This is a genomic window from Pedobacter lusitanus (assembly GCF_040026395.1).
GTDB lineage: Bacteria > Bacteroidota > Bacteroidia > Sphingobacteriales > Sphingobacteriaceae > Pedobacter > Pedobacter lusitanus.
In genome coordinates this window covers 4,556,040-4,613,710 of the sequence record NZ_CP157278.1, presented here as the reverse complement: position 1 = coordinate 4,613,710, position 57,671 = coordinate 4,556,040, and the positions used below count along the sequence as shown (strand labels likewise).

At 39.4% G+C, this 57,671-nt stretch carries 37 protein-coding genes and 2 pseudogenes (1 of these 39 only partly in view); 22 read left to right on the top strand and 17 right to left on the bottom strand.

Features of this window, described 5'->3' with window-relative positions; genetic code table 11:
* A protein-coding gene (gene hemA / locus PL_RS19585; RefSeq protein WP_041886689.1) for a glutamyl-tRNA reductase crosses the window boundary here: on the bottom strand, positions 1 to 941 show its 5' portion. The gene continues 286 nt to the left of window position 1, outside the view; 941 of the gene's 1,227 nt are visible here — the first part of the coding sequence; the start codon lies at positions 939 to 941; the stop codon falls past the left edge of the window.
* A 172-nt stretch (positions 942 to 1,113) separates the two neighbouring features.
* Here hemA and PL_RS19580 point away from each other — a divergent pair, with 172 nt between their 5' ends.
* Complete coding sequence (locus PL_RS19580; protein WP_041886687.1) at positions 1,114 to 1,944, top strand: alpha/beta hydrolase family protein; 831 nt, start codon at positions 1,114 to 1,116, stop codon at positions 1,942 to 1,944.
* A gap of 26 nt (positions 1,945 to 1,970) precedes the next feature.
* On the opposite strand, the gene ispG is transcribed toward PL_RS19580, so the two are convergent.
* From ispG to PL_RS19560, 4 genes are all read right to left on the bottom strand, one after another.
* The gene (gene ispG, locus PL_RS19575) at positions 1,971 to 3,929 is read right to left on the bottom strand and encodes a (E)-4-hydroxy-3-methylbut-2-enyl-diphosphate synthase (protein ID WP_041886704.1); all 1,959 of its coding nucleotides are present in this window, start codon (positions 3,927 to 3,929) and stop codon (positions 1,971 to 1,973) included.
* Between the two features lie 92 nt (positions 3,930 to 4,021).
* Positions 4,022 to 4,642, bottom strand: coding sequence for an RDD family protein (locus tag PL_RS19570; RefSeq protein WP_235324699.1), 621 nt, complete (start codon positions 4,640 to 4,642; stop codon positions 4,022 to 4,024).
* Positions 4,643 to 4,648: 6 nt separating this feature from the next.
* On the bottom strand, positions 4,649 to 5,602 hold the full coding sequence (locus PL_RS19565) for a LiaF transmembrane domain-containing protein (RefSeq protein WP_041886685.1): 954 nt from the start codon (positions 5,600 to 5,602) through the stop codon (positions 4,649 to 4,651).
* Positions 5,603 to 5,621: 19 nt separating this feature from the next.
* Entirely contained in the window at positions 5,622 to 6,281 is a 660-nt protein-coding gene (locus PL_RS19560; protein WP_052496606.1) for a PspC domain-containing protein, read from the bottom strand.
* A gap of 369 nt (positions 6,282 to 6,650) precedes the next feature.
* Between PL_RS19560 and PL_RS19555 the strand changes: the two genes are divergently transcribed.
* The 3 genes from PL_RS19555 to PL_RS19545 are packed head-to-tail and all read left to right on the top strand — an operon-like array spanning position 6,651 to position 9,044.
* On the top strand, positions 6,651 to 7,385 hold the full coding sequence (locus tag PL_RS19555) for an MlaE family ABC transporter permease (protein WP_041886682.1): 735 nt from the start codon (positions 6,651 to 6,653) through the stop codon (positions 7,383 to 7,385).
* Positions 7,382 to 8,134, top strand: coding sequence for an ABC transporter ATP-binding protein (locus PL_RS19550; protein WP_041886680.1), 753 nt, complete (start codon positions 7,382 to 7,384; stop codon positions 8,132 to 8,134). The genes PL_RS19555 and PL_RS19550 overlap by 4 nt, the downstream gene beginning before the upstream one ends.
* Positions 8,135 to 8,156: 22 nt before the next feature.
* Positions 8,157 to 9,044, top strand: coding sequence for a class I SAM-dependent methyltransferase (locus PL_RS19545; protein WP_041886678.1), 888 nt, complete (start codon positions 8,157 to 8,159; stop codon positions 9,042 to 9,044).
* A gap of 12 nt (positions 9,045 to 9,056) precedes the next feature.
* Here the strand turns inward: PL_RS19545 and PL_RS19540 are convergent, their stop codons facing one another.
* On the bottom strand, positions 9,057 to 10,196 hold the full coding sequence (locus PL_RS19540; protein WP_041886675.1) for an HmuY family protein: 1,140 nt from the start codon (positions 10,194 to 10,196) through the stop codon (positions 9,057 to 9,059).
* Between the two features lie 216 nt (positions 10,197 to 10,412).
* Here PL_RS19540 and PL_RS19535 point away from each other — a divergent pair, with 216 nt between their 5' ends.
* Together PL_RS19535 and PL_RS19530 are read left to right on the top strand one after the other, a co-directional pair.
* A complete protein-coding gene (locus PL_RS19535) occupies positions 10,413 to 11,465 on the top strand; it encodes a hypothetical protein (RefSeq protein ID WP_041886674.1) in 1,053 nt (350 codons plus the stop codon).
* Between the two features lie 171 nt (positions 11,466 to 11,636).
* Positions 11,637 to 12,227: a HupE/UreJ family protein gene (locus tag PL_RS19530; protein WP_041886672.1), complete on the top strand. Its 591-nt coding sequence runs from the start codon at positions 11,637 to 11,639 to the stop codon at positions 12,225 to 12,227.
* An 848-nt stretch (positions 12,228 to 13,075) separates the two neighbouring features.
* On the opposite strand, the pseudogene PL_RS19525 reads toward PL_RS19530, so the two are convergent.
* A pseudogene (locus PL_RS19525) lies at positions 13,076 to 15,607 on the bottom strand (DNA gyrase/topoisomerase IV subunit A); the annotation flags it as partial.
* 113 nt (positions 15,608 to 15,720) lie between these two features.
* A complete protein-coding gene (locus PL_RS19520; protein ID WP_041886670.1) occupies positions 15,721 to 16,209 on the bottom strand; it encodes a cytidine deaminase in 489 nt (162 codons plus the stop codon).
* 210 nt (positions 16,210 to 16,419) lie between these two features.
* Here PL_RS19520 and PL_RS19515 point away from each other — a divergent pair, with 210 nt between their 5' ends.
* From PL_RS19515 to PL_RS19500, 4 genes are all read left to right on the top strand, one after another.
* Positions 16,420 to 17,298, top strand: a complete 879-nt coding sequence (locus PL_RS19515) for an Rpn family recombination-promoting nuclease/putative transposase (protein WP_041886669.1) — start codon at positions 16,420 to 16,422, stop codon at positions 17,296 to 17,298.
* Positions 17,299 to 17,468: 170 nt separating this feature from the next.
* Positions 17,469 to 22,481: a translocation/assembly module TamB domain-containing protein gene (locus PL_RS19510; protein WP_052496605.1), complete on the top strand. Its 5,013-nt coding sequence runs from the start codon at positions 17,469 to 17,471 to the stop codon at positions 22,479 to 22,481.
* Between the two features lie 42 nt (positions 22,482 to 22,523).
* Positions 22,524 to 24,815, top strand: a complete 2,292-nt coding sequence (locus PL_RS19505; protein ID WP_041886667.1) for a BamA/TamA family outer membrane protein — start codon at positions 22,524 to 22,526, stop codon at positions 24,813 to 24,815.
* Between the two features lie 141 nt (positions 24,816 to 24,956).
* Complete coding sequence (locus tag PL_RS19500; RefSeq protein WP_348620142.1) at positions 24,957 to 25,970, top strand: YihY/virulence factor BrkB family protein; 1,014 nt, start codon at positions 24,957 to 24,959, stop codon at positions 25,968 to 25,970.
* Here PL_RS19500 and PL_RS19495 read toward each other — a convergent pair.
* Positions 25,967 to 27,886, bottom strand: coding sequence for a DNA topoisomerase IV subunit B (locus PL_RS19495; protein WP_041886665.1), 1,920 nt, complete (start codon positions 27,884 to 27,886; stop codon positions 25,967 to 25,969). The two genes, PL_RS19500 and PL_RS19495, sit on opposite strands and share 4 nt — an antisense overlap.
* 108 nt (positions 27,887 to 27,994) lie before the next feature.
* On the opposite strand from PL_RS19495, the gene PL_RS19490 reads away from it, so the two are divergent.
* From PL_RS19490 to PL_RS19480, 3 genes are all read left to right on the top strand, one after another.
* Positions 27,995 to 29,374: an APC family permease gene (locus PL_RS19490; RefSeq protein ID WP_348620140.1), complete on the top strand. Its 1,380-nt coding sequence runs from the start codon at positions 27,995 to 27,997 to the stop codon at positions 29,372 to 29,374.
* Entirely contained in the window at positions 29,343 to 30,683 is a 1,341-nt protein-coding gene (locus PL_RS19485; protein ID WP_041885328.1) for an MFS transporter, read from the top strand. The genes PL_RS19490 and PL_RS19485 overlap by 32 nt, the downstream gene beginning before the upstream one ends.
* A gap of 128 nt (positions 30,684 to 30,811) precedes the next feature.
* Complete coding sequence (locus tag PL_RS19480; protein ID WP_041885331.1) at positions 30,812 to 32,134, top strand: DEAD/DEAH box helicase; 1,323 nt, start codon at positions 30,812 to 30,814, stop codon at positions 32,132 to 32,134.
* 64 nt (positions 32,135 to 32,198) lie between these two features.
* Here PL_RS19480 and PL_RS19475 read toward each other — a convergent pair whose 3' ends face one another.
* The 3 genes and pseudogenes from PL_RS19475 to PL_RS19465 form a co-directional block, all read right to left on the bottom strand.
* Positions 32,199 to 34,850 carry an outer membrane beta-barrel protein gene (locus PL_RS19475; RefSeq protein ID WP_160292148.1) on the bottom strand — a complete coding sequence of 884 codons (2,652 nt, stop codon included), beginning with the start codon at positions 34,848 to 34,850 and terminating at the stop codon, positions 32,199 to 32,201.
* A gap of 92 nt (positions 34,851 to 34,942) precedes the next feature.
* A pseudogene (locus PL_RS19470) lies at positions 34,943 to 35,672 on the bottom strand (acyl-CoA desaturase).
* Positions 35,673 to 35,860: 188 nt separating this feature from the next.
* Positions 35,861 to 36,358 (bottom strand): phosphoheptose isomerase, encoded by a 498-nt coding sequence (locus PL_RS19465; RefSeq protein WP_041885336.1) that lies wholly within the window; start codon positions 36,356 to 36,358, stop codon positions 35,861 to 35,863.
* Between the two features lie 361 nt (positions 36,359 to 36,719).
* On the opposite strand from PL_RS19465, the gene fabF reads away from it, so the two are divergent.
* Entirely contained in the window at positions 36,720 to 37,964 is a 1,245-nt protein-coding gene (gene fabF, locus PL_RS19460) for a beta-ketoacyl-ACP synthase II (protein ID WP_041885358.1), read from the top strand.
* Between the two features lie 58 nt (positions 37,965 to 38,022).
* Here the strand turns inward: fabF and PL_RS19455 are convergent, their stop codons facing one another.
* Positions 38,023 to 38,685, bottom strand: a complete 663-nt coding sequence (locus tag PL_RS19455; RefSeq protein ID WP_235324626.1) for a TetR/AcrR family transcriptional regulator — start codon at positions 38,683 to 38,685, stop codon at positions 38,023 to 38,025.
* A gap of 144 nt (positions 38,686 to 38,829) precedes the next feature.
* Between PL_RS19455 and PL_RS19450 the strand changes: the two genes are divergently transcribed.
* From PL_RS19450 to PL_RS19435, 4 genes are all read left to right on the top strand, one after another.
* On the top strand, positions 38,830 to 40,518 hold the full coding sequence (locus PL_RS19450; RefSeq protein ID WP_041885338.1) for a sodium/sugar symporter: 1,689 nt from the start codon (positions 38,830 to 38,832) through the stop codon (positions 40,516 to 40,518).
* Positions 40,519 to 40,843: 325 nt separating this feature from the next.
* Positions 40,844 to 41,956 carry a hypothetical protein gene (locus tag PL_RS19445; protein WP_348620138.1) on the top strand — a complete coding sequence of 371 codons (1,113 nt, stop codon included), beginning with the start codon at positions 40,844 to 40,846 and terminating at the stop codon, positions 41,954 to 41,956.
* A gap of 127 nt (positions 41,957 to 42,083) precedes the next feature.
* Positions 42,084 to 43,313 carry a PepSY-associated TM helix domain-containing protein gene (locus tag PL_RS19440; RefSeq protein ID WP_041885353.1) on the top strand — a complete coding sequence of 410 codons (1,230 nt, stop codon included), beginning with the start codon at positions 42,084 to 42,086 and terminating at the stop codon, positions 43,311 to 43,313.
* Positions 43,314 to 43,746: 433 nt separating this feature from the next.
* Positions 43,747 to 43,938 carry a pinensin family lanthipeptide gene (locus PL_RS19435; RefSeq protein WP_041882676.1) on the top strand — a complete coding sequence of 64 codons (192 nt, stop codon included), beginning with the start codon at positions 43,747 to 43,749 and terminating at the stop codon, positions 43,936 to 43,938.
* Between the two features lie 53 nt (positions 43,939 to 43,991).
* Here the strand turns inward: PL_RS19435 and PL_RS19430 are convergent, their stop codons facing one another.
* The 4 genes from PL_RS19430 to PL_RS19415 are packed head-to-tail and all read right to left on the bottom strand — an operon-like array spanning position 43,992 to position 51,804.
* A complete protein-coding gene (locus PL_RS19430) occupies positions 43,992 to 45,944 on the bottom strand; it encodes a lanthionine synthetase LanC family protein (protein ID WP_041882673.1) in 1,953 nt (650 codons plus the stop codon).
* A 6-nt stretch (positions 45,945 to 45,950) separates the two neighbouring features.
* Complete coding sequence (locus tag PL_RS19425) at positions 45,951 to 46,868, bottom strand: thiopeptide-type bacteriocin biosynthesis protein (RefSeq protein WP_041882672.1); 918 nt, start codon at positions 46,866 to 46,868, stop codon at positions 45,951 to 45,953.
* 3 nt (positions 46,869 to 46,871) lie between these two features.
* Positions 46,872 to 49,583: a lantibiotic dehydratase gene (locus PL_RS19420; protein WP_041882671.1), complete on the bottom strand. Its 2,712-nt coding sequence runs from the start codon at positions 49,581 to 49,583 to the stop codon at positions 46,872 to 46,874.
* A gap of 16 nt (positions 49,584 to 49,599) precedes the next feature.
* Entirely contained in the window at positions 49,600 to 51,804 is a 2,205-nt protein-coding gene (locus PL_RS19415; protein WP_041882670.1) for a peptidase domain-containing ABC transporter, read from the bottom strand.
* 79 nt (positions 51,805 to 51,883) lie between these two features.
* Here PL_RS19415 and PL_RS19410 point away from each other — a divergent pair, with 79 nt between their 5' ends.
* The 4 genes from PL_RS19410 to PL_RS19395 are packed head-to-tail and all read left to right on the top strand — an operon-like array spanning position 51,884 to position 57,665.
* Positions 51,884 to 53,311 carry a DUF3526 domain-containing protein gene (locus tag PL_RS19410; RefSeq protein WP_041882668.1) on the top strand — a complete coding sequence of 476 codons (1,428 nt, stop codon included), beginning with the start codon at positions 51,884 to 51,886 and terminating at the stop codon, positions 53,309 to 53,311.
* Between the two features lie 3 nt (positions 53,312 to 53,314).
* Complete coding sequence (locus PL_RS19405) at positions 53,315 to 54,748, top strand: DUF3526 domain-containing protein (protein ID WP_041882667.1); 1,434 nt, start codon at positions 53,315 to 53,317, stop codon at positions 54,746 to 54,748.
* Between the two features lie 23 nt (positions 54,749 to 54,771).
* Positions 54,772 to 56,958 carry a TonB-dependent siderophore receptor gene (locus tag PL_RS19400; RefSeq protein ID WP_041882666.1) on the top strand — a complete coding sequence of 729 codons (2,187 nt, stop codon included), beginning with the start codon at positions 54,772 to 54,774 and terminating at the stop codon, positions 56,956 to 56,958.
* 8 nt (positions 56,959 to 56,966) lie between these two features.
* Entirely contained in the window at positions 56,967 to 57,665 is a 699-nt protein-coding gene (locus tag PL_RS19395) for an ABC transporter ATP-binding protein (protein WP_200890745.1), read from the top strand.
* The last annotated feature ends 6 nt before the right edge of the window (positions 57,666 to 57,671 follow it).

Here is a 57,671-nt window from a genome sequence, read left to right as displayed (position 1 = left end):
TGGATGTTTTTACGGGCAATCTCTTTTAAAGATTCTACCTCAATAAAATGTACAGGGAAGTTTTTGATAACCTCAGGTGCAGTATCGTTAGGAATTGCAAGATCTACAATAACTTTTTTACCAGTTTCGCCGTTAAGGAGTTTACGGTAAATTTTTTCTGTAATGATAGGTTCAGTAGCACCGGTACAGGTAATGATCACATCAAAACCCTGATTGAAATCTTCCAGTGCTGTCAATGGATAAGCTGTACCATTTAAATCTTTTGCAAGAGATTCAGCATTTTCTACCGTTCTGTTAAAAATAGAAAAATTAGAATACTTGTGCTTTTTAAGGTATTGAGCTAAATTCTTATTAGTCTCGCCGGCGCCTATGATCAGGATTCTTGAGCTGGCTGTTATAGTGAGGTCCCTTAATTTACGGTAAGCCAATGACACTACCGAAACCGGGTTTTTAGAGATATTCGTATGGGTATAAACTTCCTTTGCCGTTTTAACTACCCGATTCATGATCATTCTCATATAATCAGCAGTAAAACCAGAAATACGGCATGCTTCATAAGCCCGGCGTACCTGTGCAAGGATTTCTTTTTCTCCGACCACCAGACTTTCCAGTGAACAGGAAGTACGTAATAAGTGATTGAAAGCTTCCACCTGTTCATAAACAGAAACATTTTCAAGGAACCTGTCCATGTAGGCTTCAGGCAGTCCCATGTCCAGTACGGTCAGGAAACGAAGGATAAATTCACGATCTAATTCGTGTGCAGTGGTAAAAACAAACTCAACGCGGTTACATGTACCGATATAAAAAATTTCTTTTACATCCAGTTCATTTTGAATATTCTTCAGTCTGTCATCCAGTGTCTGCTCACAGATAACTAATTTCCCTAAAGACTTTAAGTCAATTTGTTTATGAGTGAAAGCAAGTATCTTTAAATATTCCAATTTGGGTTTGTGTTGTTTTATTAGTGGAAACAAAAGTAACAACACGACCCTTAGTGTCTGTCATTATGCTGTAATTAAGAATAATTTAGAAAGATTTTAAATTAAATAAGAAGAAGAAAAACAAGGGTCCATTATGTTTGTTAATATGGTTAACCAGCTATAAAAGAATACTATGCTTAAAAAAGAACAATTTATTTTATCCGGTTCTAAAGATAAAACAATTTCCGGAGACCTCATTTATGATGACAATTATACAGATCAACCCTGCATTTTATTTGTACATGGCTTCAAAGGTTTTAAAGACTGGGGGGCTCATAATCTTGTAGCAGCCAGTTTTGCTGCCCAGGGATACCGCTATTTTAAGTTTAATTTAAGCCACAGCGGTGTAACTGCACAGCAACCCAACGACGTTACTGATTTAAATGCATTTGCAGAAAATACAGTAAGCATGGAGCTGCAGGATGTGGATACAGTCATCAACTATATTGCTCACACCTATCCTTTGAGCCCTATATACCTCATTGGTCATAGCCGTGGTGGTGCCCTCGTTATCCTGAAAGGTGCAGCAGATTCCCGTATTCATAAAATAATTACCTGGTCTGCCATTGCAGATTTCAGTTCTCTGTGGAAAAAAGATCAGGAAGAAGAATGGCTGTCGTCAGGAAAGATTTTTGTAGAAAATGCAAGAACAAAAGAAAAGATGCCCTTAAATAGTACACTCCTGGAAGATTTCAATGCTCATAAAGATGAATTTGATGTTATTCATGCCGCAGCAAAAGTCAAAATACCCTGGCTGATTCTGCATGGTGATGATGATATCAATGTAAATTTCAGTATTGCACAGCAGCTGGCTCAGGCACAACCAATGGCCAGATTACAAAAGATCAAAGGAGCTAATCATGTATTTGGTGCCAGTCATCCCTATACAGAAAAAGAATTACCTGCTCAACTCTCGGAGGTATGCAAAAAAACTCTTGATTTTTTAAAAAGCCCCGGACTGTAATTTAAAACAGATCAGGGCTTCCGATATTATTTTACTTCCGTCCAGTTGCCATCTTCTTTGATCAGATCAATAAGATCATCCAGTGCACGGGCGGAATTCACATTCTTTTTCACTACTTCTTTTCCACGATACAAGGTGATTTTATCAGGCCCTGTACCAACATAACCGTAATCAGCATCGGCCATTTCACCCGGGCCATTTACTATACAGCCCATTATCCCTATTTTAATCCCTTTCAGGTGATCCGTTCTTGAGCGTATCAGCTGCGTCGTTTCCTGCAGATCGAACAATGTTCTTCCACAGCTTGGACAGGAAATATACTCAGTTTTAGAAATTCTTGTTCTGGTTGCCTGTAGAATTCCAAAACTTGTAGAATTCATCACCGGAAGACCAACCGTCATTGGTGCATCAATCCATATCCCATCACCAAAGCCATCCGTAAATAAAGCACCTAAATCTGTAGCTGCATATAACTGCAGATCATCCGCGCTGATCGCAGCGTAAGATCTTTTGATAATTACAGGAATTTGATTTTCACTTTTAAGCAGGGCGACAAAAAAGTCTCTCTGTTCCATCATCCCTGATTCTGAAGATGTCTCCAGTACCAATACAACTGTTTCATCAAGCAAAGCCAGTAAAACTTTATTATAATTTCTTGCATTTACGCTAACCAGATTCAGAATAGGATCCTTTAATGCGGTTGTTGCATAATCTTCCAGTTTAATCAGCGGATGACAATTATTTTTATCCTTTAATCCCAGCCACGTCCGGTAATTATAAACCTGACGCAGATTACCCGGAAAAGAGAAAGATGGCAGTGAGTCTGCTAAATAAACCAGATCGCAAGCCTGATCGGCCATATTATATTTATCCAGACCCGCACTGTATTGATAGCCAACCTCAGCTAAAAAATAGGGGTCTTTAAGATTCTTCGAAGAGACATCCAGCATAACCACAGGATGATGATGACCTCCGATATGCTGTACAGGTTTGGTAATTCTGCGATTGTATTCATATGGGCTGTATGGCAAATCCCGAATTTCAATCCGTTCATTGGTTATCACACCAGCTGATCTGTTTGCATAGCGGTCAGCCAGAGCTTTTGCCACTGGTGCTTCAAATTCAGGGTCTTCTGTTAAAGAAACCCGGATGGTATCACCCAACCCATCTTCCAGTAAAGTACCAATACCTACTGCAGATTTAATTCTTCCATCTTCACCATCACCAGCTTCAGTAACACCAAGATGAAGCGGATAATTCATCCCCTCTTTGACCATGGTTTCTACCAGCAAGCGATAGGCCTGCACCATTACCTGCGTATTACTCGCTTTCATGGAAATGACCAGGTTATAATAATTCAGATCTTCACAAATCCGCATAAATTCCATAGCAGATTCTACCATACCACGGGGAGTATCACCATACTGACTCATAATTCTGTCTGATAAAGAACCATGATTCGTGCCTATACGCATAGCAGTTCCATATTCCTTACAGATCTTTACCAGAGGTGAAAACTTCTTATAAATACGATCCAGCTCAGCCTGATAAGCCTGCTGGGTATATTCTATATTCTCAAAACGTTTTTTATCAGCATAATTACCCGGATTAACCCTTACTTTCTCAACAATACGGGCTGCCGCTTCCGCAGCATTGGGTGTAAAATGTATATCCGCAACCAAAGGTACATTATACCCTCTGAAACGTAACTCCTTTTTGATATTTGCCAGATTTTCTGCTTCTTTCATACTCGGAGCAGTAATCCTTACATACTCACATCCAGACTCCATCATTCTTATGGTCTGCTCTACTGTCCCGATAGTATCCATCGTGTCAGTAGTAGTCATAGACTGTATCCTGATAGGATTCAACCCACCCATAGGAATATCTCCTATAGAAACCTCACGTGTTAAGAACCTGGAATACTGATTTAAATGATTGCAATACCCTCCGGCCAATTCTTTTTGTGCTGTTACGTTTTCCATACTTGTACAAAGATAAAGATTATGTTTTGTATGTGAATTCAGATAGATTCCAAATATCACTAATTGCTGCAGGCTTACAGACAAAAAATATTTTATAACAAACGATCTTTAATAACTAAAGTCCCGGCAGCTGCATCATGGAAACACTGTTGCTTTTTATTCAGAAAACTATACAGATACCCGAAGAATAAAGGAGCTACAGATAAAATCTTGGCCAGGTTCCTGAAAAAGGAAGTCAGCACACCTATTCTGCTTCCCTTCAAATCTGTCACTTTGATACTTAATAACCTCTTGCCAATTGTCCCCTGCTTTACAGAAGCCTCTGCAAAGACGCCATAAATAAACTTAAACACCGGAATTACCGGTAAAAACAGCAAGGCAAAAGTAATCCGTTCTCCCTGTTCTTTAACAAAAGCAAAACTGAGCAGAATTAACAAAATATAAACCAGGAATAAGATGAAATAATCAATAACAGAAGCCAGCAGACGCTGATCAAACGAAGCAAAATATTGCGGGGCTGTCTTCTCATAACTGAAACCAAAAAGCGCACGGAGTTCAGCAAACTCGTGCGCTTCTTTATAATCATCCATTCCGGGCTTTCTGATAAAAGTTCCCGCTACGATATTCATCTTCTTTAAATGTTCAAAATCGTATGGTCCTTCTGGCTTTCCATTGACTACTACGATATAATTAATCTCTTCTTCAGGTTTCAATAGCTGTTAATATCTGTTCACCTCAAAATTACTCAATCCTCCGTCCAGATTAATAAAAATCTTTTTTGTGGATGAACTATAATTTGAAGTTTCATAGTTGTTGTTATCAACCTTTGTAAAACCCGGGAAATCTTTTGCAGAAAGACCGGTTTTTGTTTTGATCCTGCAACCAGATGTTTCAGGAATATTGATTTCTACTGAAGCGACGCCTGTTTTCACAACCACATCTGTAATTGGCAGCTGCGCTCCTACCTTCAGATCTACAGATGCCGCACCACCATCAAATCTGAAACTTCTCAGTTTATATGCTGACAAATCCAGCTTCACTTCACCAGCACCCATATTCATATTTACAGTCCACTCAGGTTTTTTGTTGAGTTTCAGATCTACATCATTCCCCCCATTTCCAAGAGACCAGTTTCCTTTTTTATCTTTCATTTTAAAAGTCAGCGTATTTACAGAATCCGTGCTTTCTTTCTGAAGAATGAAATTACCGTTTCTGCGTTCCACTTCAGCAGTAATCAGCTGATCAGTTTCTCCTGATAAATTAAATGAAGTACCACCGCCCGAAATATTAAGAACAGTCTTTTTAGCACTGTCTGCAGCAATCATTGGTTCCGCAAAATTCAGTTTCTGGCTTTCTCCGTCCTCCACACTATCTAAATCAAGATCAAGATCCTTTGAAAAACGCTCACCTATCCAATTTCTGTTAGCAGGAGGTTGCTGTCCTCGGTAAAAGATAAAGCCAAGCATGATAACCAGTACCCCCAGAGATATCATATTTCCGGTTTCCGATTTATTTCTGTTAAACAGGATGTTTACACCCGCAATAATCAGAAATACAGGCCAGAAGCTCCATACATTTCTCCAGTAAAAATTTATAACATCAAAATTCTCTAACAAAAGAACTGCCCCTACAAATAGCAGGACTATGCCCCACATTACTCTATTCAGTTTCATAAAATATCTATTAAAGAGTTTACAATTGATGATCAGCCGCCTGATCAGATGGTTTTACAGGTTCTTCTGAAGCTGGTCTCTGCGCCGTAGTATCTGCTTCCCCGTGTTGCTGATTTTTCCAGTCTTCCCATGTATTTTTACGTTTGGCTTTCAGAATAAAACTTAATCCGATCGCAACAAATACAAGAGGCCATAACTTGCCCAGTCTAAACCAATACGGTATAATGTGAAACTCATTCATCAGAAAATATAAACCGATGACCAGAAGGAATAATCCCCCAACAGTACGGCCAGTATCATTATTTTTAGGCAAAGATTTAAAATCCAAAGGATTTTGCCAGTCAGTTGCCGGGTTACCTTTTACTTCCGGATTTTCCTGTCCGGTACCTCCCGCTGTATTTTGCTGTCCGAACGGTGGCGGGGTATTAAAACCCTGAAAATCATTTTGTTTTTTGAAGTAATCATTAAATTTTGAAAACCTCGCAGCCGGATCATTATTAACCGGTACAACAATCCACATTACCAGATAAACCAGGATCCCTGTTCCTACCAAAAATATAGTTGACAATACAAATAACAATCTGATGATAGTTACATCTACCTGCATATATTCTGCTAATCCTGATGAAACGCCCGCAATTATCTTGTCATGTTCGTTTCTTAATAATCTGTTTTCCATAAATCACTCTCCTATATTATTAACATTCCTTTACTAACGGTTTTACAACATTCCTCTTTTATTTTTACAAGTAACAAACGTTGAATAACCCTCAATACACAATTAAGACTGAGCAAGGTCAAATTAGTTACAAAAGACAGCAAAGCATTTTTCTTTATCAAAACAATTCCTGTTCAAACCGCCTGAACAACCTCTTCAGGCCATCATTTACATTCCTGATCAATTTATTATGCTCACTCTAATCAGCTGCAAAAAACCACATTATTCATCAAATACCAGAATATTTTTGAGAAATAAACAAAGCCACAACATTTTTTGTTGTTTCTTTGTATTATTATAGTATTAATACATTAGCTAATTTCTTACTGAATGAACTTCACCAATTTTGGTAGATACCTGTTGCTGTTGAGAGCAGTTTTCAGGAAACCCGAAAAATTTAAAATATATCTTAAAGCCATTTTTCAACAAATGGACTTTGTCGGTGTAGGCTCACTTGGTTTAATTGCCATCATTTCTACCTTTATAGGGGCAGTTATGACTTTACAGATTGCTTTTCAGCTGGTAAGTGATTTTATTCCTAAAACAATCATTGGTTCAGTAACAAGAGATTCAAGCATTCTGGAACTAAGCCCGACTATTACCGCAATAGTACTTGCCGGTAAAATTGGCTCAGCTATTTCTTCAGAAATCGGTACAATGAGAGTTAGTGAACAAATTGATGCTCTTGAAATTATGGGTATCAACTCGCCAGGCTACCTGATTCTGCCTAAATTAATTGCTGGAATTACAATGGTTCCCGTGCTGGTTATTTTTGCTATGGTTTTGAGTATTGCAGGTGGTTACCTGGGTGGTACTTTATCTGGCGCAGTAACTCCTGCTGAATATATTCAGGGTATCACAACAGATTTCAATCCTTATACTATTACTGTAGCTCTGGTTAAAGCATTTGTCTTTGGCTTCATTATTACTACAGTACCCGCATATGAAGGCTTTTATGTAAAAGGTGGTGCACTGGAAGTAGCACAGGCAAGTACAAGAGCTGTTGTAGTAAGCTGTATCAGTATCCTCGCTTGTGATTACATTGTAACCCAATTATTATTATGATCGAAATCAAAGACATTGAAAAATCTTTCGGGCCCAATACTGTCCTGAAAGGCGTATCAGGAATATTTAAAGAGGGTTTAACTAATTTAATCATTGGCGGTTCCGGTTCCGGAAAAACTACCCTGCTCAAATGTATGATAGGTTTGCACACACCCGAAAAAGGCAGTGTGCAGTACGATGGAAGAGAGTTTATTGACATGAGTTTTGAGCAGCGTATTGAAATCCGTAAAGAAATTGGTATGCTTTTCCAGGGATCTGCACTTTTTGACTCTATGACAGTCGAAGAGAATATTATGTTCCCTTTAAACATGTTCACCGATCATTCCTTCAAAGAAAAGCTGGAACGGGTTAATTTTTGTCTGGAACGGGTTAATCTGGCTGGTAAAAACAAGCTTTTTCCGGCAGAACTTTCAGGGGGGATGAAAAAACGTGTGGGGATTGCCCGTGCAATTGCCATGAACCCTAAATACCTTTTCGTAGATGAGCCCAATTCAGGACTTGATCCAAAAACATCCATCGTTATTGATGAGCTGATTAAGGAAATTACCGAAGAGTACAACACCACTACAATTGTAGTTACCCATGATATGAACTCAGTAATGGGCATTGGTGATTATATTCTTTTTCTGCATGAAGGAAAAAAATTCTGGGAAGGTTCTAATAAAGAAATTGCCCATACAGACATAGAAGAACTTAACGATTTTGTTTTTGCCAGCCGTTTTATGAAGGCTGCGAAGAAAAACTTTTAATAACATTTGTACAAAAAAATTTATGATAAGCCTACTAACCCCCACGCACTGGAAAGATTATGAGCTGATTGATTGTGGAGATTTTGAAAAACTGGAGCGCTTTGGCAATCTGATCCTTTGCAGACCTGAACCTCAGGCCGTATGGAAAAAAACACTGTCTGAGCAGGAATGGAAAAAACTGACAAATATCAGATTTAAAGGACGCTCTGCAACTTCCGGAGAATGGGTGAAAACCGCAGGAAATCTACCTGACCGCTGGAATGTTGAATACAAAAACGATGACGTGAAGATCAATCTTCGTTTGGGACTGACCTCATTTAAACATGTAGGTGTTTTCCCTGAGCAGGCTGTCAACTGGGATTATATCTCTTCTTCAATTAAGAAATTCAAAAACCCAAAACCAAAAGTCCTTAACCTTTTTGCTTATACTGGTGCAGCATCTTTGATTTCACAGGCATCTGGTGCAGATACAACCCATGTAGACTCTATCAAACAGGTTGTCAACTGGGCCAATGAAAATCAGGAACTATCTCAGTTAAAAGATGTGAGATGGGTTGTGGAAGACGCCTTGAAGTTTGTGCAACGTGAATTAAAGCGTGGTAAAAAATATAATGGTATTATTCTGGACCCTCCTGCATTCGGACATGGTCCAAATGGTGAAAAATGGAAACTGGAAGATCATATTCAGGAAATGATGCAGGATGTGGTAAAATTACTCGATGAAGAAGAACACTTCCTGATTCTGAATACCTATTCCCTGGGCTTTTCTTCTGTAATTGTTGAAAACCTGATCAAAACATCTTTTCCTCAGGTAAAAAATCTTGAAACAGGTGAACTTTATCTGCAGGCCACCTCAGGGATAAAATTACCCCTGGGCGTTTTTGGAAAATTTAATACTTTCTCTTCTTAAGAAGAGAAAGTATTAAATTCCCGGATTGGGGGCTGATTGTACCAGTCTATATTCAATTACAGGCTTCCCTGCAGCTCCACCGTCAATATTACTGGAGCTCTTAAATCTGAGCTTATAATAATTATTTTCAGCGTCTTTAATTACGTAAAAGAGATTGGGAATCACTGATGTCTGTCCGTCTGTCCCTACATCTCTTCTCCATTTTACTCCTATAGCATCCCGTGTAGCCAGATAATCTTCAGGTTTAAGGTTTGCCAGATTCGCTGCTGTAAAATTATCAAAATTTAATGTTGTATTCCCTGTGAGTTGCGCAGCACTAACTCCACCTAAAAAATTAATGAGCACAAAATTATTAGTACGTACCGGTACTCCGTTGGCATCCTGATAAGTAGTCCAGGTCCACTCAATATCCCATAATGCCTTTGCAGGCTCCGGATTTACAGCTCCGGAGGCAAAATTGATGTAGTTAAAATTATAAGAAAGATCTTTGTTGTAAGATGGATCATTATATTTGGGAACCACTACTCCAATGCGCGCAAATTGCATAATGTAACCATTGATTCCCTGATAAACTTTGAATTTATACCACGGAAATACAACTTTTCTTGAAGTTGGGTCGGCGGTTGTAGGAACCGTCATCTCAGCCATACCTGCTTTACCAGAGTTTAAGATGTACACCTTACTTTCACCTTCAGTCATAGGTATATCTTTAATTACCAAACCATTTAGATAATCTGCAGCAAGCCCCGTTACCGGATCCACAAGCTTTTTAATATTAGGTGAAGTGAAATCCAGCGTACCAGCACTTGCCATTGTAGCAGAATCTGCCGTGCTAATATCTGCAAGATTGGTCTTATCTGTCTGAAAGACTGTAGCTCCCATAGAATGGTTGATTATGAGTTTAAACTCTTTACCGGGATAAAGTCCAACACTCCAACTTGTTCTATTTACCGGAGTAATTCTTCCTGTACTAAAATCCACATATACACTGTTAGCTGCATTCACCCCCAGTTCAGTTCCGGCAATTCCCTGCAGCTGTGTGGTCTGTCCATCAAATGGCTGCGGATATTTGTAATCGACATTGTCTTTTTTACAACCGGCAAAAGCAAAAACCGCAAAACTATATAGAATGATTACTTTATGTTTATTCATGTGAAAGGTCTGATTCTCTAAAACGCTAAGAATTGTAAAGATAATATTCCTGACCCTGAATTTGTATAAATTCAGTACTGATGCTACAGATTATCTAACTAATAATCGATGAATTCTTGTTTATTTGATAATTCTTATACACATTAGAGATTTTGTCGGCTGAATGTGTAGTTTTGCAGACATTAAGAAAATTCATATTTAACCCCTATATAACCTATGAAAATACCACAACTCGCGGGAACACTATTAATTGCATTTACTACTGTCACCTTATTTGCCAATTGCACCTCAGGTACAAATAAAAAAGGCGAAACATCGAAATCAGCATTAAGTGCCTCAGGAGATTCTTCAGCAGTTGCTGTTACAGATACTACACGTAAACCCATTGACACGGCAAAATACAACAGTCTGATGCTGAAACTTGCACATGGGGATACAACAGGAAAATGGCCGGTTAAACCGCAGCCTTATCCATTGCCGGGAGCTATTTTACCATATAAAAGGATTGTAGCTTATTACGGGAATATATACTCTAAAAGAATGGGTGCATTAGGTGAATACGCACCTAAAGAAATGTTATCCAGATTAGATGCTGAAGTTAAAAAATGGGAAAAAGCTGATCCTTCCACACCAGTACAACCAGCACTGCATTATATCGCTGTAGTAGCACAGGGTGATGGCGGTAAAGATGGTAAGTACAGATTCAGAATGCCGGATAAACAGATTGACTCTGTAATGGCGATTTCAAGAATGCGTAAAAACATGATTGTATTCCTTGATATTCAGGTATCATTAAGCACAATCAGAACCGAATTACCATTATTGGAGAAATACCTTAAAATGCCAAATGTACATTTAGGTATAGATCCTGAATTCTCTATGAAGGATGGTGTGAAACCTGGAAAAAGAATTGGCACATATGATGCAGCTGACATCAATTACTGCTCTCAGTTTCTTGCCGATCTCGTAAAGAAATATAACTTGCCTCCTAAAGTTTTTACAGTTCACCGTTTTACCAGAAAAATGGTTACCAATTACAAGAACATCAAATTACGTCCTGAAGTTCAAATGGTAATGCATATGGACGGATGGGGTGAACCAGAACTTAAAAAAGGCACTTACCGTCATTTTATCTTTAGTGAACCTGTAGAATTCACCGGATTCAAATTGTTCTATAAAAATGATTTGAAAAAAGCACCAAACAGAATGATGACACCAGAAGAGTTGTTAAAACTTACACCGATTCCTGTTTATATACAATATCAGTAAGATCTGACGATCTTTCAATAAAAAACGCCCTGTTATTAAATAGCAGGGCGTTTTTTATTGAAAGATCAAATCAGCCGCCTAAAACGGTTATGTTGTAAAATTATTGTCTGACCTTTAATCTGGCAGGCGATTATATTTTCATTGTTAATTAAAAATTAATAAGTTTGGCCTATGCAGGATTTTTCTTTATACTTTGAGCTGGGTTGGCAACATATATTAAACTGGAAAGGATATGATCATATCCTATTTGTCATAGTCTTATGCGGAGCATACACCCTAACTGATTGGAAAAGAGTATTATTACTTGTTACTGCTTTTACTGTAGGGCATAGCATCACACTTGCGTTAAGCGTATTGAAGGTAATAACAGTCAAAACAGATTTGATTGAATTTCTGATCCCGGTGACCATATTGGTTACTGCTGCCTCAAACATACTGTCTGGGAAATCATCAAGACCAAAGGGAGTACAATTCAAATATATACTTGCTTTATTCTTCGGACTGATCCATGGAATGGGCTTTTCCAATTATCTGAATAGCTTATTGGGTAAAAGCACCAATATTGTAGCAGAACTGTTTGCTTTCAATATCGGGCTTGAATTTGGACAGGTACTTATTGTAACCGGGATATTGCTGATTTCCTTTGTCCTGATTAATATTTTCAAGGTCAAAAAGTGGAACTGGAACTTCTTCCTTTCCTCAGCAATATTTGGTATATCATTTATTATGGCAGCAGAGAGATGGCCAGACTTATTCCGTTAGAATAAGCCCAGCTGTCCTTTATCATCTATTTCAACATCATCCGGATTGGTAATCTCCAATCTTACATTCTTGTTGATCGTACCTTCTTTTGTTACTTTACTTTTTGCGTCTGCTGTTTTCTTTGGCTTTGCAGCAGGTTTTTCCTTTGCTTCGGGAGCAACCGGCGTTTCTGTATTCACAGCATCGGCCGATGTTTCACTTACCCGGGGCTCAACCGGTTTTTCAGTTACCACCTGAATAACTGGTATTTCTTCTTTTTCAACCGTAGCTGGTTCTTCTGATTCAGCAGAACTAACCGGCATCTCCACTTTTTCAGGGACCACTGGTACTTCCGCAACAGGCTCTTCCGGTTCTGACCTGGCAGATGTACCCTCTTCAAGCAGCGGAGCAGGAATATGCTCATCGATAACCTCAGAAACTACCTTTTCAGTAATTTCAGCAGGCTCTGTATCCGTTTTCTTAACACGCTTAGCCGGAGTAGTTTTTTCCGTAGTTTCAGTTACAGCAGCCTCAGGTACTCCTGCTTTTTCTTCTCTGACCCATTCTTTCTTAGGAGCCGGAACTTTAATCTCTTTTTCCGGAAGTTCTTTTTTCTCCGTAACCGGATCTTCAGTATCCGTAATATGAACTTCGGCTACTGCTTCTTCAGCTGCCGGTTCTTCTCTTGCTTCATCGGTGCCTCCATCTGCTGTACGAACTGCTTCCTCCTCAGTCTCAGTCACGCTTTGATCAGTTTCCTCAGCTTCAAGCTCTTCTGCTGCAGCTGTATCATCAGCTGTCGGTGCATTTTCAACAGCAGCATCGTCCTGATTATCTCCAGCAGTATCATCAGAGGCAATAGGCGCCCCCTCTTTTGTATCATCTTCCAGAACAGGTTCATTTTCATCAGCATTGCTGATTTTAATCTTTTTAACCTCATGCTGGGTTAACCTGTTACCATTTGCTTTTATACCTTTAACATCTATAAACTCAGCCAGCACAATCTCCAGTGTCTCTGGTATCTGTGTTTTACCTTTAAGTACATCCACTGTTAATACAGCTTCAGGGTTGCTGGTCAGATGCAGGAATCTGGAACCAGTTTCCTCACTGATCAGACTTTGTTTCTTTCCTACAGCAATAGGTTCAAAAACAAATCGCTTTACAAAGTAATTCTTAGCTTTTCCTTCATACTGTACCAAGCTGAAAGCTCTCTCTGCATCAAATTTCTGAATCAGTAAAAGATCATCGTCAAAGTGATTGCTCAGCTCGAAAGAACTCAGTTCATACCAGCCTTCTTTGTGAACCTGAAGAATTTTATCATCTCCATCAAATTCACCAAGATATTTACCTCTGCCATCTACGTTCAGCCTTCTCAGCAAATCATCATACCAGATTTTCAGTCCCGAAAGCGTTGAAACTCCCTTACTTTTCAGCAATACCTTTTTGATAGGATATTTGGAAACTATATTCCCCTGGGAAGCCCGTCCTTTGATAGCTATATCAGCAAAATCCACATCAAACTGCAATTTTTTCAGTTTGCTATGAGGTTTAAGCATTACTGTAACAATTTCAGCCTCACCATTTGGATTAGGCGTGAAATACAACATTTTAGAACCTTTACTACCTTTGGTTAGGTCATATTCCTTGTCACGGGTAACTCCGATTACAGCAAAACGCTTGATATAAGAAGTTCCACTCGCTCCGTCTTTATAGATTAAGTTATAGATCGTGCGGTCATCGTTCTTTTTAAATACCTGGGCATAAACGATCCCTTTCCCAACAAATGTTTTATCAGCAACTTTCGTGATTATACATTTGCCGTCTTCCCTGAAAACAATAATCTCGTCCAGATCGGAACAATCAGCAATAAATTCATCTTTTTTAAGTCCGGTTCCAATAAAACCATCCTCACGATTCATATATAATTTAACATTGGCCAGTGCAACCTTCGAAGCTTCCACCCTGTCAAACAGACGGATTTCAGTTTTACGCTCCCTGCCTTTGCCATATTTATCTTTTAGTTTCTGGTACCATGCAATTGCATAATCAGTCAGATGACGAAGATGATTTTTTACAATCTTAATCTCATCAGCCAAAGCCTTCATCTGATCATCCGCTTTTTTAACATCAAAGCGGGTAATGCTACTCATTGGTTTATCAATAAGCTTTTTAAAATCTTCAGGTAAAATCTCCCTGTACAGTTGTTCTTTAAAAGGAGCAAATAATATATTTAAGACTTCTACTACAGCCTCAAAATTACTTGCATTTTCATAATCAGCATGCTTGTACATTCCTTCCTGAATAAAGATCTTCAGTAATGAACTAAAGAATATCTTTTCCTGAAGCTCGTGTAACTTTATCTCCAGCTCCTGTTTCAACAGGTTTTTTGTATTCTTGGTATTCTCTATGAGGATCGCATTTACACTCAGAAACTGAGGCTTATCATCCTTAATAATACAAGTATTCGGAGAAATAGAAACTTCACAGGAAGTAAAAGCATAAAGGGCATCTATCGTAACGTCAGGCGAAATTCCCGGCGCAAGCTGAATTACAATTTCCACATTTGCGGCTGTATTGTCTTCAATCTTCTTGATTTTGATTTTACCTTTATCATTGGCAGACAGAATACTGTCAATCACAGAACCGGTAGTCGTACTGTACGGGATCTCGGTAATGACTAAAGTCTTCTTATCTTTTTCCGTAATCTTTGCACGGACACGAATCTTACCACCACGCATTCCTTCATTGTAGGCCGAAAAATCTGCCATACCTCCGGTAAAGAAATCAGGAAGGATATTAGGTGCTTCACCCTGCAGAATTGAAATAGATGCATCCAGTAATTCTACAAAGTTATGCGGCATAACTTTAGTTGCCAGACCAACTGCAATTCCTTCTGCTCCCTGCGCTAACAGCAAGGGGAATTTTACAGGTAAAGTAAGTGGTTCATTATTTCTGCCATCATAACTTAACTGCCAGATCGTGGTATCTGCATTAAATACAACTTCGGTTGCAAATTTTGACAACCGTGCTTCTATATAACGAGGAGCAGCAGCACTGTCTCCTGTAATCGGATCTCCCCAGTTACCCTGACAGTCAATAAGCAGATCTTTCTGCCCTATCTGCACCATAGCATCACCGATGGAAGCATCACCATGAGGGTGATACTTCATAGTATTTCCAATTACATTGGCTGCTTTATTAAAGCGTCCGTCATCCATCTCTTTCAGCGAGTGCATAATTCTCCGCTGAACAGGCTTCAACCCATCATTAATATGGGGCACAGCCCGGTCCAAAATTACATAAGAGGCATAATCGAGGAACCAGTTCTCGTAAAGGCCATTAATAGGTATTACGGTATGTTTTGTCTCTTCGTTTACGTTATCATCTAATTCGTCGCTCATCAAGAAAGGGTTTGGATGGCGTAAAGATAAGGCATCCCATCAAATTCCGGGATACAATTTCCTAACTTTTGAAAATTCTTTATGAGGACCTTTTCAAATCAGTCTTTTAGAGATTAGCCTGCCAGACGATCTTCAACAAATACAAAGGGTAATAAACTTTTAACTCCCTTTACTTTTAAAATCTTACCATCAATACAATAAAAAAGAACTTCGATTTCTTTATTTTGTTTACGTTCAAATTCTGCCATAACCTGCAGACAAGCTCCGCAACAGGTAATAGGCTGTTCAATTTTGAAATTGTCGGTATGAGCAGTAATAGCCATACTTTCAATCACGGCATCCGGATAAGCAGCTCCAATAGTAAAAAGAGCTACACGTTCTGCACAAAGGCCTGACGGATAAGCCAGATTTTCCTGATTACTACCGGAAATAATTAAACCATCACTAAGTCTTACAGCAGTAGCAACTTTAAAGTTAGAATAAGGTGAATATGAGGTTTTAAGAGCATCCTTTGCTTTTAAACATAAAGACTGGTCATTTTCATTCAGTTCCTGTAACTGATCGTAAGCTTCATAAGCAATGGAAATATTTAATTTATTCATATCTGAGTTTAAAAATTATAAAATATATCAGACATCATGAGCGATGGTTCATGTCTGATAAAAATTAGGGCTTACAATATACGTTGTTAATTCGAACGGATCGCAAACAACACCAATACACATAATAATTCAATAAATAATTTCCAATATAGATAAATATAACCACAAAAATGAAAAACAAGATTAAGTTGGACATAAATCATTTGAATTATGTCAGAGCATATAAATAAATACATTGATCCTTTATCAGATTTTGGTTTCAAACATCTTTTTGGCGGGGAACCCAATAAGGAAATCATGATTGCTTTCCTCAATGCCCTATTTGAGGGGGAGAAGCATATTACTGATATTGCTTATAACCCAACTGAATATGCGGGCCAGGCGAGGGATCATAAAAAGGTTTGTTTCGATTTATTGTGTACCGGTGACCGGGGGGAACAGTTTATCGTAGAAATGCAGCGGGCGGCACATGATAATTTTGAGGACCGCTGTATTTTTTATTTAAGCCGGCTCATTCATCAGCAAAAGCTGCCGGGCAAAGACAACTGGAAGGTTAAACTGAAAGAGGTTTTCCTCATTGCTATCCTGGATTTTAAAATGAGAAACAGTCTCGGAGATCATTATCTGCAAAGTATTTCTCTGGTCAATACCTGTACAGGCAAAATATTCCACAATGGACTGGGATTTAAATTTCTGGAACTGCCTAAATTTGACAAGAAAGAGAATGAGCTGGAAAATGAACTGGACAAGTGGGCTTATATACTGAAACACATGCACAGTCTGGAGCAGGTCCCGCATTACCTGGATAAACGCATTTTTCAAAAAATATTTAATATTGCAGAAATGGGAAGATTATCAGCAGAACAACAATTTTTGTACGAAACACATTTACAGGATCGTGCCGATTATGAAAGTACGATTGAGTATGCAACTAACAGAGGAATGGAAAAGGGATTGGAAAAGGGAATGGAAAAGGGAAAACTCGAAATTGCTCTTGAAATCGCAAGAGAAATGAAAAAGGAAAACTTCGATCTGCCTAAAATTGCACAATTCACCAAACTCACCATCGAACAGATTAGTATTTTATAAGTCTATTCCTAACACAATAAAGAGTCCGGATGGGGCTCTTTATTTAAATTTTAAGATATTTATTTAAACAAAGTTTTGGTTTATTTGTAGTATACTACAGGTTAAAGCAATCCAGTGGCATAGTTTTTATACCTTGCCACCTATAATAAATCTCTCAAAATCTATTTGAATTGAATAAATACGTACGCAAAAGTTTAAAGGTTATTCTTTGGGTAATCGCCTCTATCATTTTTCTGGTGGTTGCAATAGCAGTTTCTTTAAATATTCCTGCTGTTCAGAATTTTGTTAAGAATAAAGCCATTGCTTATCTGAAAGACAAAACCCATACCGAAGTCAGCCTCGAGAGCATCAGGATTGCCTTGCCTAAAGACATTGTGCTCAACAAGTTCTACATGGAGGACAAAAAAGGTGATACATTATTATATGCTCAGAAACTAAGTGCCGACATCAGTCTCTTCAAATTATTAAGCAATAAAGTTGAAGTCAATAATATAGAACTGGAAAAAATAAGAGCGAATGTTACCCGCATTAATCCTGACACTACCTTTAACTTTTCTTTCCTGCTCGACGCCTTTATGTCTGAACAGAAAAAACCGGAAGAGCAGGTAAAACAGGACACTACCTCTACCATGAAGTTCTCGGTCAGTAAAATAAGTCTGAAAGATATAGGCATTGTCTACCGTGATGATGTTGCAGGTAATGATGTAAGTGTAAACATCGGAGAGTTCCAGACAGATATCAAAGATTTTGACCTGGATAAGCAGCACTATGTCATCAAAGATCTGATCTTAAAAAACACCTCCCTTAAATATTTACAACAGAAGCCGCTGACACAACTGGCAGCTCATCTGGAAAAAAGTCTGGACACTGCAAAAACTACTACCGGAAAACTTCCACTGGTAGAGATACAGGATGTTGCCTTTAATAATGTAAAGATCAATTTCAATGACATGATTTCTGCTATGCGTGCAGATCTGAATATTAATGAACTGAACCTGAAGAAACTTTTCGCCGATCTGACTAAAAGTGACTTTAAACTTGATGAAGCCACGCTGAATAAGTCTAACATCCTGTTCGCTTTTAAACCACTTACAGCCACTGCAGGAACAAAATCTGCTGACAGCACTGCGAAACCATCTTCTTTAGCCGTATTAGTCAACAAACTAAGTTTATCGGGGAACAATGTTCAGTATGATAACCTGGCCGTAAAACATGCTCCGAGAGGACTGGATTATAACCATTTAAAGGTAAACAATCTGGGTTTAACAGCCGAGGCATTGTCTTACAATACGACAGGAATCAAAGTAAATGTTAAGAGTGGGATATTTAAAGAAAAAAGCGGTTTTGAGCTTTCAAAATTACAAGGTGATGTCATTTACAGTGACAAAATGATTAAGCTAACCAATCTGGTTTTCAAAACGCCCAATACAACTATTGAGAACAGTACTTCACTGAATTACACTTCACTAGATGACTTGACCAAACACCCCGGAAAGGTGAAACTAACCACGCAGTTTAAAAATTCTGTTTTAGGCCTAAAAGATGGAACCTATTTCAGTGATGCCATTCCAGCAGATTACCGTAACGAAAAAATAAAGATAACCGCCCGGGTGAATGGTTATATGAATAATCTTTCAGTTCCCCAATTGCAGATCAGTGGATTAAAAAGTACAAATATTGATGTTAATGGTACAGTAAAAGGTTTACCCGATGTAAATAAGACCTTTCTTGATCTTAACATCAAACGTTTTTCTTTAACCAGGAAAGATCTCCTGGTCGTCATTCCAAAAAAATCTCTGCCGGCCAATATCGAACTGCCAAACAGCATCGCTGCGAACGGGAAGTTTAAAGGTTCAATGACTGATTTCAGCACTGATTTCAATATTAATACTGATATGGGGGCTGCCAGATTACTGGCTACGATGAAAGGTCCAAAAGGAAAAGAAAGTTATACAGCTAATATCAATCTGAATAATTTCAATGCCGGCAGATTGCTGAAAATGCAACCTCAGTTAGGTAAAATAAGTGTAAAAGCCATAATAAACGGAACAGGTTTAGACGCAAAAACAGCACATGCAAAAATCAATGCTCAATTGCTAAGTGCATATTATAACAAGTACACCTATAAAAATCTGTTATTAAGCGGAACCTATTCCGGACAGAAAATGAATATCAAAAGTGAAATGGCTGATACCAATGCTAATTTCAATCTAACTGCTTTTGTAGACATGGCTGGAAAATATCCAGCAGTTAAAGCAGATCTTGATCTCAAACAGGTCGATTTACAAAAACTGAATTTCAGTACTACAGGATTAAGCATGGCGGGTCTGGTCAAAGCAGATATTAAAACTGCCGACCCTGATTATCTGAATGGAGATATAAATATCAGAGGCTTACAGCTGGTAAAAGAAGGGCAGAGATTTAATGTAGACACTATTAATGTGCATGCCGAAGCTACAGCTGCCCATACCCTGCTGACCTTGAAATCAGAACTGCTCAGTGCACGCGTAGACGGACAGTATCAGCTGACTAATCTGGCACCAGCGATGATTAACCAGATTAACAAGTATTATGCATTTGGTCAGGTCACCAAAATTCCGGATCAGCGTTTCAGATTCAGCATGAATATCTATAATCCGAAGTTTATTAAAAACTTTGTACCTGAGCTCACTACTTTCTCCCCTTCAAGAATCAGTGGTTTGCTTGATACCAAAAAGGATAGTCTGGTAATGAATGCCTGGATACCACAAATAGTTTACGGAGATTACAAAATAGATAGTACACGTCTTAAAATTGACAATGCAGATCAGAAACTGAACTACAAATTACTGGTCAAAAGTCTACAGAGTAAATCTATTGCTTTATATAACACAGAGCTGAGCGGTGAGGCAGCAAATAATATTTTAGATGTCAATATCTTCCTTCGGGATAGTAAACTGAAAGATAAGTATAGGCTGGGCGGTACCTTTAAATCGATTAATAAAGACTTCCGGTTCAGTTTTGACCCGGGCAAACTCCTGCTGAATTACGATAAATGGACTGTTTCACCAGAAAACTTTATTCAGTTTGGTGCTTCCGGTATTCTGGCTAATCAGTTTAATCTGAGCCGGGGCAGTCAGTTACTGGGAATTAATAGTTTGAACTCTACCCCTAACTCACCGGTTAAAGTAGAATTTAAAGATTTCAAAATAGAAACCCTGACCAAGTTTGCTGAACAGGATAGTTCATTGGTCGGGGGAGCAATTAACGGTACTGTAGATGTTAAAGAATTAATGAGTAATCCAAAGTTCGAAGCAAATCTTACTGTTGACCATCTTCGTTACCAGAAAGATCAGCTGGGGACTTTACGTATTGCCGTAAACAATAATACTGAAAACGCTTATGAAACAAACATTGCACTAACCGGTGTACATGAGTTAAGAGTAAACGGTTTCTATTATACCAAAGCAGAAAACGCTTTGGATCTTACAGTTAACATTGACAAAATAGACCTTAAAGCACTGGAGAGTGTCTCAATGGGTCAAATTAAACAAGGTTCGGGAACAGTCACAGGTCAGCTTTCAGTAAAAGGTTCTATTGATGCACCTAAAGTTCTGGGAGATGTTAAATTTAACCAGGCAGCATTTAACGCAACCTATGTAAATTCTTATTTCAGAATGCCAAATGAGACTATCAGTTTTACAGAAGAAGGTCTTAAATTCAACAATTTCACGGTTATTGACTCTCTAAATCAAAAGGCAACAATCAATGGTGGAATTCTCACTAAAAACTATAAGGATTTTAGGTTCAATATGGACATCAAAACTGATAATTTCAGAGCATTGAACTCTACATCAGCTGATAATGAAATGATTTACGGAACAGTTTTCCTGACCAGTCAGATTAAGGTCAGAGGTGATTTAAATCAGCCTGATGTGAATATGACGGTGAAAGTAGAAAAAGGAACCAAATTCTTCTTCGCCATGCCGGCAGATGACCCATCTGTAATTAGTCAGGAAGGTATAGTACAATTCATTGATGCAGATGCCCCACCTTTTAACGGACATAAAGCACTTAAAGCAGACAGTATCAGCAAAGCGCCAATCAAAGGATTCAACCTGAGTGCCAATATCAGAATTGATCCGGAAGCAGAATTGAATGTCGTTGTTGACCCTGCTAATGGTGATAATCTGAAAGTAAGAGGTACTGCCAATCTGATTGCTACGATGGACCCAAGTGGTAAAACCAGTTTAACAGGCCGTTATGAAGTCACTGACGGATCTTACAACTTATCCATAGGTGGAATAGCGAAAAAATCATTCAAACTGGTTAAAGGCAGTAGTATAGTCTGGACAGGTGACCCTATGGAAGCCAATGTTGACCTGACAGCATTATATGAAGTTAATGCCGCTCCTATTGATTTGCTAGGTGATCCTTCACAAACTCTGGCAAAAACAAAATTACCGTTCCAGGTTTACCTGATGATGAAGGATCAGCTGATGAAACCTGCTATATCCTTCCGTTTAGATCTTCCTGAAAATGAACGCGGCGCATTAAATGGAGAGGTTTACACCAAGTTACAGAATATTAACCGTGATGAAGGATTGCTGAACAAACAGGTATTTGCCCTGCTTGCACTGGGAAGATTTATGGCAGACAATCCTTTTGAGAGTCTGGCCGGTGGCGGAGGTGTTTCGAGCATAGCCCGTTCAAGTGTAAGTAGTCTGTTAACCCAGCAACTGAATAACCTGGCTTCAGACCTCGTTAAAGGAGTAGATATTAACTTCGGTCTTAATTCATCAGAAGATTATTCAACAGGCTCTATGCAGCAAAAGACAGATCTGGAAGTAGGTCTCTCTAAAAAGCTCCTCAATGACAGATTAACCGTTACTGTGGGTAGTTCTTTTGGACTGGAAGGGCCACAGGCTCCGGGACAGAACTCAACCAATATTGCAGGAAACGTAAATGTGGAATATGCCTTATCGGCTGATGGAAGATACCGTTTAAGAGCCTACAGACGTAATCAGAACGAAGGAGTAATTGAAGGACAGATTATAGAAACCGGAGTAGGATTTGCGTTAGTTGTTGACTATAACAAATTCAGAGAAATATTCCAGAAACGAAGAAAGAGAAATCAGATAAAAACAGAACAGAAGCCTAAAAATGAAACCATTATGAACTCACCTTCAAAAAAAAATAATTAAGTTCATGATACCTTCATTACTCTTAAAAACAATAAACACTGAATGAAAAAGCTAATTAGCCCCACTTTATTAATAGTTTCATGTTTAGTGTGGTCTGCCTGCAGTAATACTAAATATCTGAAGCCCGGACAGACCTTATATACAGGTGCTGAAGTAAAAATCAATCCTGATTCTACAACAAAAATTGCAAATGAAAAGGATGTAAAAAGCGATCTGGAAAGCAAAACCAGGCCCGCTCCGAATAAAACACTCCTTGGTCTGAGACCCAAACTATATATTTATAATCTGGCCGGAGAGCCCAAAAAGCCCAAGGGTATTAAACACTGGTTAAGAACCAAAGTTGGAGAACCACCTGTATTACTCAGTGATGTTAAGCTAAAATATAATAATGCAGTATTAACGAGTTATCTGATTAGTCAGGGCTATCTTCAGTCTGTTGTTACAGGAGATACGGTAGTCAAAAACCGGACAGGAAAAGCCGTGTATACTGCAGAAACAGGTAATCGTTATAAAATAAACAATATTACTTTCCCTAAAGATTCAGGAAATCTGGCCCGGATCGTTAATCAGTATAAAGATAAAACGCTGCTGAAAAAAGGAGATTTCTACAATCTGGAAGTATTTAAAAATGAAAGAATACGGATAGACAACGATCTGAAAGAGAGTGGCTATTTCTATTTCAGCCCGGATTATCTTATTCTGCAGGTAGATAGTACCATTGGAAAAAGCCAGGTTAACATCACTGTTAAGGTAAAAGATATAGCACCGGACGCTGGTTTAAAACCTTATACAATCAAAAACATTAATATATACCCGAACTATTCATTAAGAAGGGATTCTATTCTGAGGAAATCAAAGCCATTTGAATATGGAGATTTCAATATCTATGATGACCGGAAAATGTTCAAACCAAGATTATTTGACAGACTTGTTTTCTTTAAAAAAGGGGAAACCTATAACCGGAGAGATCACAACCAGTCGTTAAACCGAATGGTAAACATTAATGCCTTTCAGGCTGTAAGAGCAGAATTCTTACCTGTTGACAGTTTTAAAAATAACCAGCTGGATCTGAATATTTACCTGACCCCATTAAAGAAAAATTCCTTATCTTTTTCAGTAACCGGTACTAGTAAGTCAAATAACTTTGTAGGTTCTGAAGTGAAAGTCACGCAGACTACCAGAAATCTTTTCAGAGGTGCCGAACAACTGGATGTAAGTTTAAGTGGTGGCTTTGAAACACAGGTTAGCGGACAGGCAAGAAATCTTAACTCCTATTCATTTACCGCGCAGGGAAAACTGACTTTCCCAAGATTTATTGTGCCTTTTTACAAACCTAACAGTACAAACGCCTTTATTCCCAAGACCATTGCCTCACTGTCTTATGAATTGTTAAGCAGAGGATCTTTATATGATTTAAGCTCATTTAAGGCTGAATATGGTTATCTGTGGAAAGAAAACCAGTATAAAGAGCACACTTTTAACCCGATATCACTTACCTATGTCCGTCCTAGTATAACAACTAAAGACACAGCAGGGTTATATAGGAATAATCCAGGATTAAAAAACATTTTAGACAAACAGTTTATTATTGGAAGCAGTTATAACTTTACCTATACCAATCAAATGGAAGAAGCCAGAAGGAATAACATCTATTTCAACGGGAATATCCAGACAGGTGGAAATATCTGGGGGTTATTTATTCCAAAAGACAGCAATGGAGAAAGAACAATTCTTAAGGTTCCTTTAACCCAATTTGTCAGATTGGAAACGGACCTTAGAAATTATTATAAGATAAACAGGAAAGTTACCTGGGCTAACAGATTCAATGTTGGATATGGTTATGCTTACGGAAATAGCACTTCTTTACCTTTTGTGAAGCAGTTTTTTGCAGGCGGAACAAATGATATCCGTGGTTTTGCTTCAAGATCTTTAGGACCTGGAACTTATAAAGTAGCCGATACAGTACAATATGCTGACCAAAGTGGTGATATAAAAATCATGCTGAACACAGAATTACGTTTTAAACTGTTCAGTGTTTTATATGGTGCGTTGTTTGCAGATGCTGGAAATGTCTGGCTTAGGAAAGAAGATCCGAACAGACCGGGGTCAGGTTTCAAACTAAAAAATGCTTTAAGCGAAATGGCCGTTGCAACCGGAGCAGGTTTACGTGTTGACGCCAAAATATTCGTAATCCGTTTAGATGTTGCCTTCCCGATCAGAAAGCCATACTTACCTGAAGGCCAGAGATGGGTAATTGACCAGGTTGCATTTGGCGATAAAGGCTGGAGAAAAGAAAACTTAATTTATAATATCGGGATCGGGTATCCATTCTAAAAGCCATATGGTATGAACCTGCGGTTCAGCTTAAGATATTTATCCGTTGAAACCATCATATGCAGCAGTACACAAGCCGAAATGAACAGGGATCAGGCAGCACATGTACAGCTTCATCACCGATAAAAAAAACAGACTACAATGAAAGTAATACATAAAATAAAAAAGTTCTTTATAGCCCTTTACCACCTGTTTATAGCAGCTGGCGAAGGCTTTATTGAAGACCGGGTCATGAAATTAAGTGCCGCTCTGGCTTACTATACCATTTTCTCACTGACTCCTCTGATTATTATCATTATTTCAGCAGCGAGTATATTTTTTAGTGACAAGCTGAATCCCGGTACAGAATTATTTGCACAAATCAGTGAAATGGTAGGTCCGGCAGCAGCCAAACAGATCCAGGGATTTGTAGCTAATGCTAATCTTACAGGCAAAAGCACTATGGGGTTAATTATAGGTATAGGAACGCTTGTTGTAGGTTCTACAGCTATTTTTATAGAAATCCAGGATAGTATCAATATGATCTGGAAAGTAAAAGCTGTTCCTAAAAAAGGCTGGTTAAAAATGCTGACTAACAGGCTCCTTTCTTTTTCACTGATTGTATCAATGGGCTTTCTGTTGCTGGTTTCACTGGTCATTAATAGTATCGTTGTTGGCCTGGGTTCCAAATTAGGAGACTTAGTTACACAAAGCCGGATAGGTGAAGTTATTCCGGTAGCTGATACGACAACTACCCTGCTGATCTATATTTTGAATAATGCATTTACCCTGGCAGCAGTAACTGCGGTATTTACAATTATTTTCAAGATACTACCCGATGTCATTCTCCGGTGGAAATCAGCTATTATAGGCGCATTATTTACGGCATTACTATTTAGCCTTGGTAAATACCTGATCGGTATTTATATTGAAAAAGGAAATCCTGCATCAGCCTTTGGTGCTGCAAGTTCAATTATTGTTATCTTGCTATGGATTTATTATACCGCTATTATTCTGTATTTCGGTGCTGAGTTTACCCAGGCCTATGCAGAAAAATATGATAAAGGAATCAGACCTAGTAAATATGCTGTGCATACACAGATTACTGTGATCGAAGAAAAAGTTGATGTTTTACCACCGCAACATCCTAAAGAAACAAAACCAGAATCGGCTTAAGCCGATTCTGCAATTTCATCTTCTATAATATCTTCAGAGACCGCAGCTGTTGCAGCATCCAGATCAGCAGAGACTAATTCTTCTACCGTATCTTTCTCTATCCTTAAGTTTCTGATAATATGCTGCTGTCTGTCCGGAGTATTTTTCCCCATATAATATTCCAGCAGATTTTTAATAGTCTGATCTTTCAGGATTACCGGGTCTAAACGGATATCCTTACCGATAAACAAACCAAACTCATCAGGAGAAATCTCACCCAGACCTTTAAACCTTGTAATCTCAGGCTTATTCCCTAATTTCTCAATAGCTTTTTTACGTTCGTCGTCACTGTAACAATAGATCGTTTCTTTCTTATTACGTACCCTGAATAATGGTGTTTGTAAGATATAAACGTGTCCGGCTCTTACCAGATCAGGAAAGAACTGCAGAAAGAATGTCATCATCAGTAACCTGATGTGCATACCGTCCACATCCGCATCTGTAGCAATCACGATATTGTTATAATGTAAGCCGTCAAGTCCGTCTTCAATATTCAGCGCATGCTGCAATAAATTGAACTCTTCATTTTCATAAACAACTTTTTTGGTCAGTTCGTAACAGTTCAGCGGTTTACCTTTCAGACTGAATACTGCCTGGCAATCCACATCCCGCGATTTGGTAATTGATCCGGAAGCAGAATCTCCCTCAGTGATAAACAAGGTTGTCTCATAACGTTTCTCATGTGTACTGTTAAAATGCACTTTACAGTCCCTGAGTTTTTTATTATGAAGTGATGCCTTTTTAGCCCGGTCATTAGCCAGTTTTTTAATTCCGGCAATATCCTTACGTTCACGTTCCGACTGCAGAATACGTTTAAGTAAAGAATCTGCAACATCAGTATGTTTATGCAGGTAATCATCCAGCTCTTTTTTAACAAAGTCGTTAATAAAAGTACGGACAGAAGGCCCTTCAGGCCCCATATTCTGTGATCCCAGCTTAGTTTTTGTCTGCGACTCAAACACCGGTTCCTGTACACGTACCGAAATTGCTGCAATAATTGAAGAACGGATATCCGAAGCTTCATATTCTTTTTTATAGAACTCACGGATAGTTTTAACCACGGCCTCTCTGAAAGCTGCCTGGTGTGTCCCCCCCTGAGTAGTATGCTGTCCATTCACAAAAGAATGATAATCTTCACCATATTGCTGACCGTGAGTCATGGCAATCTCTATATCATTTCCTTTCAGATGAATAATAGGATAACGGATATTCTCCACATCTGCTACCTTATGCAGCAGGTCATACAGACCACGTTCAGATAAATATTTCTGATTATTAAAATTAACAGTCAGTCCGGTGTTCAGGAACACATAGTTCCAGATCATGCTTTCTACAAAATCAGGGATATAGTGATAGTTTCTGAAAATAGTATCATCCGGATAAAAAGTAATCGCAGTACCGTTTCTTTGAGTCGTATCAATTACCGGATGATCCATAGTGATCTCCCCTCTTGAAAACTCTACCTTTTTTGTTTTTCCGTCACGGTAAGACTGCACTACGAAATTAGTCGATAAAGCATTTACAGCTTTCGTACCCACCCCGTTTAAGCCTACAGATTTCTGGAAAGCATTACTGTCGTATTTACCACCGGTATTAATCTTGGATACGCAATCGATCACCTTACCCAATGGAATACCACGACCGTAATCACGCACATTTACCTTGGAATCAGAAACAGTGATATCAATAATACGGCCCGACCCCATCACGAACTCATCAATAGAGTTATCCATGATTTCCTTGAGCAGGACATAAATACCATCATCCTGGGCAGAGCCATCACCCAACTTCCCGATATACATACCAGGACGTAATCTGATGTGTTCTTTCCAGTCTAATGACCGTATACTGTCATCATTATATATTGGTTCAGCCATAATCTTTGTGTAGAACTGCAAATTTAATGAATAGCTACCTCAATTAAACCACAAAGTTTCAACAAATACACATTTTGCCTTACCTTCGGGCAATTACTCTATCAATACATGCAGCCTAAAAAACAACTTTCCCTTTTCGATCTGTCTATGATCGTAGTCAGCCTGGTTATTGGAATGGGAATTTTCCGGACACCAGTAAATGTAGCCTCAAAAGCCCAGATCCCCGAATTGTTCTTTTTAGCCTGGATTATTGGTGGTCTGGTGGCTTACTGCGGTGCATTGATTTATGCAGAAATAGGCTCCCGTTTCCCAGTCACCGGTGGTTATTACAAGATATTTTCCACCTGTTATCACCCTTCGGTTGCTTTTGCAATAAATGGAACTGTAGTGTTAACAAATGCCGCCTCGATGGCGGGAGTGACCCTGATCGGATCAGAATATCTGAGCAGTGTTATTTTTCCTCCAGAGATGCAGACTGATTTTTACCGGCTCATCGTTGCCGGCAGTACCATTCTTATTTTTTACTGCATTAATCTGCTGGGATTAAAAGCGAGTTCAAAAGTTCAGAATATACTCACAGTGATTAAAATCACCCTGGTTCTTATCCTGATTTGCGCTATATTTTTCGGAGGAAATGCAGCAACTATAACACCGGTATTCAAAACAGCCTCAGGTAATTTACCGGTCTGGTCAGATTATGGCAGAGCACTGGGAATCTGTCTGATTGCTGTGACCTTCTCCTTTGCCGGTTATACCCAAACCATTAATCTTGGCGGAGAGGTAAAGGATGCTAAAAAGATAATTCCCAAAGGCATTAAAATGGGGCTCTTTATTATCATTTTATTATATCTGCTGATTAATTATGCCTACGTGAGCGTTATAGGTTTTGAGCAGCTGAAAACCGCTCACAGTATTGCCGCAATACTGGCAGGAAAGATCTTTGGTCCTGCAGGTTTTACCGTGCTCTCAGCAGTCATTTTTCTATCCGTTTTGGGATATGTCAATGTAAATCTGCTCAGTAATCCAAGAGCCATGTTTGCCATGGGCGAAGAAAAAGCTCTCCCGTCAGTTTTTGCACAAAAAAACAAAAAAACTGATGTCATGGTAGTCAGTCTGACCACTTTTACAGCATTAGTTATCATTACCTTGTTTTTTGCACAGACATTTGATAAGATTGTTAACTATTCCATTATTCTGGAATGCATAGGAACAGCAAGTTCGGCAGCTACATTGTTTATCTTGCGCAGAACCACTTCACATCTGGATAAAAACAGTATTTATATGATGAAATGGTACCCGGTGCTTCCGGTATTGTTTATTTCTTTTTACCTTTTTGTAGGAATCAGTATTTATCAGGATGATCCATCCGCAGCTATGAATGGATTGTATATATTTATAGCATTCGTAATCATCTATTTTATTTCAAAATTATTCAACAAAAAGAAAGAGGTAGCCGATGCAGCAGAAGAAGGAACTGCCATTAAGTAAAGAGATTACCTACGCCGCGGGAATGATGGGCTGGAGTATTATGACCAATATTATTATTGTGATGCTCCCTTATTTCTATCTTCCGCCTACTCATTCAGGTTTAACTCCGCTGGTGCCGCAACTGATAGTTTTCGGCGCTTTTAATATCCTTTCTATTATCGCAGCATCAGGAAGACTTTTTGATGCCTTTTACGATCCTTTTATTGCATCAGTGAGTGATAGCAGTAAAAATCCCAGAGGCCGCCGCATTCCGATTATGCGTTATGCAATTATCCCGGCTGTTATTTTCTGCGGATTGGTTTTCCATCCGCTGATTAAAGCAGAATCAACCACAAATGCCTGGTGGTTAACACTCATGCTGATTGGTTTTTTTATGTCGGTTACGACTTATATTATCCCTTATAACGCATTACTGGCAGAACTTGCTCATACAGCTGAGCAAAAGGTAAAACTTTCCACTTTTCAGCAGGTCGGTTATGTGATGGGAATGATCTTCTCTGCGATGACCAACAATTTTGCCGATATGATTCAGCAGGTCTTTTCTATACATCAGCGCATGGAAGCCCTGCAATATACCATTATCGGTCTGGCTGTTTTCTCCGGCCTGGTGATGATTCTTCCGGTAATCACCATTAATGAAAAAGAATACAGTGATGGAAAACCCACACATGTCCCTTTGATTCCTGCCATTAAAAACACCTTCCGGAATTCAAATTTCAAGTATTACCTGATCTCTGATTTTGCTTATTATACTGCATTGAGTATCATTTCAAGTGGATTGCTGTATTTCGTTAGTGTTCTTTTAAGACTGCCTGAATCCAATGGCGGAAAGTACATGGGCATTATGGTTGTCCTTTCCCTGTTGTTTTATCCTTTTGTTAATTATGGAGCAAAACGTTATGGCAGAAAGGCCCTGGTGCTCGCTGCTTTTGCGATCTTAAGTCTTATTTTTGTCACTATTTATTTCCTTGGCCGTCTGCCTTTTTCACCCGATATGCAAATGTATATCCTGGTAGTCTGTGCATCCTTTCCATTGGCAGCGCTGGGCATTTTACCCAATGCAATCCTGGCAGACATTGCGCAAAAAGATACCAGAGACACCGGTAAAAACCACGAGGGCATGTTTTTCGCCGTTAAGTACTTGTTTGTGAAACTCGGACAGACTTTGGGTATCGCCCTTTTTGCCATGCTGACCATCTATGGTAAAGACCCTGGTCATGATTTCGGGCTGCGCCTGAACGGTGTTGTGGGCTTTGTTTTATGTGTCCTTGCGCTATTGTTTTTCACCCGCTTTAAAGAAGACAAATAAGTTACCGAACTTATATGTATATTTGCGGCAGCGAAACGTAACTCTTTAAACAGCAAGGAATTCATTAATTAAACACCTGCTGATTGTTAACGTCTCTTCATAATTATACACATTAAAATTCAAACACATTGTTATTCGAAGAATTAAACCTGATTGAGCCTATTTTAAAAGCGCTGCAAGCAGAGGGTTATACTAACCCAACCCCTATACAAGAACAATCTATCCCTACTATATTAACCAGCAGAGACTTATTGGGCTGTGCACAAACCGGAACTGGTAAAACAGCGGCCTTTGCAATCCCTATGCTGCAATTGCTGAATAAAGAACACCAGAACACTAAAGGCCACAGACCTATCCGTGCATTGGTATTAACCCCTACACGTGAGCTTGCCATTCAGATTGAAGAAAGTTTCAAGGCTTATGGTAAAAATCTTTCTTTACGCCACCTCGTTATTTTTGGCGGTGTCGGACAAAAAGCGCAGACTGATGCTTTACACCGCGGTGTAGATATTCTGATCGCCACACCAGGCCGATTGCTGGATTTAATGAATCAGGGTTTCATCAATCTTAAAGATATTGAAATCTTTGTACTGGATGAAGCGGACAGAATGCTCGATATGGGATTCATCCACGACGTTAAAAAAACGATTGCAAAATTACCTGCTAAAAGACAAACCCTGTTTTTCTCAGCCACTATGCCTGCAGAAATTCAGAAATTAGCCAATACGATTTTAACTAATCCGTTAAAAGTAGAAGTAACACCAGTTTCTTCAACTGCAGAAAAGATTGAGCAATCAATCTATTACGTAGAAAAAAATGATAAAAAGAATCTTTTAATCCATATTCTTAAGGATAAAACGATTACTACTGCCCTGGTATTTACCCGTACAAAACATGGCGCAGACCGTATCGTTAAAGACCTGATTAAAGTCGGTGTAAAAGCTGAAGCCATTCATGGTAATAAATCACAGAATGCAAGACAAAGAGCTTTAACCAATTTTAAAGCGAAAACAACACGTATTCTGGTGGCTACTGATATTGCAGCACGTGGTATTGATGTGGATGAACTGACGCACGTCATCAACTATGAATTGCCTAATGTTCCGGAAACTTATGTACACAGAATTGGCCGTACAGGCCGTGCCGGTAACAGCGGGGTTTCATTCTCATTCTGTGACGGAGAAGAAAAAGAATACCTGGACGATATCGAAAAATTAATTGCCCTTAAAATCCCTGTTCAGGAAGATCATCCTTATGCATTAAGCTGGCAAAGTCTGATGTCAGGCGCTGCAGCGGCAAAAGTAAAAGGGAAAAGTAAACCTTCAAGAGGTGGCCGTCAGGATAGAACTGAGCCTAAACCAAACCTTAGCGGTGCAAAAAGGACTCCTGGTAATGGTGGCGGAGGAAACCGCAGATTTAATGGTTCAAGACCAAAAGCGAAAAAAGATTAATTTCAGCAGCTCATAAAAATAAAAGCCCTGGCAACTCTGTCAGGGCTTTTATTTTTATGAGCTATTACATTCCGGCAAAACTTTGCAGATTCCAGGTAAGACTCAGTAAAAAATAACGGGTAATCTGATTAGTCCTGCTTTCTGTGGTTGTATTATCCGTTATCGATCTGTTCAGGTTATTTCCCTGATTTAAAAAATCATGACCTTCAATTTTCACACTTGCCTGCTTATTTTTAAAAAAGGTTTTCTCAATAGAACCGTTAATAAGAAACGGATTAGTTGCAGCTACCGAAAACCCTTTGTTGATCGTTTTTCCTGCGTTGAGCCCAAAAACCAGGCTCTTCAGCACAAATACCCTCGCATCAGTATTAAATGTCCAGGTCTGGATAATATTTGATTCAGACTGTTCAAGGGAATAAGTGTTGTTGCTGTAATTATAACTGGCTGTAGCATGCAACAGAATCCATTTCCGGCTCATACGTAAACCGGTTCTCTGGTTGATATTGATTCCCTGCCCCACATTTCTCACCTGATCAGCGAACGAAATACGATGATTATAATTCAACCCGCCAATCAGCTCAAAGGTATATTTCTTTTTAGCAAATGGTAAAGACCAGTAATAATTGGTACCAAAATTATAATTGCCATTAGTATTCAGATAATGAGTTTCCTGTCTGAAACTATTCAGTACATCAGGAATCAGGACGGTATTCGAGACCACCTGGTTTTGCGTAACTGTCCCTCTCAGGCTCACCTGTAAATTACTTCCATCCCCCGGATTTGTACGACTATAATTCAGGTTAACCACGTGATTAAAGGCCGCTTTTAATTTAGGATTCCCAATGACTATATTCTGCAGATTCCGGGTATCACGTACCGGTTGCAGCTGGTTAAAATTAGGTTCTGCACTACTCCCGGTATAAAAAGCATTAAAATGATCTTTTGCAGACAACCTGTAACTGATACGGGCTATCGGGGAAATATTAAAACCAGTCCGGTAAACCTTATCTGTACGCCCCTCATAGGATCCTGTTAGCAAGGATGGCTGACCGTTAATTCCCAGTACATAATTCAGCTTTTTGGTTTCGTATCTGTAATTCAGCCCTATAATATGTCTGCTGAATGAAGAAGTGTAAGTATTACTCAATGAATCCACTTCCCGCACATTTCCGGTAATATCCCTGTCTTTGGTATCCAGGCTGTTATTGGTATGATTCAGGTTAAACACATAACTAAAATCTATACTTTTTTTGACCAGGGTATCATTTTTCCGATTCAAAGGCTCAGTATAAGTGAAATTTGCACTTACCGTAGTATTCCGGTTACGCTCATCAATCAATTGGTTCAATAAAGAATCTTTAGCTACAGAATCAGTTTTCGATTTATAATAGGTAATCTGATTATCCAGATCAGTATGATTACTGCTGAGTCCGGAGCCAGCGTTTACGCTCATTGAAAAAACCCTTCCTGTTTTCGCAAACTTGCGCGCCATAGAGAAATCTCCATTCAGATTAGGGCTGCGCTGTTTACCCATACGATTTGTATGCAGATCCTGCCTGATTACCCCTGTTTGTATAGCATCAGAGGCCGAAGTACTGCTTGTTCCCTGTATAGTACCTCTTATCCCACCCCTGATATAATTTACCTCATCTGTCGATTCCAGGTTCAGATCGAAGTTATGAGTATTGTTTTTCGAAAAATTAGTGTTGGTTGATAAATTATTAATGATTCCCATAGAGTTCACTGTTCTTACGGAACTCTGTTGTACACTTTCATTTTTATTATAACCATAATTATAGTTACTGCTGAAGATCAGATTTTTACCAAATTTATCTCTGTAGCTTGATCCTATATTGGCATTAGTATTAATTCCGGCCCCTGTATTGGTATTACCGGCATTTCCATTTATTCCAATCTGCCTGAGATCCCTCCATAAATAATCATTAATATTTAAAGCATAACGGTTATCAGTTCCTCCGCTTAGAGTTGCACCACCAAAATTCCCATTATTAAGATTAGATTTAAGAACAACGTTTAATATCTTCTGGGGTTCACCCGTTTTGATGCCGGTAAAGTTTGCTTTATTGCCATAATCATCAATAAACTGGATTTTAGAAACTGTGCCTGCAGGTAACTTGGAAATAAACTCCTTGACATCGCCTGTAAAGAAATCTTTTCCGTTCACACGGATTTTGGTTAGCACTTTACCAGCCGAGGTAACATTCCCATCTTTATCAGTTTCAACCCCCGGCAACTGTTTCAGCAAATCCTCCACTTTATCATTTTCACGCACATCAAAGGCTGCAGCGTTAAATTCAATGGTATCCTTCATCACTTTCATCGGTACAGCTTTCCCTTTAATGATGACTTCATTTAGCTGAAGTGTTGCAGATTTTAAAAATATGGCAGATAAGGTCTGGTCTGGCACCCCATCCTTCAGTGTAATTACAGTTTGATAAGGTTTATAACCGATACCCCTGATCAGCAGGTTCGCAGTATTATTTTTCACGCTGGTAAAGCTGAAAGCTCCGTTCTGATCCGTATTTGTACTTAAAGTATCTTTTCCGGTAATCAAACGTACGTTAGTACCCGGAATACCGGTATGGGTAGTATCCAGTACCGTGCCCCGAAGCTGAATACCAGTTTGGGCCTTTACAGAAAAATTTATAAATACGCTGAAAACTATTAATAAAAAGGGGCTCGTATATATCTTCAAAACTAAAGCTGCCAATTATGTAAATATGAGAATAATTTTTTATCTATAGTGTTAAAAAATATGCCAGTCTCCTATGCCGAACGATCTTTTTTTTAAGTCTTTCTGATTCTGATAATATGTAACCAGTGCATCACCTTCATCAGCGGGTAAGTAGGATCAAACTCAAACCATCTGGAAGCAAAATTTGGATTATTAGGTTTTTTATGATGATTATTCTGAAACAATTCTCCCAGCATCAGAAAATCAAGCGGAAGAGAGTTTTTACTGTGGTCGTTATTGTCATGATTTGAATAACCATATTTATGACCACACCAGTTTACGATTGCCCCATGCAATGGTCCCATCAGGAAATGAATTGGTAACAATAAAAACATCCACCAGGCAGTAGCAAAAGTCACATAGAACCATACATAAAAACCAATAAAAATTATCCTTGTAATCCAGGAGTCACCGATTTTATCAATCAGTGGCCACGACGGATATTTATCACGGAACTGCTCTTCAGGTTCTTCATTATATTTTGCATAATTCAGATAAATATTTTTAGTCTGTATCATCATCCCCCATACATCCTTTACAAAATGCGGAGAATGCGGGTCTTTTTCGGTATCACTGAAGGCATGATGCATACGGTGAAGTATCGCATAAGCACGCGGATTTAAAAAAGACGACCCTTGTGACAGAAACGTTACAGTATAAAAAAAACTTCTCCCAAAAAGAATTCATTTTAAACATTTTATGCGAGGCATAACGGTGAAGAAAGAAGGTTTGAGAAAAAAGTGACAGGAACCAGTGCAGCAGAAAAAATATTAATATAATCATATTGAATGAGGTATAAACCAAAATGGCCATCCTTCCGGATGTTTAATTCGCAAATTAACGAAAAGAAAAGGGATTTGACGTGAATTGTTTTGGATATCAATTTAATATTGAACACCAATATTCCAGGAAGAGAAAAAAAAGAAAAGCATGTACCTGAGCTGATTGCGCAGATACATGCCTGAAATAATTTATCTGCCGAAATCGTCAGATACACGTACGATATCAGATTCATCAGATGGATTAGACGGATCAGTATGCTGCCAGATTTCAGAAACAATTCCCCAGTCATCCAAACCAACCAGACGGTGTCTTTCACCCTGCTTCAATTTGATAGTCTGTTCAGGAGCAAGCTGTTGTACTTCACCCTGATCATCTGTTTCACTGGTAATTACACCAACTGTACCACTTACTACTCTCCATATTTCAGCACGACGGTGGTGATACTGCCATGACAGGCGTGTATTAGGTGCCACGATTAAAATTTTAGGACTTAATTTTCCTGAAATCTTTAATTCTTCTACATTTAGGCCATCAAAGTAAACATTAGCAAACTGTTGTGCCTGTGCTTCATCGATAACAAAAAAACCACCCCATGGACGGGTCTCATCACGATTAACTACGTTAAAACCTTCAATTTTTAGTCGCTGTGCAACACTGTCGAATATTTCTTTTTTCTGATCTGACATTATATTTAAATATTTTAATGCTCAAATATAGGAAACTGTTTAAAATTCATCTGATAATTTGTTTTTGCTTCCTCTTATGTCACCCTGACGGAAAGGAAATATCCTTCAGATTAACCCGAAAAAAAATAACTATTATTCAAAATTTCTGATACCAGAAACATAAATTTAAACAGCGTCATATTTGACTTTAATATTTGTATTTTCGCATCATAATGGAAAAAGAGGGAAATACTGCCACTAATTATACCATTAGGTATTAAATATAATCTTACTTTTGTAAGAGTTTGATAAATTTTAAACAGACTCAAAGTTTAATCAAAGCCTTAAAGGCAATGATCAATCAATTAATTTATATATGCATATGTTAAAAAGAGTTGTTATCACAGGGATCGGGGCATTAACCCCTTTAGGAAATGATGTAAATACTTTCTGGAGCAATACCATTGCCGGTAAAAGCGGGGCTGCAAAAATCACCCGTTTCGATGCCTCCCTCTTCCGCACGCAATTTGCCTGTGAACTCAAGGATTATGACGTTACAAAATATTTAGACCGGTCAGATATAAAAAGAACTGACCGCTTTACGCAGTACGCGCTGGTAGCATCAGATGAAGCTATCAAAGATTCAGGTTTTGACTTTGACAAAATGGATCCGTTTGATGTCGGTGTAATCTGGGGATCAGGACAAGGTGGAATGGATACTTTCGAGCAACAGTCTGCAGAGTACGCTCTTGGCGATGGAACACCACGCTACAGTCCTTTCTTTGTACCTAAGCTGATTGCTAATATGGCATCAGGGATGATATCTATCCGCAATGGTTATATGGGTATCAACTATACTACAGTTTCAGCCTGTGCTACTTCTAACACTGCAATCATGGATGCATTTACTTATATCCGTATGGGTAAAGCAAAAATCATTGTGACAGGTGGTTCAGAAGCTCCGATTTCTGCTTCTTCAGTAGGTGGATTTTGTGCGATGAAAGCTATGTCTGCTCAGAACAGTACTCCTGAAACAGCTTCAAAACCATTTGATGTTAAAAGAGATGGTTTTGTTATGGGTGAAGGTGCCGGTGCACTGGTTCTGGAAGAATATGAACATGCAGTAAAACGTGGAGCTACTATTTATGGAGAAATCGGCGGAGCAGCAATGACTGCTGATGCTTACCATATGACTGCTACACACCCCGAAGGTCTGGGCGCTTCACATGCCATGAAATTAGCGCTTACTGAGGCTGGTTTGACTATCAATGATATTAACTATCTGAATACCCATGCAACGTCTACTCCTGTAGGTGACCTTTCGGAAACTAAAGCAGTAAGCAACCTGTTGGGATCAGGTAAAAATGACCTTTATATCAGTGCAACCAAATCTATGACTGGTCACTTATTAGGTGCAGCAGGTGCTATTGAAGCTATTATTTGTTTATTATCAATGAGAGATAGCATTATTCCGCCAACGATCAATACAGATGAGCTTGATCCTGCCATTCCATCAAATCTTAACATTGTGATTAAAGAAGCTGTATCAGCTAAAGTTAAAAACGCAATGAGTAATACTTTTGGTTTTGGCGGTCACAACGGAATCGTTGTATTCAAGTCATTATAAAAAAAGATAAGCCAAAGCCGGAATTGTTCAGACAATTCCGGCTTTTTTATGCATATGGTTATGCTTTCAGTCCAAGAATCAACTCTTCTACAGTAATCAGAATTCTATCCAGGTTTGCTGCAACACCAGTGATTTTTGCAATCATTATCCCTCCTTCAATTAAAGCAATAATGGAATATGCTATCCGGTCAGTATCCGTATCTGCTTTAAATTCTCCGGTTTCTATTCCTGACAGGATCATTGTACTTATATCCTTTTTCCAATCCGTTACTGCCTTTGCTACTTTTGCTTTCAATAAAGTATTGGTATCATCTGCCTCTATGGCGGTGTTGAGAATAGGGCATCCGCCGGTTGGAAAAGGTGCTCCGCTAAAACTATGATAAACCTGTGCATAAACCATTAGCTTATCATGATAAGTTACTGCCTTTTGTACCCGCTGTGCTATAGCCTGTTTGATTTTGGATAGATTATAATCAAAAGCTGCCAGCGCAACATCTTCCTTATTTTCAAAATTCCCGTAAATGCTTCCCTTGGTGAGATGAGTTGCATCAGTCAGATCTGACAATGATGTTCCGGCGTAACCTTTGGTATTAAAAATTCCCGCTGTGGTCTCTATAATAAACTGACGTGTGCGTTCTGCTTTTGATAATCCATTATCCATAAAAACAAAAGTCCAGAAAATTTCTGTTCCAAACCATAAAAGCTGCTTAAATTTTATCACCAGAATTCTGCGCAGATTTACAAATAAATTGCATAGTAAAATTATTATACTAAATTTATTTCGACAACCAATTATAAACCAATCCCTGATAAAGGAAATGAATTCAAGGACCACACACAACCTTCAATTCGAACTACTTAAACTATGAACTCATTAGGCACTTACGACTACGTCGTTTTCCTGGTCTACTTCCTGATCGTCGCTCTGTATGGCTGGACAGTTTACCGTAAAAAACAAGCACAAAAAGAAAATTCAAAAGATTTCTTCCTCGCAAAAGACTCATTAACCTGGTGGGCCATCGGAGCCTCCCTCATTGCATCCAACATCTCGGCAGAACAATTTATCGGCATGAGCGGATCGGGTTTCACCATGGGGCTTGCCATTGCCAGTTATGAATGGCTGGCCGCAATTACTCTGATTATTGTGGCCATATTTTTCATTCCGGTCTATATCAAAAACAAGATATATACTATGCCTCAGTTTCTTGGACAGCGGTATAACAGCACTGTAGCTATGATTATGGCCATTTTCTGGCTGTTGTTATATGTGATAGTTAACCTCACGTCCATACTTTATCTGGGTGCGCTGGCTATTAACAGCATTTCGGGTATCAACATTACAGCTTGTATGTATGTCCTGTCAGTTTTCGCTGTAATTATTACACTTGGCGGTATGAAGGTTATCGGTTATACCGATGTAATCCAGGTTTTCTTTCTGATACTTGGTGGTCTGGCCACAACCTATCTTGCCCTTGAACTGGTATCCACTCATTTTGGAACCACAGGTGTATTTAATGGCCTTGCGCTGATTAAAGAAAAAGCCACAGATCACTTCCATATGATCTTCCGGAAAGAGGATGCTCACTATATGGATTTGCCAGGGTTATCTATGTTAATAGGTGGAATGTGGATCGTTAATCTGAATTACTGGGGCTGTAACCAATATATTACACAAAGGGCTTTAGGTGCAGATCTGAAAACTGCCCGCAGCGGATTGCTGTTCGCAGCCTTCCTGAAATTACTGATGCCTGTTATCGTTGTATTACCAGGTATAGCCGCTTATGTACTTTACAAAGAAGGTTATGGAAATTTCCATCAGTCGATGTTAAAGGATGGATCTTTAAATGCAGACTCAGCTTATCCTGTATTGCTTAACCTGCTGCCTGCCGGATTGAAAGGTTTATCATTCGCAGCGCTGACAGCAGCCATTGTAGCTTCTCTTGCAGGAAAAGCCAATAGTATTGCCACGATATTTACACTTGATGTCTATAAGAAAGTTATTAATAAGGATGCTGATGAGAACAGACAGGTAATTATTGGCCGGATAACTGTAATTGTAGCCATGATTCTGGCTATTATTATTGCTCCTCAACTTGGAATAGATAAAAAAGGAGGGTTCCAGTTTATACAGGAATATACCGGTTTTGTTTCTCCAGGTATATTTGCCATGTTCCTGCTTGGATTTTTCTGGAAAAGAACGACATCCAACGCCGCACTGTTTGCTACAATCGGCGGTTTTATTTTATCGGTATTCTTCAAAGTACTGCCAACCTTTGCTAACCTGGAATGGCTGAGCCCCTATGGTTTCTCTAAACTGGCTGAGCAAAAAAACGGTACGATGTTATATGAAATTCCTTTTATTGACCGTATGGGCTTCGTATTCGCTATCTGCGTAATTGCGATGATCATTATCAGTAAACTGGAAAACCGAAACGGCATCAATCCTAAAGGACTTGAAGTAGACAGAAGTATGTTTAAGACCAATCAGAGTTTCGCTATAGGCTCATTGATCGTAGGCGGAATTATTGTTGCACTTTACAGCCTTTTCTGGTAAAAAACAAAGCCCCCCAATCCAGAGGATTGTGGGGCTATTGCATCCATTTGTGTGTGCGGAATTTCATCTACCCAAAAATTCAATTCCTGTATTATCAACAGTGGTAAGCAACAAAACACACCCCTGAAGATTCCTTAGGTAACTACCATTACCCGATTCCGGCATTCGAATCTTAACCTATTTGACTGTAAAACGTAAGTAAACAGGCAAACGCTACAGCTTATTAAAAATATATTTTAATATTTTTTTCATGATCATTTTATAGTTCTGCAACATGCAGAAAACGCTAATTTTAGCAGATCTTATAAAGACCGGAAGAATAAATATGAAATATAACTTAATCACCCTGCTGATACTTTTTTCGAACACGCTATTTGCTCAAACGGGTCAGGCCGAACTTAAAAATATAACCCCTGGCTATAAAGAAAATAAATATCCTGAGGTAGACTTTCCGGTTAATCCAAAAGTGGCAAAAAAAATAAACACCTTTATGCAGGTAGCTGATCTGGAACATTTACCGGGCGTGTTTAAAAAGCACCCTTTTGAAAAGGTGACCTATGGAGCAAATGAAAACAGTTCATCTGTTGATTTCTATAGCTGGAAGCGATTTAAAACCACTAAAAATATCTTAAGTTTCGCTATAGAAGGCGAAGCAAGTGGCGCCTATCCTGAAGGTTTTGAAAGTTTTTATAATTTCGATCTCCGGACCGGCGACCCTATACTGCTAAAGACACTTTTTACCGGTACCGCTATTCCCCAACTGGAGAAAATACTGAATAAAAAAGTCAAAACTACCATCGCAGATTATTTAAAAACCATACGTCCTGATCCCAAAGAAAAAAAACTGACCAGGGAAGAAGAAGAAGGTTTGTTTGATCAGATAAGCTTATATGAAGAATGCCTGGAAAGTTCAGGCTCGGCCAATATGGAGTATTATGAATTTTATTTCAGACAGGATAGCCTCATTTTTGTAAAAGGGAGGTGCTCCAACCATGCCCTGAGAGCTCTTGATGACCTGGATAAATTCTACCTCTCTTTTTCTTACAAAGAGCTCAGTAAATACTTATCCCCTTTTGGTAAACAATTGACCGAAGGCAGTAAGAACACAGTTTCCCCACTCCTTCCTGAAGGAAAAATGTTCAGGGGAAAGATAAACGATAAATATCCTGTCAGCCTGATCATTACCAAAATCAATGAGGATGGCTCATTAAACATGAAATACTGGTATGATCAGGTTAAAAAACCCATTGAATGGAGAGGGACATTTAAAAACAACCATTTCTCATTAACTGAAGATGATTATCATAGTGAAGAACTGAAACAATGGATCCCCAAAGCAACTATTGAAGCTGACTGGACCGGGAATCAAAGAATCACAGGTACCTGGACTAATTATAAAACCAAAGAAGTAATGAAAATCGCGCTGAATTTGTATTAATCGGGTATCATTTATTTAGATTGATTACAGTTATCACTAGGAATCTTAAATTAATATCATTTACTTTGTGGGCTTTAATCATTCTAAATAAACGATATAAAGAATTCACCAATCTTTTTTAGCGATTATGTCTTTCAAAAAAATAAATGCCTGGTTACATTTATGGCTTGGATTAGGTTCTGGTCTGATTGTTTTTATAGTTAGTATTACCGGCTGTATCTATGTTTTTGAGAAAGAAATAAGAAGCTTCTATCAGCCCTGGCAGTTTGTACAGCCTCAGGAGAAAGCTTTCCTGTTGCCTACACAACTGATCAGCAGTTCAAAATCACAGCTGGGCAAATTAAAACCGACTTCTGTTCGTTACGGACAAAAAAGTGAATCTGCTACAGTTAATTCTTTAAACAGAAAAAAAGGTACGAGTGTAGTCATTTATCTGAATCCCTATACTGCAGAGATATTACATATAGACCGTAAGACCAAAAAAGGCGATGTGGAATTTTTCAGATTTATCCTGAATGGCCATCGTACGCTATGGATGGGTGAAACCGGGTCAAAAATTATTGGCATAGGTGTACTGGTATTCGTTGTCCTGCTCATCTCAGGTATTGTCTTGTGGTGGCCAAAAAAATGGATTAAATCTATCCGTGATCAAAGCTTTAAAATCAAATGGAACGCCAGGTTTAAACGCGTAAATTATGACCTGCATAAAGTAGCAGGTTTTTATGTGTTCCTTGTTCTGCTGCTGATTTCATTAACCGGTCTTGTTTATAGTTATAAATGGTATAGCAAATCACTATACTGGGTAACTTCGGGCGGAAAATCTTTAACACAGGCCAAACCATTATCAGATACTACGTTAAATGCTGAATTTGCACCAGCAAACCTGGATAAATTATATAGTAAACTGGCTACAACACCCGGGAATGCAGGAATGACAATTGCTGTTCCGGCAAAAGCATCAGACGTGATCGGATTTGTTGTTTATCTGAAGGCAGGAACTTTATATAAGGCTGACAGATATGCTTTCGACCAGTATACCATGAAACCCGTTATACTTAATTCTCCCCTTCTTGGAAAATATGAAGAGGCCAGTATTCCTGACAAAATAAGAAGAATGAACTATGATCTGCATGTAGGTGCTATTATGGGTCTTCCAACTAAAATCATAGCCTTTCTGGCCAGCCTGATTTCTGCAAGCCTCCCGATTACCGGATTCCTGGTATGGTATGGTAAAAAATTCAAAAAGAAAAAAGGCAAACAACCACTGGTTCAGGAAAAAATGGTCCTGAAAAAGACTAATTCCCCATGGGAAGTCAAAAAAGTCAGTACTGCTGCCATACAGGAACCCGTAGCTTAAATTACAACACAATATTTCCGGATACAGTTATCTGATGCTTAAAAATAAGTGTCAGGTAGTATTATTATGCGATAGCGCCAGGGACTTACCTGGCTGTTCGGTCGCTTAAAATTTGTCACGTTCAGGTGCTGCAGGAAGTCGGAGTTGGTATAGGGTTGGTATACCCTGGGGGTATACCAACCCTATACCAACTCCGACTTCTATACGTCCCGCTGCAATCCTGTTAATTACCCGTCCAATATCCTCTTCCTAGCATTCTTCTTTCTATAGCTCCTGGTTTTAAGCCTCTTTTTCTACTGCTTAAAAATTTATACTAATTTTCTTAAATAAGTTTTGCAACTATGTTGCAAATAACTATCTTAGCACCGTTGCAACCGGGGATAAGCCAAAAACCCGTTATCACAGTAGGCATTATTACACTTAATAGAATCTTATGAAAAATCAATCAGAAAAAATCAAGTTAAATCTTGAAGATCTTCAATTAGAGAGTTTTGTAACAAGTATCGACAGTGAAGTTGCAATGCGTTTATCAGGCGGATTAGGAAACGTATCAGAGCCTACGCACACAGAGCCTACAGATGATCACCATACACCTGCAATTAAGTGTACAACGGTTATTTGCTAGTTTAAATCAATCCAATAGTCTAAAAAAAGGGGTCGGTAAAACGATCCCTTTTTTTATGCTTTCTCTTTAACACCAATAATCCCACTGATGAGCAGTGATCTGATTTGCAGGATGATTCTTTCCCGCAGCACAGTTGTTTCAGCAATCAGACTTTCACTTGCCGAAAACATGTCCAGTATCAATCTGATCAGTTTGTCCCCTGTCATGGGTTGCTGATCAAGATGACCGGTAATCAGCGCACTGAGCTGTCCGATATAAACTGTATTCACACCATGCTGTTCTGAAACAAATAATACAGCCTGATAAGGTTGTGTCAATGCCAAAAGTTCTTTAAGCCGGAAACTCAGTGCATAAAAACTTACATGATCATATAATTGTAACGACAAACTGTATAATTCCTGATCAGTAACCACACACCAGCGTTTAACCTCTTCCAGAATAAATTCATTCTTTTTCTGATAACAGAGATGACCTTTATGTAATTTCCACCGAACAGCCATTTTATGCTCAAAATCAAACATTTCGGCAACAGCTGAATTTTTAGCTTCCGGTAACCGGCTGATCAGCTGACAAACCTGCTGCTCAAATTCATTTATATCTTCTGCCCGCAGTTCAGACAATAAACCAGGCGCAGTTTCATTCAGCAGACGGATAGTTTTAGCATAATGGCCGGAAAATATTTGTTGCTGAATAGTTTGTTTGCTATGACGATCCACCACTGGCGTTATCTTTTCGTTTTTGGGCAAAACGGGATAAACTGCACTGTCTTTTTTTCGATTCAGCAATTGCAGAAGCATATATCCTACACCGGCTTTACCGGATAAAAGACCATAATCAAAAGATCCGGCACCGATATAGGTATTATAACTTTTTTTCTTTTCGTACAGATCTTTTGCCCTTTCGGTCACTGAGGTAATTATTTCTTTGTAATCAACCCCGGTAATTGCAGAAAACTTTGATAAAAAGGGCAGTATACCTATATAACCACTGCAAAGCGTAAAATCAGTCCTGTCCATATTTTTCAGGTCTTTTAAACATCTTTCCAGTACCAGCTGGCACTGTTTAAAGTACATTTTTTTGCCTGTCAGTTCATAGGCATACAATCTTGCCAGCCCTATCCCACCCGCACCATGGGCCCAGGAATTTACCTTTTTCATCTCCGGCAGAAAAATATTCAGATCCCAGCGGTGGGCATCAGGCAGACTGAGTCTGTATTTACCTAGTCTCAGATCCAGCCAGTTTCCGGATTCAGCATGGAAATACTGCATTTCATAAGCTAAAGCTTCTTCTGCAAGATAAATAAGTCCGTCATTTTTAAAATAATTGCCCACCTGCATCAAAGCATAGGCAATGCCTGAGGCACCATGAGAAAATCCTGCCAGGCTATCAAAAGCAGATTTTGACTGGTTATAATCCCATTTCAGCCCGGCCTCAGAAATTCTGGCTTCGTTAATTACCCTGTCAATTAACTGATGTACCACAGCTAACAGCTTTTTTGAACCGAGATGATGATACAACAAAGTAAAAACCAGTAAACTGCCGGAATATCCGCTTAACAAATCGGCCTTAATAGTCAGATTAACAATATTTTCCTGAAAACCAAGCATTAAACGCGATGCACTCTGCAGATATTTTTCATCTTTACCGAGTTCATAAAGTTTAATACAGACATAAGCTACTCCGGTTAAGCCGGTATAAAAACCAAATGAACGGGGTTTTAAAACATCTTCCGACTGCAGAACTTTATCCATAATCGCAGCTGCCTTCTCCAGCTCTTCCCTGTCACCTGAAAATTCAAAAAGGCTGATATAAAACAATGCAATACCACTGTTTCCATTAAAAATATCTATAGTGGTTTTAAAAGCAAACCGATCTGTGGTTTCATAATACGGGCTTTGCCAGTACAATCCCTGCTTATCTCTGGATGAGGAAGCCAATAAATCTTTTTTGACCAGTGCTAATTGCTCATGAATGCTACTGATTTGTAAACGGGTAAATGAGGTCATGCATTTTTATTTAAGTTGAGCTATAAATTCAAGACACCGGCCTGTACAATACATTCCATAGGCTTCTTCGTAATTGGAAATCCCCAGACGGTTATTATTCATATGCATCATACTGGTGATAATCTCTGCAAGTTTCACTTCGGTAAAACCTGCTGACAGATAGTTTTGAAGAATCAGGCCATTTGCATCAGCCAGATCCTGCACATTTTTATCTGCGGTTCCACTGATCAGTGTTTCCCAGAAATCCCGCGAAGCCGGCAAAATAAGCTCTTTTGTCCTGTTAAAAGAGCGCTCAAATTCTTTTAACCACTGTATTCTCTGCATCTGTTTAGCTGCTTCGGGGAAATAAAGACGGGGCAGCCATCCATCGATAAAAAGATTACAAACGGCAAGCAGCTGCGGGATTTCCCAGCCGGTTGCAGCCAGCAGAATCAGATGCAGCTGCAAAGCCTGTATAAGGACAGAAGCTCCCGGTTTTCTGGTATTTATCCAGTTTAAAATAAAAGCAGACGATTTATAGAAATGTGTTTCAGCCCAGGGCATACTTTGCCGGTTACCATAACGCTCAATTTCGGGTTCATAAGCAGCAAACTGCACATAGTGATCCGCGAATAAAACTTCTTCCGGGAACACCCCGGATTTATTTAATGCCGGATACTGAGCAAAAAATGCATTGGCTCTTTTCTTTAATTCTTTGGCCAGCACCTCCTGCAATTGAATATCTGCATTGATTCTTAATCTGATATGATTTCCATTCTCCCAGTAGCGAATAAAAAAGTAGTAAACGTTTTCCTGCTCAGCGGGGATAAAATCCCGGATAAACGGAGTCACAAGCTCTTTTAACATCAGATCCAGATCCCCCGGATAAAACAGGTAAGTGGCAAACCATTGATTGTTTATTGGATTATAATTTTGTAACGCCATAGATTAATACTTGTACCATTGCAGCAGGTATTCTTTTACAGGTTCATAATGACCGGATTTTTCGGTGTGATCAGTTGCCGGGAGCATTTCTTCTATAATCAGGTAATCCCCCGCCCTGGCCAGTAAACGTTTAAACATTTCTACCAGAAGGGGCTGCTCAAAAGAAATAAACTGAGGTTTATAGTCATCGCTTAACCCGTCTTTTTTATCTTTTGTCTGTGCAGCAGGTTTAATTACGAAGGATCTCTTCCTGAGAAATAAAAATATATTAACCGGAATTCCATGCTGACTGCGCCATACATTAATACGGATAAAATAATCGTAAGCAGTCTCTGAGGCTTGCTGTACTGGCACAGCAGCTGTCTTTACCCGCCAGGTTCTTCTTCTGAGAATAACTGTGTTTTCATAGGTAATCCTTGGCAGGGATTCTATTTCATGTTCCTGTTCTTCTTCGATATTCAGATAACAGGCATCTACCAGATTGATAAATGGCTGTAGAGAAAGTTTGGTTTCCTGATTAAAATGAGCCATTAACTGGTAAAGATTGGAACGGTTGTAAAAAGATTCCAGACAAAGGTCATAGGTAAACACCTGATCATCCTGATAAGTAAGTTTCAGTGAACCGGTTTTTGAATCATAACCTACAGCAAGCTCATCAACGGGGATCTGCTGTTTTTCAGGATAACTTTTATTTCCACCGGGCAGAGCCAGTTCACGTGTTAATAAAGACGGATGAATATTTGCATTAAAACTCGACGCATCATTTAATTCTACTTTGAGCATTCCGGGATGGAGCTGTGTATTATACCGGATAAAATCAGAAGTAATATCCGGCGCAAACAGGGATAAAAATCTGCCGCTTACTTTTCCCATTCCGGGCAGGACGGTATTAATGACTCCAAAAACATGTTCCTTATTTTCCTGTTCTCTTGTCAGTTTTCCTTTATAAAACTGAACAAAAAGCCCCCTGGAATAATGTTCTGGTGTACCGAGCGATTCTGATTCGGACAGCCCGGCAAAAAATTCATTCCGCAGGTTCAGCATATTTGGTTTATGCTGGGTCATAGTGGTCAGTTTTGCACTCACTTTTTTCTCCCAGTCTCCTGAATCCTGTACCAGAGGACCTTCTTTTGCGGCTTTTTCTTTTTCAGGTTTTTTAACATGAAAATAATAAGCCTGATAAAAATCAATGACTTTTACTTCCGCTCCGGCTGCATACTGTGTCAGGAAAAAACTAACCATTTTTTCCCGTTCTTTTTTTAATAAATCCAGTGGAAGCAGATGATTCAGCAGCTGATCAGTTTTTGCCGTAAAATCCTGGAGTAAGCCATCTTCCAGCACTTCTTTTTCGGGTGTATAACAATCTTCATAAAACAACTGTCTGCCTGAAAAATGATGTGGCATAAAATTCGTGGTTTCAAAGATCCCGGTAGCAGGAAATGTTTTTACTTTGTCTTTATCCTTACCGGATATGGGCAGTCCGGCTTCATGCTGCAGTTTCTCAAAGACATCTTCCACTACTTTTTCTGCATTACCTAAAATAACTTTTCGCTTTGCGGTATCACCTGCTGCATAGGCCAGCTGATATTGCTGTAATTGTTTAAATAAATAAATTATCTGCAGTACAGCCGGTTCACTGGTCTCCATTTGCATAAAGAATTTCAACAATTTATGATCCCAGTCGGGATCTATGCCCGATGTCTCCATCCCCAGTTCCAGTAAACCGGCAGCAACCAGTTTAAACAGATAAGCTTTAATTGAGTTGTAACTGGCCTCCTCAACAGCATCCGACAGGTTAGCTGTCAGCTCCTTAACTGAGATGGAATCAGTGCTGGTTTTTAAGTACTGAAATACCAGCAGCTGTAATCCTGATGCAGACAACTGCTGAAAAGATTCTATATTATTGAAATTAACCAGAAAATGTATTTTCTGATCCCTGATCACAGCTGTTTTATTTATTCTTACCGTCAGTAATTCATTGATACGGGGATGATGGATCAGGATAGACTTCAGGTATTCGAATAAAGCGTTATTGAGTTTCAGGCTGTTTTTCACTTCTTTGGCTGCTGCCAGAGGAACCTTTGCCCCCTTACCTGATAACTGCATAATTCCGGTATAGGTAAAAGTACTGAAGGGAGAAGTCTTAAAACACATCCTGGTCAGATAGCGTAGCAAACTGAATTCTATTCTGAATTCCTTCTGTCTGAAAGATGAAGGTTCTTTACTCGCATAAGCGGATAACTGTTCGAGCAAAACCGGGCTTGATAAAAGCAATCCGTTCTGCAGGTTTGCATCCATAGCCAGTGATTGCAGCTTCCGGCTATGCTGAATCATCAGTTTCTGATAATTCAGCGTATTGGTCTGATGAAAAGTCTCCATATTTTGCATGACCTGCATATAATTCTGCAGATCCCTTTCCAGATCAGCAGGAAAAATACCGCCCAGTTCTTCCAGTTTCTGCGGATATATTTTTTTATCGTTAAAGACCTGTCTTTTAAGATTAATCAGCTGCTGTCTGATCATATCATCGCTCTGAATAGTAATCAGGTCAAATAATGCATCACAGATCAACGTTTTTAATCTTGTTCTGGCATCTTTCATGCGATGATCTTTTTGCAGTATTCCTTTTGATTCTTCCAGTTTAAAGGAATCAAAAACCTGGTAGCCCATACCGGCATATCTGACTAAAGAATGTGGAAATATCTCAATGCTCATCTGTTATTTATTTAGATTACTTACTCAATTCCAATTGATTTTTAATTAGCTTATAATAGTTCCCTTTAAGTTCAATAAGCTCCTGATGTGTCCCTTTTTCAACCAGCACTCCCTGGTGCAGCACCACAATCTGATCTGCATTCTTCACCGTACTCAGTCTGTGCGCAACAATCAGAACCGTTTTACCGGTAAAGAAATGATTCAGGTTATTGACAATAGATAATTCATTATGTGCATCCAGCGAATTGGTTGCTTCGTCCAGAAAGATATAGGCAGGATTTCTATAAATCAGCCGGGCAATCAGAAGTCTTTGTTTTTGTCCTTCGCTCAGGCCATATCCGTCTTTTCCAACAACTGTAGCATAACCAAAAGGCATCGACATAAAAAAGTCATGCATATTAGCCAGTCTGGAAACTTCATGTAATCTTTGTTCGTCTTTGACAGCTGATCCGGCAAAAATATTATTGGCGATGGTATCCATAAACACATATCCATCCTGCATCACCACGCCACAGGCTGCTCTCCATTGTTTGGCGTGCACCTGATCTACTGAGCGGTCTCCTATAGTAATGGAGCCTTTGCTGACCTGATAAAATTTCAGCAAAAGCTTAATCAGCGTGGTTTTACCGCTGCCACTCATGCCAACTATGGCCGTAACTTTTCCGGCGGGAATAAACAGATCGACATTCTTTAATACAAAAGGAGCCTGACTGTTTCCGTATTGAAAACTCACCTGGCTGAGATTGATATCTTCGGGAACAGCAGATACCGGCTGGTACGCTACTTCAAAATCTTCTACAGCTTCCTGATGCACTTCTGCCATCCGCTGCAAACTGAACCTGGTATTCTGAGAAACCCTGGCAAATTCTACCAGCTGTGTAACCGGTGTATTGAGCTGTCCGCAGATATAGGTAATAGCCAGCATTCCGCCCAGAGTAACCTGATCATGAATGACCAGCATTGCTGCGGCATAGGTAATCAGCACATTTTTAACTTCATTAATGAAATAACCGATACCCTGCATCAGCTGATCCAGCTGCAATGCTTCAAGTTTCAGCTCATAAGACTGATCCTGCAGATTCTCCCAGATATGCTGTTTCTCGTTTTCACTTCCGGTAAGTTTAATCTCCTGCATGGCATAAAAAATTTCCAGCAGTAATTGCTGATTGGCCGACAGGACTTTAAATTTTTTCTGGTCAATGATTTTTCTTTTTTGCTTAAAAGAATTTGACCAGGTCACACTGACCACAGCACCAATAATAAAAATCAGGAAAATCTGCCAGTTGTAATAACATAATACACCACCCAGCACAACCAGGGTAATCGCAGAAAGAATAAAACTGATCAGTGAATTGGTCAGAAACTCTTCTACCCGCTGATTATCATTTACCCGCTGCATATTATCACCTGCCTGCCGGTTATCAAAAAAAGAAAAAGGAAGCTGCATCAGCTTTGCCAGAAACTCTTTCAGCAAAATAATACTGGTTCTGGCTCCAAGTCTGAACAGTAATCTTGCCCGTAGAAAGTCCATGAGCATTCTTCCTGAAAACAGCATCAGCTGACCAATACAGATCAGGAAAAGCAGGTTCGTATTTTTACCATGAATTCCTTTATCAACAATCAACTGGGTAAGTAAAGGGATAACCAGAGAGAAACCACTGGCCAGTAAAAGACTGATACCCACAGGAATCAGGCTTTTTCGGTGTAAGCGGAGATAAGGCAATAAAGACCATAAAGACGCAGAGTTATCTGCTATACTTTGTTTTTCGTGAAAAGCAGGTGTTGTTTCCAGCAATAAGACTCTCCCTGTCTGGCTGCCTTCTTTAATCTGCCATGATCTGATGAAATCTGCCGCAGGTACTTTTACTTTTCCGCTCAGCCCAGGATCTGACAGATAAGCGTATTTGTCTGTAATACGGTATAAAACTACATAATGTTCTTTTTCCCAGTGGAGAATACAGGGTAAAGGCGCCTTGCTGACCAGCTGTTCATAGGGTAATTCTGCTGCCAGTGTCTTAAACCCCAGCAAACCGGCAGCTTCAATCATGCTGGCCATCGTAGTCCCCTGTTTACCTATACTGCACAGCTTTCTGAAATAAGCAACCGGAAAAATTTTCCCATAATACTCGGTAATGATCTTCAGACAAACAGGCCCGCAGTCCATTGCATCAGGTTGTTTATAAAACGGAAATTTTCTGCCGGAAGAAAAGAGATGAAACATAGATACACAATTCTTAAATACAACACTGTTGCAAATATTATAAATATAATGCAACTTTGATGCAATTAATTGTGATTAAATGTCTAAACCTTTACATGCCCTTTTAAGCACGCTGATCCGCAAAGAATTCAGATTGGTTTTCCGTGATAAAATAATGAGCGCACTGGCTATTATTATCTATACGCTATTTTTAGCAAGCGGACTGCTCACGGTTTTTCAGTATCAGCAGGATCAGCAAAGCCGTGAATTATCTAACAAAAAGTTCCGTCAGCAATGGGAAGCACAGCATAGCGATCCGCATGAAGCTGCACATTACGGCACTTATCTTTTTAAACCTTTAAATCTGTTAAGTGCTTTTGACCCTGGTCTGAATGATTATTTCGGCACTACCTATCGTGTAGAGGCGCATATTCAGCATGAAGTGGATTATAGCAATGCGGAGCGTAATGATGCTTTAATGCGCTTTGGTCAGTTTACACTTGCCTTAATCATGCAGCTGCTGATCCCATTACTGCTTTTGTTTATCAGTTCATCAGCACTGACTTTTGAGAAAGAATCCGGCACGTTTAAAATGCTGATGGCTCAGGGTATAAAGCCATCGGGAGTGGCCTGGGGTAAAGTCTGGTCTAATTATCTGCTGGCTATCCTGCTGGTACTCCCTATGTTTACTGTGCTTTTTTTTATCCTGTTGTTTTCTGCTTCCGGTACTGCGTTGTGGGGCCGCTTTCTGGTGATATTTTTAGGTTACCTGCTTTTTTATCTGCTGGCTGTGTTAACCGGTGTGATCATATCGGCTTTAAGTGTTACTTCCAGAACTGCAACTCTGATTGTACTGGCGATCTGGTTATTCAGCAGCATACTGGTCCCTAAAATTGCCGCAGGTACCGCAGCTGATTATTATCCGTTAACCTCAAGGGTGGCTTTCAATAATGATGTTAAACAAGGATTTCTAAAAGGAATTAATGGCGATGCACCTTATCATGAAAGGGCAGAGCAACGTCTGGCTGCCCTGCTCAGGCAATACCATGCGGATAGTATTGCCCAGCTACCGGTAAATGCTGATGGAATTATAATGCAGTATAATGAAGATTATCAGAATAGTGTATTTGACCATTATTATGCGCAGATAGAACATACTTTTCAGCAGCAGCAGTCATTGCTTACTTATGTCGGTATAGCCGATCCGTTTATTAGTCTTAAACGTCTTTCTATGGCTATGTCAGGAACTGATTTCTATCATCATCAGCTCTTTTTCCAACAGGCAAAAAAATACCGCAACAACCTGATCCGGCAGCTGAATCTTCAACTGGCCAGTCATCCGGTAAAACCAGAAGGGACTTACAAAGCAGACCCCGAATTTTTCCTGCACCTCAAAGACTTTGAGTTCCGGCCTCCATCTTTAGCCGAAATACTGTGGACAGAGCGATTTGCGCTGCTATCACTCTGCTTCTGGGTATTATTCCTGTCTGCAAGTTTAAACTTCATTACAAAACCCTCATTGCGCTGATTTATGCAGTTACTTCTACTAATTTTCCGTTTTGAATGGCGCCAGTTCTTACGTCAGCCTGCTCAATTATTCATTCTGTTGTTTTTTCTCCTGATGGGTCTATACGGGATCAGCAACGGCTATCGTTTTACAGAGAAGCAGCTAGCCGGGCTGGACAGCCTTGCCCAAAACCAGCGGGCCCGTTTACAGGAACTAACGGGCAGATTTCATAGTGATACCACTACTGCCAAAGGAAAAATACTTGCCGCACAGGCCGGACTGCCTCAGATGATTGAATTCAAGGCTCCGCCTGCTGCATCGAATCCTCCTTACGGTTTAACTGTGATGGCAATTGGCCAGCGTGACATCCTTCCCTACTTTGATATCATTAGCAGTAAACGTGATATATTAACTCCTCCCAATGCAGAAATTGCCAATCCGGAGAAACTGGCTTCTGGTAATTTTGATTATTCGTTTGTACTGATTTATTTGTTCCCGCTGTTAATTATCATACTCAGTTATGATCTTTTTTCCAGAGAAGCAGAGCAGCAGACGGATCGTTTGCTAAGTGTACAAAGCGGAGACATCAACCGGATTCTTTTATATAAATTTCTTTTTCGTCTGGTAATAATCAGCCTGCTTGTTAACACCATAAGCTTTATTGGTTTCCTGATCCATCCACATACTACTGCCCTGCATCTGCCTGATGTTTTGTTATGGCTGCTGGTCACCAATACTTACCTTGTGTTCTGGTTTGCGATCTGCCGGCTGGTTATTATCTTTCGGAAATCTTCATCAGTCAATGCCTTAATACTAATTGGTATCTGGCTACTGCTCACGCTGATTCTACCGGCACTGACTAATAAGACGGCTTCCCTTAAACACCCTATGCCACTGCGCACTGAACTGGTGTCCAGCCAGCGGGAAACGATGACTCATACCTGGGAAATGCCCATCCCGCAGCTGCTTGAGAAATTCTACGCCAACAATCCTCAGTATCTTAAGCTCAAAAGCACTGCAGATACTGCCGCTTATGGTAATAAAAGGTTTGTCGCTTATTATGACCTGCTGGGCAGACGTATGAACAGCAATATCAATGCCTATAAAGCTGCTGCAGAACGCCACAATAACTGGTTAAACCAGATGGCCTGGTTCAACCCTGTAGCACAGATGCAAGGTCTGCTGAATGCGACAGCGGAAACCGGTCTGAGCGACTATCTCTATTATCAGGACCAGACCACGATCTTCCAGAATCAGTGGGTAAAACTCATGAACAGCTATCTCTTATCCAATAAAAAACTAACGCTGTCAGAGATAGAAAATCTGCCTTCATTTCATCCGGTAAAAGATCAGGCCAAATCAGCCCGTATCCTGAAAAACATATTATCCATCTGGCTGGCAACGATACTGCTCCTGCTGATTACAGCTCAAAAGAAAAAAACAATATCCAATAATTAACCACTCAGTTAACTCACACACCAATGACAAAAACCTCTTACTTATTTATCCTTAGCCTGGTCTCCATACCTTATGCACTACTGGCTCAGCAGCCACATAAATTATCGGATACGACTAAACATGTCAACAAATTAAACCAGGTAAATGTTACCATTAAAAGAAAGGTCAGGATTAAAACTGATACGCTTTCCAATACGCTGAAACTTCAGCAGTCTTTAATTGAGATTCCGCAAAATATTATCAGTGTCTCTACCGGACTTTTACAACAGCAGGGTGCACTGGAGTTAAAGGATGCAGCGCGTAATGCCAGTGGTGTTTATTTTGGATATAACAGTACGCCATTTGATAATTCAGCAACTGCACAAATCCGTGGTTTTGCAGCTTTTACTACCTTAAACGGGATGTCCCGCAGGTTTAATTACGGAGCCTCTATTGATGATGACGCCATTATAGAAAATGTGGAATTTATCAAAGGACCGGCAGGCTTTCTGAATTCTGTAGGTGAACCGGGTGGTTCAATAAATATCCTGACCAAAACTCCGGGGCATAAGCTCTTCAATATCGTACAAACTGCAGGGAGCTTTAATTTATACCGTATTGCAGCGGATATAGGTTCTGAAGTCAGAGAAAAGGGATTTTCTTTCCGCTTCAATACTGCCTTTCAGCATAAAGATTCTTACCTGAATGATCTTCGCACCAATAAATATGTAGTTGCCCCGGTTATACAATATAATTTCAGCCCTAATACTTATGTGCTGGCCGAGTATGATTTTATCAGGGGAGAAGTGGAAAACGGTTCTGCGATTGTTAAAGTTCGCAGCGAACAGGATATCTTAAAAGGTCCGGTCAGTGCAAATTACAGCGCTGCAAGAGGTTTACCCACCAGTTATACACAAAATGAAACTGGCAGGATTTACGTTGTTCACAAATTCAACAGCAACTGGCAGCTTACTTCACAATCTTCTTATTTATCATCTCCTTATAAAAACTGGAATATGACCTCTAAGGGAAGTATGGTTAATTTCGACGCAAACGGGAATACCAGACGCAGAGCCAGTTTATCTATGGGCGCAGGAAAGACCTTTTCTTCGCAATTATTTGCAAACGGCCAGTTCCACACCGGAAGTATCCGGCATCAGGTCTTATTCGGGGCTGATTATACCAGCAGTAAAGATTCCCTGTCGCTGAACAATGGTAAGAACGAATTCGATTATAACCGGTTTACCGCCAATAGTTACGTAAACCCGAATACTGTTAACCAGATTACACGGATTAACAGGACCAATAATAATACCTTTCTGAAATCTGCTTTTGTTTATGATAATGTGAAGTTATTTGAAAAGCTGCTGTTAACTCTTGGTGCGAGATATACCTGGTATAAAAATGAAAAGGAAACAACTAATGCCAAAGGAGTGGTTAAAACCAACAATTACAATCAGAAAGCTTTTTCTCCGCGGGCTGCTCTTACCTATCTGGTCAATCCGGCAACTTCAGTTTATTTCTTATATGATCAGTCTTTTGTTCCACAGAGTTATCAGCGGGCGATCGTTGATCCGGTAACCAAAGAGGTCATTGGTTCAGAGCCTATTAATCCTCAGAGAGGTAAAGATATGGAGCTGGGTGTTAAAAAAAGCTGGTTTAATTCACGCTTATATACTACGTTAAACGGGTTTCATACGGTTAAAACAAATGTACCTGTTACAGACCTGGTGAACAATGGTTTTGTCTATCCTGCAGGCGAGGTGACCAGCAACGGGATTGAAGTAGATATCATCGGGAATATCACGGATCGTCTTTCTATAGCAACAAACTACACTTATGTAAAAGCCACTATTTCAAAAGATGATGATGTGACATTGGTAGGCAAAGAGCTTCCGCAAACTCCGCAGCAGCTTTTTAATGCCTGGGTACAATACAGCTTCCCAATGAAAAACAAAGCCAGCCTGAATGTGAGTCTGGGTCAGACCAGCATGATCAAACGCAGTACCTCAGAAAAAAATCAGTATATCCCTGATTTCACAAAATTTGACGCTGGTATAAGCTATGTCCAGGATAAATATTTCTTCCGTTTAATTGCAGATAACCTGACAGGGAAACGCTATATGTCATCGGGCGATCTGATTACGGGTTATCCTTATGAAGGCCGTAATTTCTATTATATCGACGGTGATCCATTTAATGTAAAAGTATCCTTTGGGATTAAATTTTAATTGACCTTATGATGTTACAAGCAATAGAACTCACTAAAAAATACGGCGATCAGACAGCCCTCAACAAACTGAATCTCAGTGTTGATCCGGGTGAGGTATTTTGTTTACTTGGACAAAACGGCGCCGGTAAAACCACCACTATTAATTTGTTTTTGGGTTTTACCGGGGCTTCTTCCGGAAAAGCGCTGGTCAATGGTCTCCTGGTTAGTCCGGATCAGCCGGAAACAAAGAAATTTCTGGCTTATATTCCGGAAATTGTAATGTTATATGCAAATCTGACCAGTCTTGAAAATCTGGACTTTTTTAGCCGTATCGCCGGATTTAGCTATAAAAAAGAGGAACTCGAAGCCTACCTGTTAAAAGCGGGTTTACAACCTGAGGCTTTTAATAAGCGGGTTGGGAATTACAGCAAGGGCATGCGCCAGAAAGTTGGTATCGCTATCGCTGTGGCCAAAAATGCAGAGGTAATTTTAATGGATGAACCAACCAGTGGGCTGGACCCTAAAGCCACCCATGAATTCAGCGAAATAGTTAAGCAGCTTTCGAAAGATGGAAAAACTGTTTTTATGGCTACCCATGATATCTTTAATGCTGTCAATGTAGGAACCAGAATTGGAATTATGCGGCAGGGATCATTAATCCACACGCTTAATGCGCAGGATATTTCTGCCAGCGATCTGCAGAAACTATATCTGGAAACTATATAGCATCAC

What these genes read in the sequence shown, in the direction of transcription:
- PL_RS19545 (WP_041886678.1), top strand. Translation starts at nt 8,157, where the DNA reads ATGATAAGCCTACTAACCCCCACGCACTGGAAAGATTATGAGCTGATT.
- PL_RS19530 (WP_041886672.1), top strand. Translation starts at nt 11,637, where the DNA reads ATGCAGGATTTTTCTTTATACTTTGAGCTGGGTTGGCAACATATATTA.
- PL_RS19485 (WP_041885328.1), top strand. Translation starts at nt 29,343, where the DNA reads ATGCAGCAGAAGAAGGAACTGCCATTAAGTAAAGAGATTACCTACGCC.
- PL_RS19495 (WP_041886665.1), bottom strand. Translation starts at nt 27,886, where the DNA reads ATGGCTGAACCAATATATAATGATGACAGTATACGGTCATTAGACTGG.
- PL_RS19515 (WP_041886669.1), top strand. Translation starts at nt 16,420, where the DNA reads ATGTCAGAGCATATAAATAAATACATTGATCCTTTATCAGATTTTGGT.
- PL_RS19550 (WP_041886680.1), top strand. Translation starts at nt 7,382, where the DNA reads ATGATCGAAATCAAAGACATTGAAAAATCTTTCGGGCCCAATACTGTC.
- PL_RS19465 (WP_041885336.1), bottom strand. Translation starts at nt 36,358, where the DNA reads ATGTCAGATCAGAAAAAAGAAATATTCGACAGTGTTGCACAGCGACTA.
- PL_RS19445 (WP_348620138.1), top strand. Translation starts at nt 40,844, where the DNA reads ATGAAATATAACTTAATCACCCTGCTGATACTTTTTTCGAACACGCTA.
- PL_RS19555 (WP_041886682.1), top strand. Translation starts at nt 6,651, where the DNA reads ATGAACTTCACCAATTTTGGTAGATACCTGTTGCTGTTGAGAGCAGTT.
- PL_RS19395 (WP_200890745.1), top strand. Translation starts at nt 56,967, where the DNA reads ATGATGTTACAAGCAATAGAACTCACTAAAAAATACGGCGATCAGACA.
- PL_RS19560 (WP_052496606.1), bottom strand. Translation starts at nt 6,281, where the DNA reads ATGGAAAACAGATTATTAAGAAACGAACATGACAAGATAATTGCGGGC.
- PL_RS19405 (WP_041882667.1), top strand. Translation starts at nt 53,315, where the DNA reads ATGCAGTTACTTCTACTAATTTTCCGTTTTGAATGGCGCCAGTTCTTA.
- ispG (WP_041886704.1), bottom strand. Translation starts at nt 3,929, where the DNA reads ATGGAAAACGTAACAGCACAAAAAGAATTGGCCGGAGGGTATTGCAAT.
- PL_RS19535 (WP_041886674.1), top strand. Translation starts at nt 10,413, where the DNA reads ATGAAAATACCACAACTCGCGGGAACACTATTAATTGCATTTACTACT.
- PL_RS19565 (WP_041886685.1), bottom strand. Translation starts at nt 5,602, where the DNA reads ATGAAACTGAATAGAGTAATGTGGGGCATAGTCCTGCTATTTGTAGGG.
- PL_RS19410 (WP_041882668.1), top strand. Translation starts at nt 51,884, where the DNA reads ATGTCTAAACCTTTACATGCCCTTTTAAGCACGCTGATCCGCAAAGAA.
- PL_RS19400 (WP_041882666.1), top strand. Translation starts at nt 54,772, where the DNA reads ATGACAAAAACCTCTTACTTATTTATCCTTAGCCTGGTCTCCATACCT.
- PL_RS19440 (WP_041885353.1), top strand. Translation starts at nt 42,084, where the DNA reads ATGTCTTTCAAAAAAATAAATGCCTGGTTACATTTATGGCTTGGATTA.
- PL_RS19435 (WP_041882676.1), top strand. Translation starts at nt 43,747, where the DNA reads ATGAAAAATCAATCAGAAAAAATCAAGTTAAATCTTGAAGATCTTCAA.
- PL_RS19420 (WP_041882671.1), bottom strand. Translation starts at nt 49,583, where the DNA reads ATGAGCATTGAGATATTTCCACATTCTTTAGTCAGATATGCCGGTATG.
- PL_RS19520 (WP_041886670.1), bottom strand. Translation starts at nt 16,209, where the DNA reads ATGAATAAATTAAATATTTCCATTGCTTATGAAGCTTACGATCAGTTA.
- PL_RS19580 (WP_041886687.1), top strand. Translation starts at nt 1,114, where the DNA reads ATGCTTAAAAAAGAACAATTTATTTTATCCGGTTCTAAAGATAAAACA.
- PL_RS19500 (WP_348620142.1), top strand. Translation starts at nt 24,957, where the DNA reads ATGAAAGTAATACATAAAATAAAAAAGTTCTTTATAGCCCTTTACCAC.
- PL_RS19450 (WP_041885338.1), top strand. Translation starts at nt 38,830, where the DNA reads ATGAACTCATTAGGCACTTACGACTACGTCGTTTTCCTGGTCTACTTC.
- fabF (WP_041885358.1), top strand. Translation starts at nt 36,720, where the DNA reads ATGTTAAAAAGAGTTGTTATCACAGGGATCGGGGCATTAACCCCTTTA.
- PL_RS19505 (WP_041886667.1), top strand. Translation starts at nt 22,524, where the DNA reads ATGAAAAAGCTAATTAGCCCCACTTTATTAATAGTTTCATGTTTAGTG.
- PL_RS19425 (WP_041882672.1), bottom strand. Translation starts at nt 46,868, where the DNA reads ATGGCGTTACAAAATTATAATCCAATAAACAATCAATGGTTTGCCACT.
- PL_RS19540 (WP_041886675.1), bottom strand. Translation starts at nt 10,196, where the DNA reads ATGAATAAACATAAAGTAATCATTCTATATAGTTTTGCGGTTTTTGCT.
- PL_RS19490 (WP_348620140.1), top strand. Translation starts at nt 27,995, where the DNA reads ATGCAGCCTAAAAAACAACTTTCCCTTTTCGATCTGTCTATGATCGTA.
- PL_RS19415 (WP_041882670.1), bottom strand. Translation starts at nt 51,804, where the DNA reads ATGTTTCATCTCTTTTCTTCCGGCAGAAAATTTCCGTTTTATAAACAA.
- PL_RS19430 (WP_041882673.1), bottom strand. Translation starts at nt 45,944, where the DNA reads ATGACCTCATTTACCCGTTTACAAATCAGTAGCATTCATGAGCAATTA.